Origin of the sequence: Rhodococcus sp. 1163 (assembly GCF_002091985.1) — a bacterium.
In the GTDB taxonomy this organism is placed as follows: Bacteria; Actinomycetota; Actinomycetes; order Mycobacteriales; family Mycobacteriaceae; genus Rhodococcoides.
Genome location: NZ_MKKX01000024.1, coordinates 114425 through 172095 on the forward strand (window position 1 = coordinate 114425; position 57671 = coordinate 172095).

The 57671-nt window shown below is 62.3% G+C and carries 46 protein-coding genes, 2 tRNA genes, 1 other RNA gene and 1 pseudogene (2 of these 50 running past the window's edge); 29 read left to right on the forward strand and 21 right to left on the reverse strand.

Features of this window, described 5'->3' with window-relative positions:
• The 4 genes in view from nirB to BJD99_RS11080 are tightly spaced (at most 57 nt apart) and all read left to right on the forward strand, a layout consistent with a single transcriptional unit that may run on beyond the window.
• On the forward strand, positions 1-2416 hold the 3' portion of the coding sequence (gene nirB / locus BJD99_RS11065; RefSeq protein WP_084346885.1) for a nitrite reductase large subunit NirB. The gene continues 116 nt to the left of window position 1, outside the view; 2416 of the gene's 2532 nt are visible here — the last part of the coding sequence; its start codon lies beyond the left edge, outside the window; its stop codon occupies positions 2414-2416.
• Between the two features lie 57 nt (positions 2417-2473).
• Positions 2474-2887, forward strand: a complete 414-nt coding sequence (nirD, locus tag BJD99_RS11070) for a nitrite reductase small subunit NirD (protein WP_084346886.1) — start codon at positions 2474-2476, stop codon at positions 2885-2887.
• Positions 2884-4104, forward strand: a complete 1221-nt coding sequence (locus BJD99_RS11075) for a uroporphyrinogen-III synthase (protein ID WP_084346887.1) — start codon at positions 2884-2886, stop codon at positions 4102-4104. The genes nirD and BJD99_RS11075 overlap by 4 nt, the downstream gene beginning before the upstream one ends.
• Entirely contained in the window at positions 4105-4836 is a 732-nt protein-coding gene (locus BJD99_RS11080) for a sirohydrochlorin chelatase (RefSeq protein WP_084346888.1), read from the forward strand.
• Here the strand turns inward: BJD99_RS11080 and BJD99_RS11085 are convergent.
• Both BJD99_RS11085 and BJD99_RS11090 read right to left on the reverse strand, forming a co-directional pair.
• The gene (locus BJD99_RS11085) at positions 4793-6556 is read right to left on the reverse strand and encodes an NTP transferase domain-containing protein (protein ID WP_084346889.1); all 1764 of its coding nucleotides are present in this window, start codon (positions 6554-6556) and stop codon (positions 4793-4795) included. The genes BJD99_RS11080 and BJD99_RS11085 overlap by 44 nt on opposite strands.
• A complete protein-coding gene (locus tag BJD99_RS11090; RefSeq protein ID WP_084346890.1) occupies positions 6553-6987 on the reverse strand; it encodes a PaaI family thioesterase in 435 nt (144 codons plus the stop codon). The genes BJD99_RS11085 and BJD99_RS11090 overlap by 4 nt, the downstream gene beginning before the upstream one ends.
• A 209-nt stretch (positions 6988-7196) precedes the next feature.
• Here BJD99_RS11090 and BJD99_RS11095 point away from each other — a divergent pair, with 209 nt between their 5' ends.
• The gene (locus BJD99_RS11095; protein ID WP_084346891.1) at positions 7197-8675 is read left to right on the forward strand and encodes a PLP-dependent aminotransferase family protein; all 1479 of its coding nucleotides are present in this window, start codon (positions 7197-7199) and stop codon (positions 8673-8675) included.
• Positions 8676-8682: 7 nt separating this feature from the next.
• On the opposite strand, the gene BJD99_RS11100 is transcribed toward BJD99_RS11095, so the two are convergent.
• Complete coding sequence (locus BJD99_RS11100) at positions 8683-8982, reverse strand: MGMT family protein (RefSeq protein ID WP_084346892.1); 300 nt, start codon at positions 8980-8982, stop codon at positions 8683-8685.
• The gene (locus BJD99_RS11105; RefSeq protein WP_084346953.1) at positions 8983-9759 is read right to left on the reverse strand and encodes an alpha/beta fold hydrolase; all 777 of its coding nucleotides are present in this window, start codon (positions 9757-9759) and stop codon (positions 8983-8985) included. It abuts the gene before it with no gap.
• A gap of 111 nt (positions 9760-9870) precedes the next feature.
• On the opposite strand from BJD99_RS11105, the gene BJD99_RS11110 reads away from it, so the two are divergent.
• On the forward strand, positions 9871-13251 hold the full coding sequence (locus BJD99_RS11110) for an ATP-dependent DNA helicase (RefSeq protein ID WP_084346954.1): 3381 nt from the start codon (positions 9871-9873) through the stop codon (positions 13249-13251).
• Positions 13248-16652, forward strand: a complete 3405-nt coding sequence (locus BJD99_RS11115; protein WP_084346893.1) for an ATP-dependent DNA helicase — start codon at positions 13248-13250, stop codon at positions 16650-16652. Before BJD99_RS11110 ends, BJD99_RS11115 begins: the two co-directional genes overlap by 4 nt.
• A 14-nt stretch (positions 16653-16666) precedes the next feature.
• Here the strand turns inward: BJD99_RS11115 and BJD99_RS11120 are convergent, their stop codons facing one another.
• Entirely contained in the window at positions 16667-17053 is a 387-nt protein-coding gene (locus BJD99_RS11120; RefSeq protein WP_084346894.1) for a hypothetical protein, read from the reverse strand.
• A gap of 110 nt (positions 17054-17163) precedes the next feature.
• Between BJD99_RS11120 and BJD99_RS11125 the strand changes: the two genes are divergently transcribed.
• Positions 17164-18231: a TrkA family potassium uptake protein gene (locus tag BJD99_RS11125; protein WP_084346895.1), complete on the forward strand. Its 1068-nt coding sequence runs from the start codon at positions 17164-17166 to the stop codon at positions 18229-18231.
• Between the two features lie 96 nt (positions 18232-18327).
• Positions 18328-19230, forward strand: coding sequence for an NAD(+) diphosphatase (gene nudC / locus BJD99_RS11130; protein ID WP_084346896.1), 903 nt, complete (start codon positions 18328-18330; stop codon positions 19228-19230).
• A gap of 19 nt (positions 19231-19249) precedes the next feature.
• Here the strand turns inward: nudC and BJD99_RS11135 are convergent, their stop codons facing one another.
• Positions 19250-19507 carry a mycoredoxin gene (locus BJD99_RS11135; RefSeq protein ID WP_084346956.1) on the reverse strand — a complete coding sequence of 86 codons (258 nt, stop codon included), beginning with the start codon at positions 19505-19507 and terminating at the stop codon, positions 19250-19252.
• A 102-nt stretch (positions 19508-19609) separates the two neighbouring features.
• Here BJD99_RS11135 and BJD99_RS11140 point away from each other — a divergent pair, with 102 nt between their 5' ends.
• Complete coding sequence (locus tag BJD99_RS11140; protein WP_084346955.1) at positions 19610-21733, forward strand: ATP-dependent DNA helicase UvrD2; 2124 nt, start codon at positions 19610-19612, stop codon at positions 21731-21733.
• A 680-nt stretch (positions 21734-22413) separates the two neighbouring features.
• A complete protein-coding gene (locus BJD99_RS11150) occupies positions 22414-22692 on the forward strand; it encodes a WhiB family transcriptional regulator (protein ID WP_179142296.1) in 279 nt (92 codons plus the stop codon).
• A 37-nt stretch (positions 22693-22729) separates the two neighbouring features.
• Here the strand turns inward: BJD99_RS11150 and BJD99_RS11155 are convergent, their stop codons facing one another.
• The 3 genes from BJD99_RS11155 to BJD99_RS11165 all read right to left on the reverse strand — a co-directional run bounded on the left by BJD99_RS11155 (position 22730) and on the right by BJD99_RS11165 (position 26514).
• A complete protein-coding gene (locus tag BJD99_RS11155; protein ID WP_084346898.1) occupies positions 22730-24064 on the reverse strand; it encodes an AarF/ABC1/UbiB kinase family protein in 1335 nt (444 codons plus the stop codon).
• A gap of 65 nt (positions 24065-24129) precedes the next feature.
• Entirely contained in the window at positions 24130-24990 is an 861-nt protein-coding gene (locus BJD99_RS11160; protein WP_084346899.1) for a TOMM precursor leader peptide-binding protein, read from the reverse strand.
• A 162-nt stretch (positions 24991-25152) separates the two neighbouring features.
• Positions 25153-26514, reverse strand: a complete 1362-nt coding sequence (locus tag BJD99_RS11165; RefSeq protein WP_084346900.1) for a zinc-dependent metalloprotease — start codon at positions 26512-26514, stop codon at positions 25153-25155.
• Between the two features lie 141 nt (positions 26515-26655).
• Here BJD99_RS11165 and BJD99_RS11170 point away from each other — a divergent pair, with 141 nt between their 5' ends.
• Positions 26656-27678 (forward strand): PDZ domain-containing protein, encoded by a 1023-nt coding sequence (locus BJD99_RS11170; RefSeq protein ID WP_084346901.1) that lies wholly within the window; start codon positions 26656-26658, stop codon positions 27676-27678.
• A 39-nt stretch (positions 27679-27717) separates the two neighbouring features.
• On the opposite strand, the gene BJD99_RS11175 is transcribed toward BJD99_RS11170, so the two are convergent.
• Positions 27718-28323, reverse strand: coding sequence for a PPA1309 family protein (locus BJD99_RS11175; protein ID WP_179142297.1), 606 nt, complete (start codon positions 28321-28323; stop codon positions 27718-27720).
• Between the two features lie 219 nt (positions 28324-28542).
• On the opposite strand from BJD99_RS11175, the gene BJD99_RS11180 reads away from it, so the two are divergent.
• Entirely contained in the window at positions 28543-31512 is a 2970-nt protein-coding gene (locus tag BJD99_RS11180) for a UPF0182 family protein (protein WP_179142290.1), read from the forward strand.
• A 211-nt stretch (positions 31513-31723) separates the two neighbouring features.
• Here the strand turns inward: BJD99_RS11180 and BJD99_RS11185 are convergent, their stop codons facing one another.
• Positions 31724-32359, reverse strand: a complete 636-nt coding sequence (locus BJD99_RS11185; protein ID WP_084346903.1) for a transglycosylase family protein — start codon at positions 32357-32359, stop codon at positions 31724-31726.
• Between the two features lie 566 nt (positions 32360-32925).
• Between BJD99_RS11185 and BJD99_RS11190 the strand changes: the two genes are divergently transcribed.
• Positions 32926-32999: transfer RNA gene (locus BJD99_RS11190), tRNA-Met, on the forward strand.
• Between the two features lie 99 nt (positions 33000-33098).
• Here the strand turns inward: BJD99_RS11190 and BJD99_RS11195 are convergent.
• From BJD99_RS11195 to hisN, 6 genes are all read right to left on the reverse strand, one after another.
• Entirely contained in the window at positions 33099-34763 is a 1665-nt protein-coding gene (locus tag BJD99_RS11195) for an acyl-CoA synthetase (RefSeq protein WP_084346959.1), read from the reverse strand.
• 190 nt (positions 34764-34953) lie between these two features.
• Positions 34954-36237 (reverse strand): RNA polymerase sigma factor, encoded by a 1284-nt coding sequence (locus BJD99_RS11200; RefSeq protein ID WP_084346904.1) that lies wholly within the window; start codon positions 36235-36237, stop codon positions 34954-34956.
• A gap of 11 nt (positions 36238-36248) precedes the next feature.
• Positions 36249-36584 carry a YciI family protein gene (locus BJD99_RS11205; RefSeq protein ID WP_084346905.1) on the reverse strand — a complete coding sequence of 112 codons (336 nt, stop codon included), beginning with the start codon at positions 36582-36584 and terminating at the stop codon, positions 36249-36251.
• Positions 36585-36788: 204 nt separating this feature from the next.
• Positions 36789-38012 carry an acyl-CoA dehydrogenase family protein gene (locus tag BJD99_RS11210; protein ID WP_084346906.1) on the reverse strand — a complete coding sequence of 408 codons (1224 nt, stop codon included), beginning with the start codon at positions 38010-38012 and terminating at the stop codon, positions 36789-36791.
• A gap of 41 nt (positions 38013-38053) precedes the next feature.
• On the reverse strand, positions 38054-39460 hold the full coding sequence (locus tag BJD99_RS11215) for an acyl-CoA dehydrogenase family protein (protein ID WP_084346907.1): 1407 nt from the start codon (positions 39458-39460) through the stop codon (positions 38054-38056).
• 150 nt (positions 39461-39610) lie between these two features.
• A complete protein-coding gene (gene hisN / locus BJD99_RS11220; RefSeq protein ID WP_084346908.1) occupies positions 39611-40393 on the reverse strand; it encodes a histidinol-phosphatase in 783 nt (260 codons plus the stop codon).
• Positions 40394-40643: 250 nt separating this feature from the next.
• Here hisN and prfB point away from each other — a divergent pair, with 250 nt between their 5' ends.
• From prfB to BJD99_RS11285, 13 genes and pseudogenes are all read left to right on the forward strand, one after another.
• Positions 40644-41753 (forward strand): peptide chain release factor 2, encoded by a 1110-nt coding sequence (prfB, locus tag BJD99_RS11225; RefSeq protein ID WP_084346960.1) that lies wholly within the window; start codon positions 40644-40646, stop codon positions 41751-41753.
• A gap of 9 nt (positions 41754-41762) precedes the next feature.
• Positions 41763-42692 carry a mechanosensitive ion channel family protein gene (locus tag BJD99_RS11230; RefSeq protein WP_084346961.1) on the forward strand — a complete coding sequence of 310 codons (930 nt, stop codon included), beginning with the start codon at positions 41763-41765 and terminating at the stop codon, positions 42690-42692.
• Entirely contained in the window at positions 42689-43180 is a 492-nt protein-coding gene (locus tag BJD99_RS11235) for a hypothetical protein (RefSeq protein ID WP_084346909.1), read from the forward strand. The genes BJD99_RS11230 and BJD99_RS11235 overlap by 4 nt, the downstream gene beginning before the upstream one ends.
• A gap of 61 nt (positions 43181-43241) precedes the next feature.
• Complete coding sequence (ftsE, locus tag BJD99_RS11240; RefSeq protein ID WP_084346910.1) at positions 43242-43931, forward strand: cell division ATP-binding protein FtsE; 690 nt, start codon at positions 43242-43244, stop codon at positions 43929-43931.
• A gap of 189 nt (positions 43932-44120) precedes the next feature.
• Positions 44121-45026, forward strand: coding sequence for a permease-like cell division protein FtsX (gene ftsX, locus BJD99_RS11245; RefSeq protein ID WP_084346911.1), 906 nt, complete (start codon positions 44121-44123; stop codon positions 45024-45026).
• 205 nt (positions 45027-45231) lie between these two features.
• Positions 45232-45705 (forward strand): SsrA-binding protein SmpB, encoded by a 474-nt coding sequence (gene smpB / locus BJD99_RS11250; RefSeq protein ID WP_084346912.1) that lies wholly within the window; start codon positions 45232-45234, stop codon positions 45703-45705.
• A gap of 8 nt (positions 45706-45713) precedes the next feature.
• Positions 45714-46564, forward strand: a pseudogene (locus BJD99_RS11255) (EamA family transporter).
• Positions 46565-46642: 78 nt separating this feature from the next.
• A complete protein-coding gene (locus tag BJD99_RS11260) occupies positions 46643-48019 on the forward strand; it encodes an NAD(P)H-binding protein (protein ID WP_084346913.1) in 1377 nt (458 codons plus the stop codon).
• A 94-nt stretch (positions 48020-48113) separates the two neighbouring features.
• Positions 48114-48484: a transfer-messenger RNA gene (ssrA, locus tag BJD99_RS11265) on the forward strand.
• Positions 48485-48654: 170 nt separating this feature from the next.
• Positions 48655-50295, forward strand: coding sequence for a phosphoglucomutase (alpha-D-glucose-1,6-bisphosphate-dependent) (gene pgm, locus BJD99_RS11270; protein WP_084346914.1), 1641 nt, complete (start codon positions 48655-48657; stop codon positions 50293-50295).
• Entirely contained in the window at positions 50292-51518 is a 1227-nt protein-coding gene (locus tag BJD99_RS11275; RefSeq protein WP_256895613.1) for an MFS transporter, read from the forward strand. The genes pgm and BJD99_RS11275 overlap by 4 nt, the downstream gene beginning before the upstream one ends.
• A 54-nt stretch (positions 51519-51572) precedes the next feature.
• Entirely contained in the window at positions 51573-52325 is a 753-nt protein-coding gene (locus BJD99_RS11280) for a thioredoxin domain-containing protein (protein WP_179142291.1), read from the forward strand.
• 96 nt (positions 52326-52421) lie between these two features.
• A tRNA-Ala gene (locus tag BJD99_RS11285) sits at positions 52422-52494 on the forward strand.
• Positions 52495-52638: 144 nt separating this feature from the next.
• On the opposite strand, the gene BJD99_RS11290 is transcribed toward BJD99_RS11285, so the two are convergent.
• Positions 52639-52986: an Lsr2 family protein gene (locus BJD99_RS11290; protein ID WP_084346915.1), complete on the reverse strand. Its 348-nt coding sequence runs from the start codon at positions 52984-52986 to the stop codon at positions 52639-52641.
• A 175-nt stretch (positions 52987-53161) separates the two neighbouring features.
• Positions 53162-54868, reverse strand: coding sequence for an FAD-dependent oxidoreductase (locus BJD99_RS11295; RefSeq protein WP_084346916.1), 1707 nt, complete (start codon positions 54866-54868; stop codon positions 53162-53164).
• 255 nt (positions 54869-55123) lie between these two features.
• Between BJD99_RS11295 and BJD99_RS11300 the strand changes: the two genes are divergently transcribed.
• Entirely contained in the window at positions 55124-56164 is a 1041-nt protein-coding gene (locus tag BJD99_RS11300) for an N-acetylmuramoyl-L-alanine amidase (RefSeq protein WP_084346917.1), read from the forward strand.
• 11 nt (positions 56165-56175) lie between these two features.
• Positions 56176-57231, forward strand: a complete 1056-nt coding sequence (locus BJD99_RS11305; protein WP_084346918.1) for a GTP-binding protein — start codon at positions 56176-56178, stop codon at positions 57229-57231.
• Between the two features lie 21 nt (positions 57232-57252).
• Here BJD99_RS11305 and BJD99_RS11310 read toward each other — a convergent pair whose 3' ends face one another.
• Positions 57253-57666: a molybdenum cofactor biosynthesis protein MoaE gene (locus BJD99_RS11310; protein ID WP_084346919.1), complete on the reverse strand. Its 414-nt coding sequence runs from the start codon at positions 57664-57666 to the stop codon at positions 57253-57255.
• Positions 57663-57671 carry the end of a bifunctional molybdenum cofactor biosynthesis protein MoaC/MoaB gene (gene moaCB, locus BJD99_RS11315; RefSeq protein ID WP_084346920.1) on the reverse strand. It continues 990 nt past the right edge of the window, so the window shows 9 of its 999 coding nt (coding positions 991-999); its start codon lies off the right edge, out of view; the stop codon is at positions 57663-57665. Before moaCB ends, BJD99_RS11310 begins: the two co-directional genes overlap by 4 nt.

Sequence of the window (57671 nt, forward strand, 5' to 3'; positions counted from 1 at the left end):
GCCCGCCTACGACAGAGTGGGGCTTTCGTCCTATGTGGGCGCCTGGGATCACCGGGAGCTCGCACTGGCGGGCAACGACTATCTCGACGACACAGGCGATCTCGGCAACACAGCCGTCGATCTGCGAATCGGTGTGCGAGCCGAGCACATCGACCGCGCAACGAAGACGGTCACGACATCGACCGGAGAGACCGTCGACTACGACGCCCTCGTATTCGCTACCGGTTCCTACCCTTTCGTTCCTCCGATCACCGGGCACGATCGCCCGGAGTGCTTCGTCTACCGCACGCTCGACGACCTGGACCGGATCAGGACCTGCGCGGACGCCGCGGGTCCAGGCGCGGTGGGTGTCGTGGTGGGCGGAGGTCTACTCGGACTCGAAGCAGCCAACGCGCTGCAGAAGATGGGCATGTCACCCCATGTCGTCGAATTCGCTCCGCGACTGATGCCGCTTCAGGTCGACGAGGGTGGTGGCGCGCTGTTGGCACGTCTGGTCACCGACCTCGGGCTGACCGTCCACACCGGTGTCGGCACCTCGTCGATCACCGAGAACGCCGATGGGGCAGGGCTTTCGGTGGAGTTGTCCGACGGCAGTGTCATCGATGCAGCGTTGCTGGTGTTCTCGGCCGGTGTGCGGCCACAGGATCGACTTGCTCGGGACTGCGGCCTCGAACTGGGTGAGCGCGGCGGAATTTTGGTGGACGTCGGTTGCCGCACGGTCGATCCCGATGTCTATGCCATCGGTGAATGTGCCGCGGTCGAAGGGACTTCCTACGGGCTCGTCGCCCCTGGCTATTCGACGGCAGAGGTCGTGGCCGACCGCTTGCTCGGCGGTGCAGCGGAATTCCCCGGTGCCGATTTGTCCACCAAGCTCAAGCTCATGGGTGTCGACGTCGCCAGCTTCGGCGACGCCATGGCTCTCACGCCGGGAGCGCTGGAGGTTGTCTTCAGTGACGCTCCCAAAGGGACGTACGCCAAGTTGGTCGTGTCCGACGATGCGAAGACTTTGCTCGGTGGAATCCTCGTCGGGGATGCTGCCGCGTACTCGATGCTTCGCCCGTTGGTCGGACGGCAACTTCCCGGCGATCCAGCATCGTTGATCTCTCCTGCTGCCGAGGAAGTCGGGATCGGTGCGTTGCCGGATGATGCGGAGATCTGTTCGTGCAACGGCGTGAGCAAGGGTGCGATCTGCAACGCGATCGCGGAGGGGGCCGGTGATCTTGCGTCGGTGAAGAGTTGCACGAACGCCGGCACGACGTGTGGGGGATGCCTTCCGTCGATCAAGGCGCTTCTTGCCGCATCGGGTGTGGTGATGTCGAAGGCGCTGTGCGAGCACTTCGGTCAGTCTCGTGCCGAGCTGTTCGAGATCGTTCGGGCGACGAACACCCGCACGTTCTCCTCGCTGATCGTCAAGTACGGCAAGGGGACTGGATGCGACATCTGCAAGCCGGTCGTAGCTTCGATCCTGGCCTCGACGTCCTCGGACCACATCCTCGACGGTGAGCAGGCATCTCTGCAGGACACCAACGATCATTTCCTGGCCAACATTCAGAAGAACGGCACGTATTCCGTTGTTCCACGTATGCCGGGAGGGGAGTGCACGGCGGAACAACTCATCGTCATCGGTGAGGTGGCACGAGATTTCGGTCTGTACACCAAGGTCACCGGTGGTCAGCGAATAGACATGTTCGGAGCCCGCGTGGAGCAGCTACCTGCGATCTGGAAGCGGTTGGTGGACGCCGGCATGGAATCCGGCCAGGCTTACGGTAAGTCGTTGCGCACGGTGAAGAGCTGCGTCGGATCGAGTTGGTGCCGTTACGGCGTCCAGGATTCGGTAGGGATGGCCGTTGACCTCGAGAATCGATACCGAGGTCTGCGCTCACCCCACAAGATCAAGTTCGGTGTCTCCGGTTGTGCTCGCGAATGTGCGGAGGCACGGAGTAAGGATGTCGGCGTCATCGCTACCGAAGGTGGTTGGAATCTGTACGTCGGCGGTAACGGTGGCCAATCGCCGAAGCATGCGCGGTTGCTCGCATCGAATCTCGACGACGCCACCCTCGTCAGCTACATCGACCGGTACCTCATGTTCTATGTCCGGACCGCGGACCGTTTGCAGCGGACGGCGCCGTGGCTCGACGCGCTCGATGGTGGTCTCGAGCATCTGAAGGCCGTCGTCTGCGAAGACAGCCTGGGGATCGGCGCCGAACTCGAGGCCGATATGGACCGCCATGTGGCCGGTTACAAGGACGAATGGGCAGGCGTTCTCGAGGACGAGGAGAAGTTGGGCAGATTCGTCTCGTTCGTGAATGTGCCCGAGGCGATCGATCCGACCATTGCGTTCGACGAGTCGGGTGAGCGCAAGGTTCCGGTGCTGATGGGGATGCCGTCATCCGAACGGATGTGCACATCTGAGTAACCGCTACTTAACGACCAAGAAACACGGGCAACGTGCAATAGCACCAGGAGGTACGTGATGACTGTCATCGAGTCTCGAACCAGCACCACCAGAAACAGGAACCAGCAGCTGCCCACGACATCGGGCACCGAATCCGCGCGCTCGTGGACTGCCGCGTGCACTGTCGACGCGCTCGTTCCTGGACGAGGCGTCGCCGTTCTGCTGAGAGGAGGCACCCAAGTGGCGTTGTTCGCCTTGCCCGATGCGCGCGTGTTCGCGGTCGGCAACATCGATCCGTTCGGCCGGGCAGCAGTCATGTCCAGGGGTCTCGTCGGCGACCGGAGCGGTGAACCCACCGTGGCCTCGCCGTTGCTCAAGCAGGTCTTCTCTCTTCTCGACGGCCGATGCCTCGACGTCAGCGACATCTCGCTCGGATCTTTCGAGACCAAGATCTCGGGCGGCGTGATTTTCGTGCGTGGCGCATCGACATGAGCTCGACTGCCGAGACCGGGGAACCTCTGGCAGGATTCGCCGTCGGTATCACCGCGTCGCGGCGCGCCGAGGAGTTCGCGACGCTACTCGTTCGGCGTGGGGCCTCGGTAATGCACGCACCGGCCATCCGGATCATTCCGCTGTCCGACGACGCCGAACTGGAACGCGTCACCGCCAGCATCATCGCCGATCCGCCGACGATCACCGTCGCAACGACGGGAATCGGATTTCGAGGCTGGATCGAGGCAGCCGACGGTTGGGGGCAGGCCGAAAGCCTTGGAGCAGCACTTGCGTCGTCGCGACTGCTGGCTCGTGGGCCGAAAGCCAAGGGGGCAATCCGTGCAGCCGACCTACGCGAAGATTGGTCACCGGCATCGGAATCTTCGACAGAAGTGCTCGAACATCTTCTCGCAGAGGGAGTCGAAGGCAAACGGATTGCGGTGCAACTCCACGGCGCAACAACGGAGTGGGAACCGGTTCCGGACTTTTGTAAGGCATTGCGTTCCGCCGGAGCCGAAGTGGTGCCCGTTCCAGTGTACCGCTGGATCGCACCGGACGACAGCGTTCCGATGGACCGCATGATCGAAGCAGTCATCGTCGGAGATCTCGACGCCATCAGCTTCACGAGTGCGCCCGCAGTGGCGTCCCTGCTGATGCGAGCACACGAGAACGGCGTTCTCGAACCTTTGCTGCAATCGATGCGTACCCGGGTGCTGCCGGTATGTGTAGGACCGATCACCGCCGCGCCTCTCGAACAACTGAACGTCGCGACGACGCAACCGGCCCGTGCTCGCCTCGGGGCGCTGGCGCGTCATATTGCGGAGGAACTACCGCGACGCGCCCAACTCATGAGCGCGGGCGGCCACATGCTGAGCGTGCGCGGTAAATGTGTCGTGGTCGACGGCGAGGTGCGTTCGGTATCCCCGGCGGGCATGGCACTGCTCAAGACTTTGTCGACGCGCCCTGGGCGAGTGGTATCCCGGGAAGATCTACTCGCATCGCTACCCGGCGGCGGGGGAGATACTCACGCCGTCGAAACGGCCATGACTCGGCTCCGCTCTGCCCTCGGCGCACCGAAGGCCATTCACACCGTGGTCAAACGAGGCTACCGGCTTGCGGTCGACGAACCCGAGGTCAGCGAGGAGTGCGAAGAGTCCGAGATGCCCGAACGAACTTCCATGTCCGCAATGCCCATCTGCGAAGGGAGCAAGTACTAGATGAAATCAGATCCTGCCCTCGTCCTGGTAGCCCACGGGACCAGAAATCCGCGCGGCGTGGAGATGATCGCCGAATTGGCCGATGCCGTGAGCGGACAGGTCGGCCCGTCGAGGGTTGCTTTCGTCGATGTACTCGGACCCTCTCCATCCGAGCTTCTTCGCGAGGTCCATGGTCCTGCCGTCGTGGTCCCGGCATTTTTGGCCTCGGGTTACCACGTACACACCGACGTACCCCGTGAGGTCACCGACAGCGGTCACCGGAGCGTGAAAGTCACTCGCGCACTCGGACCGGATCCGGTGCTCGCCAGGGTGCTGCTGGAACGACTGAGCGACGCAGGATGGCGCCCAGGGGACGCCGTCGTCCTCGCCGCAGCAGGTTCGTCCGATGCACGGGCACAACTCGAGCACCGACGTGCCGCTGACATGCTCGCGCGGATCGCCCGCGTCGAAGTCGCCGTGGCCCATATCGCCATCGCGTCCCCCGCAAACAGGGTCGTCCCAGACACAGTCACCGCCCTGCGTGCACAGGGACACGGCCGAGTGTTCCTGGCCTCGTATCTACTTGCGCGCGGCCTCTTTCACAATCGACTCGCCGAGGCAGGCGCCGACGGCGTCGCCGAACCGCTGGGTGTGCACCCCGCCATCGTCGACCTCGTCGTGGATCGATACCACGAAGGTGCTCGGCAGTTCAACGCACGATCGGCAGCAGTTCCACCGGTTCGGTCGAGCTGACGTCGGCCGGCACCACGGCCAAAGCGTCGTGATCGATCAGGTGGAGCAAATGTGCTGTGCGAACAGCGGTGTCTGCACGCCATCCGGTGCCGTCGCGCATCACCGGAACGATCCGAGCCGTCGGCGAACCCACGGCTTCCGGGTTGGTCAGGTAGCCGAGGCGAGGGGCGCTCGGAGTACGTCCGGTCAGTGCTTCGACCACAGTGGGTGCGATGAGCAGCAGAGTTCCGATGGCAGCCAACGGATTACCCGGTAGCCCCAGCACCACTCGCCCGCTCGGCAGTACCGCGGTAATCTGAGAGCCGCCCGGGCGCAACAGGATTCGACCGACCACAGTGTCGGCATCTGCGTGGACCAGTGCCGTGCGGAGTTGATCCGCGGCACCAGCTCCGGTCGCTCCGACGACGATCGTGATGTCCGCTACCATCGACGTGGTCAACAAATCCTCGAACGCGGTCGGTGAATCGGGGAGGTACACGGTGTCGACGACCGTGATGCCGCACCCGTGAAGAAATAGGGGCAGAATTGGTCCGAGCGCGTCGCGGGTCTGCCCCGCGTCGAGTGGCCCGGATGCTTGTATCTCGTTGCCGCTCAGCACAATCTGCGCGCAAACCGGGCCGCGGACCGTCAGTTCGGCGACCTCCGCGCTCAAGGCGACCGACATGACTGCAGGCGACACGGAGGTGCCGGCAGGCGCCAGCTCGGCACCGGTGTGCCAATCCTCACCGCGGCGTCGCGTGTCGTCCTGCTGCGTGACGTTCGGTGACAGTCGCAACTGTCCGGCAGAATCGAGCTCGACGAATTCGTCGCGGACCACCGAGGTTGCGCCTGCGGGAACGTGTGCGCCGGTGGCGATTCGAACAGCGTGGCCCTGCGCAATGGCCGCAAGTCCACTGGTTCCCGCATAGGCGATGTCCCCTCGAACAGTCCACGGGCCGTTGCCGGACACCGCATAACCATCCATTGCCGATATGTCCACGTAGGGGAGGGGGCGGGTAGCGATCATCGGCTCGGTCAGGACCGCTCCACGCGCCTGCAACGGTGGTACTCGTCGGGGCGCGCCAGGGGCGATTCTTTCCCGAATCCGCTTGCGGGCCTGGCCGACGGTGAGAGCCGGCGGTACGGAATCGGCGACGGCGCGTTGTGCTCGTGCCCGGTAGAGATCCTCGACGGTGTCGCAATCGGCGGATACTCCGGAAAGGTCGAGGACTGCATGGTCGTCAGGGGCGATCGATCTCATGGATCGGTTCACAAGTGTGTCTACTCGGGCCAGTGTCGCGACCAACTTCGAGCGATCCCATGCACCGAAAAGGTATTGGGTTCGGCCTGTTTCGTCACTGGCGAACATCGCACTCGCCGAGTTGATCAGTGACGCAGCGAGAAGGGCGTCGACGCTGTTCGCGTCGACGAACGGTAGGTCGGCGGCAAGAATGACCACCACATCTGACGATGATTTCTGCAGTGCGCTCAGACCGGCTGCGACCGCAGCGACCGGCCCCGATCCGGCCGGCGACTCCTGTGTCTGGTGGACACGAGAATCAAGGTCCTGCCGCGTCGGTCCCACCGTCACGATCAGATCGGCCCGCTGCACGGCCTCCACTGCGATCCCGATCATGCTTCGGCGTCCGACGGTCAACGCAGGTTTGTCGACCCCACCCATCCGCGAGCCGCGTCCGCCGGCCAGGACGATCGCGTCGAACTTCGGATCCTCGCTGTTCACGCCGGTAGTGGGACGTTCTGCAACCGAACCTGGCCACGTGCAATTGCTTTCCCGCTGTCGGATGCAGTGATGGTGACGAGCCACAGTTGCTGAATTCTGCCTTGCTGCAACGGTTCCGCCAGTACATCGACGCGGCCGCCCTTGCTGGCGCGAAGGAAGTCGGTTGCGTTGTGGACCCCGACGGCGAACTCGCCTCGTTCTTTGACCGCTTCGCTGGCTCCGATACTCGCAGCCGACTCCACTGCGGTCGTGTAGACCCCGCCGTGCACCACACCCCATGGGGTGAAGTGTTCCGGGGTGAGCTCGATATGACCCACGACGCGTGTACCCGAGACCTCGTCGACGACCAATCCGGCGCTCGCGACGAATCCACTCGCAGTGGCAAGTGCGTACTTCGCGGTCGGACGCGGATCGAATTGTCCCAGGTTCATTCTGTCAGGTTAGTGCGCGAAGTCGATTCGGGTAGCCGATGACTACGGGGTGGGCCGTCGAGACCGCACCGGCCACCACTTCGCACAATGACGGGGAGCCAGGCCAACGAGGCAACAGGGATCATCAGAAGCAGTCCTATTATCAACATGACTCATTATTGGACTGTGATAGGCGAGATTTACTAGGGCCTGTGTGTGAAACTGGACTGATGTCATCCCGAGTCGGCTCGTCCTCCGATTCCGCCGATACCCAATCCGAGGTTGATGCGCGCACGCTGGCGGGACTGATGGGATCGGTCAAGATCGAGGGGATGCCGCTCTACCGTTCGTTGGCCGATCAGCTGCGGAGAATCATCGCCGACGGCACGGTCCCGGCGGGCAAGAGACTGCCGCCCGAGCGGGTGATGTCGGCCCAACTCGGCGTCAGCCGTGTGACGGTCACCTCCGCGTACCGGGAATTACGCGAGCAAGGTTGGGCGGCAGCGATACGCGGGGCAGGCACCTTCGTCGCGGTCCCCAGTGACGGGAGTTCCTGGGTATCGATGATGGGTTCGGAGGGTTCGAGCGTCCTCGATTTCGTCAATGCGGCGCCGGAGGCCTCGCCGTTCCTTGCGGACGCTCTCGTCGATGCGGTGTCGTCACTGGCGAAGGCCATGGCAGGGCACGGTTACGCCCCACCGGGCACCTCCGATCTACGCAGAGCGATCGCGGACAGATACTCCCGTCGTGGCCTGCCCACCACGCCGGATCAGGTGTTGGTCGTCTCGGGCGCGGGCGACGCAATGCATCTCGTACTGGATACGTTCGTCAGTCCCGGTAACCGCGTCTTGATAGAGCACCCGACATATCCGGGGGCACCGGAACTATTGGAGAGCTTCGGCGCTCTTCCCGTCCCGGTGGCGGTCGACGCGGGGAACCCCGACGCGTTGGTCGACGACGTGGACCGTGCCGCGCGGCAGAACGCCCCGACACTTGCCTACTTCATGCCGGACTTCTCCAACCCGTCGGGCAACCGGATGACAGCCGATGGCAGGCGCAGACTGGCGGCGACGTTGGCTCGGCACGGCGTGTTGACCATCGTGGACGAAGTCGCCGCCGATCTGACACTGGATCATTCGGATCCACTAGAGCCCTTCGGAGTTCCCGTTCCAGGTACGGCAACCATTTCGATAGGCTCGTTGAGCAAGACGGTGTGGGGTGGGCTCCGGGTCGGATGGGTCAGATCGGATCAGCAGCTGATCTCCCGCATGGCTCGGGTGTACAACCGCCGCCAGTTGTCGGTCTCCATGGTCGAGCAAGCCACCGCTGTCCGATTGTTCGCGGTGTTCGACGATATTGTCGCCGAGCGTGTTGCGGGGTTACGCGAGCGCAGAGATCTGCTCGTCTCCCGGGTGGCTACCCAGTTGCCCGACTGGACATTTCGCGTTCCCGATGGGGGATTGTCGCTGTGGTGCGGACTGCCGCAGGGGTTGTCCTCGCAGGATCTGGTTCGTCGTGCGGCCACCCGCGATCTGCTTCTCGTCTCGGGAACCAGATTTGGAACCGGCTATGCCTTCGACGACAGGCTGCGCATTCCCTTCACCCGATCCGCTTCGGAAATCGTTGCGGCGGTGGACGTACTGGCCAAGGTGGTAACAGGAGATGTCGGCCTGCGGGCCGACGCGCCTGCCGTCGAGCACATCGTCTGAAGTTGTTCTACCCCAGATCGAAGCGGGCAGTTCGCAGGTCGACACGGCCGTCGCGAATCTCGACTCCCTCACCCTGTAGTTCGGCGAGTTGCCGTGTCGCCAGATGCGCGGCCGGTCTTCCGTCGGCGGGCACGACGCGGTGCCAAGGCAGGTCCGCCGAGTCGGTGCGCATGATCCACCCGACGGTTCGAGGACTCGACAATCCTGCGGCCGCTGCGATATCGCCGTAGGTCACAACCCTTCCCGGCGGAACCGAGGCAACGATCTCGCGTACCCGCTCGACGTGTTCCTCCGTGATCGCAGCCATCTACAGCAATTCGAGGACCAACTTGGCAACCTCTTTGGGTTTCGCCTGGGCCACCATGTGATTGCAATCCAACTGGACAAGAGTGAGATTCTCGCCCAATTGCGCGCGGAATGCGGCCTTCAGTTCCTTGCTGACGTACGGCGGCTGCACCCGCTTTGCCTGCACGACGACGGTCGGTGTATCCGTCGGCGGTACCACTAGCGGCCTGGCCAGTTCGCCCCAGGACGCGACTATTGCTGCGGTGGATATCCGCCACTTGACTCGGCCGTTGTCCATCGTCTCGAGGTGCTGTTCGACCTCGAGATCGAGTAGCGCCTGCGGTACATCGGCCCATGCACCGTTGATCTTCTCGGCTTTTGCTTCCTCGGCGTCCGTGTAGTCGGAATGCACCGCAGTCAGCTCTGCCACGTCGAGCAGGTCGACGGGGTCGAGTTCGATCGCGGGATCGAGCAGAACGAGCCCGCGGACGAGCTCGGGGTGCTTCACGGCAAGGTGGACCGCCAACGCACACCCGTACGAATGGCCGATGACGAGAACAGGACCGTGGGCATGGCTGTCGAGAAGCATCTTGAGCCCATCGACCTGCGCACCGATATCCCACGGCGGCGTCCAAGGCGAACGGCCGTGGCCGATCAGGTCTGGCGCGAGCATCCGGACCTGCGGAAGATAATTGTCGGCAAGGTCACCCCAGCGAGCACCGTGGCCGGTCATCCCATGGATTGCGAGGACCTCGGGTCCGGTGTCCGGGCCGTACTGGTGAAAGTTCAATTCTGGCACTGCTGACACTATGCCGCATCGCGGCCCGACCCACATCACGTGGACGAGAAACCGAGCATCGAACACGCGGCGGGTGAGGGTCTGTCGGTGGCGCATGATCGAATCGAATCCATGACTACGGCGAATCCGAGCGGAGTACCGACCATCAGCGGCGGCGGTACCACCACACTCGTTCGGGCGCCCAAGGTGAAGTCCCCTCGCCGGATCTGGACCGGGCCCGCTGTCCGTCTTCTTGTCAGCGATGAGAATGCGGCCCAAGCCGCTTCGACCGGATCGCCCGGATGGAACCCGTGGCAAGTCCTCGGTGGCCCGGGTACGGGAAAAACCGCGCTGGTCGCCGACTACGCGGTGTCACGGATCGAGCGAGGCGACCCAGAGTCGGTACTGGTCTTGACACAATCGAAGCGCGCTGCCACCGCGGTCCGGGAAGAAATAACTGCTGGACTGTTCGCCGGGGAGCGGGCACCACGTGCAACTCGTGAGCCACTGGTTCGGACCGTTCACTCGTATGCCTTCGCCGTTCTCCGCCTGCAGGCAGCCATCTACGGCAATCCGCCACCACGCTTGCTCACCGGCGCCGAGCAGGACGCAGTGGTTCGAGAGATGTTGCGGGGAGACATCGAAGACGGGGCCGCTGATTGGCCCGAGCGCGTGCGTCCTGCTCTCGGCATGTCGGGATTCGTCACCGCGGTTCGTGACCTGATGCTCCGCTCGGCCGAGCGTGGCCTCGGCCCGGAAGATCTCGTCAAGCTCGGGCGTCGGCACACCCGCCCCGAGTGGGTCGCAGTCGGAAAGTTCGCAGCCAGGTACGAGCAGTCGATGTTGCTGCGCGGTGCTGTCGGGGTAGAAGCAGCGGGAGCGACGGCACCTGGCCTCGATGCTGCCGAGCTCATCGGCAGCGCACTCATGGCGTTCGCCACCGACCCCGAGTTACTGGCGTCGGAGCGCGCTCGGATCAGACATCTCGTGGTGGACGATGCCCAACATCTGGACCCCCAGGCGGCGCAGCTGGTTCGTCTCATCGGCATCAACACCGAGAGCACTGTCATCGCCGGAGATCCGGACCAGTCCGTGTTCACATTCCGCGGTGCCGATCCGTCGTTCGTCGCCGATCTCGCCGAGCCTGGTTCGGAGCGACGGATCGTCCTCGATCGAAACTTCCGCAGCAGCAGCGAGATTGGCGAGATCACCGGACCGATCGCGGGCAGGCTCTCCGGGACAGGGAGACACCGAGGTGCCGAAGCGGTGGGAGAGCCACGATACGGTGCAACTCGCACCCTCGTGCAGACCCTGCCGTCAGTGGCCAAGGAAGCGGCACTCATCGCCGACACCATGCGAAGAGCGCATCTCGACAACGGAATGCCCTGGTCGGACATGGCCGTCGTAGTGCGATCCGTGCCCAGGACGATTGCGCCACTGCGACGGGCGTTGCAGTCCGCGGGTGTACCGATCGTCACCCCTGCCTCCGAAATTCCCGTCCATCGGCAACACGGGGCGGTCGGTCTGCTGCTCGTGCTGCGTGCGATCGTCGACGAATCCTTCGACGGCGAAGACGCTTTGGCATTGTTGTCCGGCCCGATCGGCGGTGCGGATCCGGTGAGCCTGCGCCGGTTGCGCCGCGGAATACGCCGTATCGAGCTTTCCTCGGGAGGCGAACGCGACTCCGCCGAACTGCTGCGCTCCGTGATCGTCGAGGCTGCACAACCCCCTGAGTCTGCACAACCGACTGACTCCGACGACCGCGACGCGTCGGCCCGTCCCAGTGCCCGCTTTGTCGCAGCGTTGTCCGATGTCGAATCCGCGCCGCTGCGCAAGGTACTCGGTGTCGTCCGTAAAGCGTCCGCGCGTCGAGGTCGCGGAGTCGAGGACGTGCTGTGGGCAGCGTGGCAGGCATCGGGGTTGGAGAGGCGCTGGGCCGCCAGTTCGACGCGGGGTGGATCCACTGGTGCGCAGGCCGATCGGGATCTCGATGCCGTCGTCGCGTTGTTCGAATCAGCCGCCTCGTATGTCGACCGGTTACCCCAGGCGGGACTCTCAGGGTTCGTCGATTACATCTCCGGACAGCAGATTTCGACGTCCAACTCCATCCGTTCGACCGTGCAACCCGATGCGGTCACGGTGCTGAGTGCGCACTCGGCAGCTGGTCGGGAGTGGGAACTGGTCGCTGTCGCGGGCGTTCAGGAAGGTTTGTGGCCGGGTCTGCGCTCGCGGGGAAGTCTTCTCGGTACCGAGGCCCTGGTCGACCTCGCTGCCGGAATCGCCGATGCCGGCGAGCTCATCGATGACAAGCTGTCGAAGACCGCACCCCTGCTGGCAGCGGAACGCAAGCTGTTTCTCCTCGCCTGCTCCCGCGCGCGGTCGGTGCTACTGGTGACCGCCGTGGATTCGAGTACCGGAGACACCGATCTGGTGAGGTCCCGGTTCATCGACGAGCTCCAGGGGCGGGGAGAGCCGGACCTCGATGCGCCCCACACCCCGCCGGCATACGTGTCCGGTCGCATCCTGGCACTGCCGATGCTCGTCGCCGAATTACGCAGCGCGGTATGCGATCCGATTGTCGCAGAACAGGATCCAGCCAAACACGAGCGGGCTGCGCAGCAACTTGCTCGGCTGGCACGGGCGGGTGTCAAAGGGGCGGACCCAAAAGAGTGGTTCGGTATCGGTGGAGTCAGTACCGACTCTCCGCTGTGGACCATCGAAGACGGGCCGGTACCGCTCTCACCCTCCACGGTCGAGCAGCTCACCACGTGCCCTCTGCGTTGGATGCTCGATCGGCACGGCGGAAACGACGGCGCCAATTCGCACGCCGTCACCGGCACCCTGGTGCATACCCTCGTGCAGGCTGTGGCAGGCAAGATGCCACCGGAACAGGTTCGGCGGGCACTCGAAACTGCCTGGGATGGCGTGGACTTGGGCTCACAATGGTATTCGCGCCACGAGCTGCAAAGAACCGAAGCCATGTTGAATACCTTCGAGGCATGGCTTCGCGGTACTCGCGGCGAACTCACCGAAATAGGCGTCGAAGTCCAGGTCGAGGGAATCCTGGAGTCACGGTCCGAAGGAGAGCCGTCGGTTGCTCTCCGCGGACGGATCGACAGACTCGAGCGTGATGCCGACGGACGGCCCGTGATCATCGACGTCAAGACTGCCAAAACCGTGATGTCGAAAGAAGACGCCCGCAGACATAGTCAGCTCGCGACGTATCAGGTCGCCGCCGCGGCGGGTGCCATCGAAGGTGAGCCTGCGGGAGAACCCGGGGGAGCGCGATTGGTGTTCGTGGCCAAATCCCACAACAAGGATGGGGCGACGCAGCGAATCCAGCCGGCACCGACACCGGAGATCCTCGAGGAATGGCGAAATGCCGTGCACGAGGCCGCGTCCGCGACACAGGGGCCGACGTTCGTCGCGTTCGTCAACGACGGGTGTCGACACTGCCCCGTGAAATCGAGTTGCCCAGCGCACGAGACCGGCAGACAGGTGACCGACCGATGATGGCTCGTCCCAAGAATCGGGCTCCGATCGACGTCGGTTCGGCTCGGATCGATCCGATCGAATTGGCGAGCGCTCTCGGTCAGAAGCATCCACCGACACCTGAACAAGCCGCTGTCATCGCATCTGCGTTCGGACCGACACTCGTGGTCGCGGGAGCCGGCGCCGGTAAGACCGAAACGATGGCGGCCCGAGTGGTGTGGATGGTGGCCAACGGCTTCGTGGACCCGGACAGCGTCCTCGGGCTCACCTTCACCAGAAAGGCTGCCCAGCAACTGACGTCGAGAATCCGAGCCCGCCTGGCGCGGCTGGCCGGATCGGATGTCGTGCGTGCACTCGACCCCAGTCTGCAGCTGCGCGACCGTATCGTGAGCGGAGAACCGGAGGTCAGCACCTATCACTCGTACGCCGGACGATTGTTGACCGAACACGGACTCCTGTTGCCGATCGAGCCTTCTGCCACGTTGCTCTCGGAGACCGAACTGTGGCAACTCGCCCACCGCGTCGTCAGCACCTGGGACGGCGAACTCGATACCGACCGCAACCCGACGTCGATCACCGAGACCGTGCTGGCGCTGTCGGGGCAACTCGCCGAGCACCTTGTCGATCCCGATGATTTGCGACAGGCGCACACCGATCTGGACAAGCTCGTGCATACTCTCGCGCCAGGTGCTGGTCAGCGCGGCGGACCCACTAAAGAACTTCTCGACATTCTCGATGCGCAACATAAGCGAGTTGCGTTGTTGCCCCTAGTGAACCGTCTCGCCGAGACACTTCGACGTGAGGGGGCACTCGACTTCGGGAGTCAGATGTCCATGGCTGCACGAGTGGCCGCTGAGCATCCCGAGGTAGGCCGATCCGAGCGGGAACGATTCCGCTTGGTGCTGCTCGACGAATACCAGGACACCGGGCACGCTCAAAGAGTCTTGCTGTCTTCACTGTTCGGAGGAGGTTCCGATTCCACCCTTGCCCTGACAGCAGTGGGAGATCCGATGCAGTCGATCTACGGCTGGCGTGGTGCTTCGGCGGCCAACCTTCCGCGTTTCGCGACGGATTTTCCGTTGGTGGGAGGTGCACCTGCCCCGCGGCTCGAGCTCTCGACCAGTTGGCGCAACCCACCGGAGGCGCTCGAGCTGGCCAACCTCGTCACGGCGCCGCTCCGGCAAACAGGAGTCAGTGTGGCGACACTTCGCGCCCGACCGGGGGCCACACCTGGTGATGTTCGATTGACGGTCACCGACACAGTGCTCAGTGAACGTGAGTGGGTGGGCGATCGGATAGCAGCGGAGTATCGGGCCGCTGCAGAGAACGGACGCACGCCCCCCACAGCGGCGGTACTGGTGCGGCGCAACGCGGACGCCGAACCGATTGCCGAGGTTCTGCGTGAACGAGGCCTCCCGGTGGAGGTCGTGGGGCTCGGCGGCTTGCTCCACATCCCCGAAGTCGCCGACGTGATCGCGATGCTCAGGGTCGTGGCCGATCCGTTGGCAGGGAGCGCAGCAATGCGAATTCTCACCGGGTCCCGCTGGCAAATCGGTGCCGCGGACCTTCGTGCGCTTTCTCGCCGGGCCAGAGAACTGGGCATCAGGTCCGGCTATGGGGCAGTAGGACGCGTCGAGGATGCCGCCGAACTGGATGCTGCGCTCGGGAGCTCGTTGCCCGGCGAGCACTCCGAAGATGCGGGTCTGGCGGACGCAATCGCCGATCCAGGCCCGGCAGAGCACTATTCGGAGGTCGGCCGACGACGTATCACTGCACTCGCAGCAGAGCTGCACACGTTGCGTGACCGTATCGGTCAGCCGTTGACCGAGCTCGTCGCAGACATCGAACGGCTGATGGGAATCGGGACCGAGGCTCAGGCGCGCACACCGTTCGCAACCGGTGGAGACGTCGGCCGGGAACATCTCGACGAGTTCGCCGGTGTCGTTGCTGATTACGCAGACAACCCCAAGGCGACGATTACAGGGTTTCTTTCGTTCCTCTCGGCCGCGGAAACAGTCGAGAACGGTTTGGCTCCCGGCGAGGTCGAGGTGTCTCCACATCGCGTGCAGGTGCTCACGGTGCACTCGGCGAAGGGGTTGGAATGGGAAGTCGTTGCTGTCCCTCATGTCTCGAAAGGGGTGTTCCCGTCGTCGACTGCGTCGTCGACCTGGCTCGGCGCAATGGCCGAGCTGCCGCCTGCCCTCCGGGGAGACAGAGCGCTCGATGCGGAGGGTTCCGACGGTGTGCCCGTGTTGGATCTGAGTGAGCTTTACACCAGGAAGGATCTCCAGGAAGCTGTCGGTCGGCACAAGGACGCGCTGGCACGTCGCCGTCTCGCCGAGGATCGACGATTGTTCTACGTTGCGCTTACCCGAACGGAGCGCGCGCTGTTCGTTTCCGGCCACCAGTGGGACGAGAGCAGTTCCAAGCCTCGTGGTCCGTCCCCGTTCCTGGACGAGCTGAAGAAGTTCGTCGACGAGTCCGCCGTCACAGGATCCGAGCCGGTTGCGGTGATCGACGGATGGGCTCCAGCACCCGAAAGCGGTACCACCAATCCGCTGAGCGCAGAACCGCATTCAGCGATCTGGCCACGCGACCCACTCGGTGCACGTCGCCCTGCCGTGGAGAACGGTGCGCGATCGGTGATCGCGGCGCTTTCGGCATCAACGTCGCAGCATGAGGCGGAGCCAGATAGCCTCGCAGATCCTGAGGATTGGGCCGCCGATGTGGATGCCCTCCTGGCCGAACGCGAGGAGCGCTTTCACCCGGCAGTGACCGTTGCGTTGCCCGAGAATCTTTCGGTGAGCCAATTGGTCGACCTCGCCGCAGATCCCGATGCGTTGGCCGAACGGCTCCGACGACCGCTACCGTTCCCGCCGAACCCACTCGCGCGGCGCGGGACAGCCTTTCACGCGTGGATCGAACGGCGTTTCGGGGCAACTCGATTGCTCGACCTGGACGAACTTCCAGGCTCTGCGGACAACGGCGCGGCGGCCGACATCGATCTGGAGACTCTGCAGCACGCGTTTCTCGCGTCCGATTGGGCGCTCCGGAGCCCGATCGAAGTCGAGGTTCCCTTCGAAACATCTGTCGCGGGCACAGTTCTGCGCGGTCGCATCGATGCGGTGTTCGCCGATTCGGACGGAGGCTGGACGGTCATCGATTGGAAGACCGGAAAGGAACCGACAGCCACCGAAGAGGAGTCGGTGGTCATGCAGCTGGCGGCCTATCGAATTGCCTGGGCCGAATTGATGTCCGCTGCGCGCCCCGAATCGGACCCTGTCCCGCTCGACAAGGTTCGTGCGGCGTTCCACTACGTGCGCAGCGGCCGTACTGTCGCCCCGAGTGACCTGCCGGATGTCAAGACGCTCGCCGCGCTCATAGACGGAACCGCGCACGTGGAATTGGGCAGTGAGGCATAGGCTTTCGACGCGATCTAGGATGCGTTACGGCGCGCCTCCAGTGCTTGGGTCACCAACGGTATTTGAAGGGGGAGCCGGGCTATCAACGCAGCCTTGACCACGGGGGAGGTCTTCGGATTCTGGACATACCGTCGTGCAAGGTCGATGTTCGCGGGGAATAAGGCTACGAAGAGCGCGGCGGCCAGTGCACCGCCGAGGCGTCTGGTCCGCGGCACCGCGAGCGTCGCGGCGACGGCGAGTTCGGCCACCCCCGATACCTGGGTGTAGGTCCGTGCTTTGCCCGGTAATGCAGCAGGAACCTGAATGTCGAAGTACTGGGGCGTAACGAAGTGGAGAACACCTGCGCCGCCCAATATCGCTGCGAGGCGGACTGCTGCAGCCTGGCTTTTGTGCTCGCTCATGCATATACCGTCCCACACTGGTACGAGGGACACTCTCCGCAGCGGTACTACGAAGCACTCGAACAGGGTTACGCTGCCAGCCGTGGATGACATCGACGTAGGTAGCCGACGTGGCAGGTAGGCTACGAGCGCGTCTGAGCGCCGGGGACACGCTGACCGACAGACCCGACTTTGCACTCGTGGGTGTACTTCGCGTGCCCGAACTACAGAGCAGTCCGTGGCGCGCAATCTACCGACGCATTCTGGTCGCACTGGCAGTGTTGCTTTTCGCGGCGTTGGTCGTATGGGTCGATCGTGACGGATACATAGACGCGCAGGGCGACGAACTCTCGTTCCTCGACTCCCTCTACTACGCAACCGTCTCGCTCTCCACGACCGGCTACGGTGACATCACACCGATCACGCCGTCGGCGCGACTGGTAAATATTCTCGTCCTCACGCCGCTACGAATCTTCTTCCTCATCTTGTTGGTCGGTACGACGCTCGCGGTACTCACCGAGCGCTCCCGGCAGGCATTCAAAATTCAGCGTTGGAGGCACAAAGTGCGCAATCACACCGTGGTCATCGGCTTCGGAACCAAGGGCCGCACTGCTGTGGACGCCATGCTGGGTGACGGTGTCCCTGCGTCGGAGATCGTGGTGGTCGATACCGATCCAGCCGTGCTGGAATCGGCGTCGAGCATGGGGCTGGTGACCGTGCACGGTTCGGCCACCAAGTCCGATGTTCTGCGGTTGACCGGTGCTCAGCACGCGGCTGCGATCATCGTCGCCACCAACCGGGACGATACCGCGGTCCTGGTGACGCTGACTGCGCGCGAGATCGCGCCCAAAGCGAAGATCGTCGCGGCGATCAGGGAAGCAGAGAACACCCACCTGCTGCGGCAATCAGGTGCCGACTCGGTGGTCGTGTCTTCCGAGACTGCGGGCAGACTGCTGGGAATCGCAACGACGACGCCGAACGTCGTGGAAATGATCGAGGATCTTCTGACTCCCGAGGCGGGCTTCGCCATCGCCGAACGTGAAGTCGAACGCGACGAGGTCGGGGGTTCTCCTCGCCACCTGACCGACATCGTTCTGGGGGTTGTCCGCAGCGGCAAGCTCTTCCGTGTCGGATCGCCCGAGGTCGATGCAGTCGAGGCGACCGACCGGTTGCTCTACATTCGTCGCGTCGGCGACTGACGGCGAGATGTCGAGCACGCGAACCTGCGTAGTCGCTCGGCGTAGTCGCTCCAGTCCTACGGCAGGGTCCGATGCGTCCACGATAGTGTCGTCGTTGTGCCACGATTCGAACTTGCTCAACCCCCGCTTCTGTCACGGTCGCCGCTCGATCGCGCCGAGGAGTCGAGAAAAGATACCGAAACTCTGCGGGCGGGCTGGCCGACCGCGAAAGTAGTGCAGATCGATCACCGAGGTCGGTTCCGGATCGATGCATCGCGCCTCGTCTACACACCTACCTCCGAGGTTGCGGCCGAGCCTGCGTTGGATGCGGTCTTTCTCGGAATTCGAGACGGCCACCATCTTTGGGCTCAGCGCGTAGGCGCCCTGACCGGTGAGTTGGGGGATCTACGAACAATTGGAGAGCGTCTCGACGAGACCGAGTTGTCGATTCTCACCACCGCGCTCGCGATCCTCAACTGGCACGCCAGAGCGAGTTTCAGCGCCATCGACGGGGCGGCGACCACACCGTCGGCCGCAGGATGGTCGAGGACGAGCACGTCCGACGGTCACGAGGAGTTTCCTCGCACGGACCCCGCGGTCATCTGTCTGGTTCACGACGGCGCCGACCGGGTCCTCCTCGCTCGTGCACCGACGTGGCCCGAGCGAAGGTTCTCCATTCTGGCGGGATTCGTCGAGGCGGGGGAGTCCCTGGAAACATGTGTCGTCCGTGAGATCTCCGAAGAGGTCGGCATCACCGTGTCCGACATCACCTACCTGGGAAGTCAGCCGTGGCCTTTTCCCCGGTCGGTGATGATCGGCTTCTCGGCAGTTGGCGACCCGGAAGTGCCCCTGCAATTTCTGGACGGCGAAATTGTGGAGGCTCATTGGTTCGACCGTGAGGAAGTGCGAGCGGCGCTGAAGTTGGGGGACTGGGCAGCCGATTCCGATTCACGGTTGCTACTCCCCGGATCCATTTCCATCGCACGCGGAATGCTCGAGGCCTGGGCCGCCGCCGATTAGCGGTCTCGACCCGGGCGCCTTACATCGACAAAGCGCTTTTCACAGCCGCGAGTGAGGGATTGGTTGCAGTGGTGCCGTCGGCGAACAGCACGGTGGGGACGATGTGGTTGCCTCCGTTGACACTGCCCACGAACTCTGCCGACGCCGGATCTTTCTCGATGTCGATCTCTTTGTACTCGATACCGGCTTCGTCCAGTTGGGTCTTCAGTCTGCGGCAGTAGCCACACCACGTAGTGGAGTAGACGGTGAGAGCGGCCTGGGTTTCGGGGGTAGTCACGAGGATATTCAACACCGTCCGGTGTGTGATTGTTCCATCGCAACACTCGGGCAGCCGGCGTCCGTAACCGCGCTCCAAGAACCGTCGGTGCCTCCTGACATGATGGTCGGCATGCCAGTGGACTCGATGATCGCCGGGTTGGATCCCGAACAGTCTGCTGCCGTGTCGGCGCCACGTGGTCCCGTGTGTGTTCTGGCAGGTGCAGGAACAGGTAAAACTCGGACCATCACCAGGCGGATTGCGCACCTGGTCTCGGCCGGGCACGTCTCGGCGGGCCAGGTGCTTGCGGTGACCTTCACCGCACGCGCGGCAGGGGAGATGCGTGGCCGCCTCCGCGAGTTGGGTGTCGGTGGTGAAGGCCCGCCGGTGCAAGCGCGAACCTTTCACGCTGCTGCGCTCAGGCAGCTCAAATACTTCTGGCCGCAGGTTGTCGGTGACACCGGCTGGCAACTGCTCGATCGCAAGTTCGCACTGGTGAGTCAGTCCGCCCATCGTGCGGGTGTGTCGACGTCCACCGATTCGATCAGGGACCTGGCGGGCGAAATCGAATGGGCCAAAGGTTCGCTCGTTGCGCCCGAGGACTATCCCGCGGTAGCGGCACGCCTGCATCGAGAAGTTCCCATGGATGCGTCGAAGGTCGCATCGGTCTACGCAGGCTACGAGGACCTCAAGACTCATGGCGGCGACGGCATGTTGCTCGATTTCGACGACCTGCTGTTGCACACTGCGGCTGCTCTCGAGGAGCACTCCGCGGTCGCTGACGAATTTCGCGAGCGATACCGATGCTTCGTGGTGGACGAGTACCAGGACGTGACGCCGCTTCAGCAGCGAGTCCTCGATGCTTGGCTCGGAGAACGCGATGATCTCACCGTCGTCGGAGATGCGAATCAGACTATTTATTCCTTCACCGGTGCAACCCCGCGATACCTCCTCGACTTCTCCCGACGCTTCCCCGACGCCACAGTTGTCCGACTCGAGCGCGACTACCGTTCGACACCCGAGGTCGTGTCGTTGGCCAACCGAGTCATCGGCGCAGCGCGAGGACGCATCGCCGGTACCCGGTTGCAGTTGATCGGGCAGCGGCCGTCAGGGCCGGAACCAGAGTTCTTCGAATACGACGACGAGCCGGCCGAGGCCGACGGAGTCGCCCGCGCTGTGAAGAGATTGATTTCTTCGGGTGTGGCACCTTCGGAAATTGCGGTGCTGTATCGGATCAACGCTCAGTCGGAGGTTCACGAGCAGGCGTTGACGGAAATGAAGATCCCGTATCAGGTTCGAGGCGGCGAAGGATTCTTCAACAGACCGGAAGTTCGCCAGGGTATTTCTGCTTTGCGCACGGCGTCGGGTCGAGACGATCTCCCGATGGAGTCCAAGTCGGGTAAGGGTGTGCCCGCACTCGTGCGCGCTGTTCTCGCACCGCTCGGTCTGACCGCAACCGAACCAGCAGGTGCTCAGGCTCGTGAGAAATGGGCGTCGCTAGGCGGTCTGGTTCAGGTGACCGAGGAACTGCTGGCGCAGGATCCCGAGTTGGACCTCGATCGTCTCTTGGGTGAACTCGCAGCGCGTGCCGAGGCGCGGCATCCACCGGTTGTACAAGGCGTCACCCTTGCCTCCCTGCACGCAGCGAAAGGTCTGGAATGGGATGCAGTGTTCCTCGTCGGACTTGCCGACGGAACGCTTCCCATCTCGCACGCGCTGGGCAATGATCCGAGTTCGAGCAATGATGCTGCCATCGAAGAAGAGCGGCGGCTCCTCTACGTCGGTGTCACGCGCGCGAGGGAGCATCTTCACCTGTCGTGGGCGTTGGCCCGCAACGAGGGCGGGCGGAAGTCGCGTCGGCGATCTCGCTTTCTCAACGGATTGATTCCGGAGGACTCACCTGCGTCTCGGATTGCAGCACCTGCCACGAAGAAGTCCGGCCCCAAGTGCCGCCTGTGTGGGAAGCCGTTGATCGGTTCCGCCGCAACGATGTTGGGTAGATGTGAAAGCCATCCGTCGGATGTCGATGTCGAGCTTCTCGACGCGTTGAAGTCGTGGCGGCTGGACAAGTCCCGCGAGTTGAAGGTGCCCGCATACGTTGTGTTCAGCGACACGACTTTGACGGCGATCGCAGAACAGCTTCCACAGGACGATCGCGGTCTCGTCGCCATCCCCGGCATCGGTGCCAAGAAGCTCGAGCGGTTCGGTGAGGATGTGCTGACGGTGGTTCGCTCCTCGGCCAAGTAAATGGTGTCGCTACCGCAAAACTGCAGGTAGAAAATAGCTTGTGCCGTTCGAAGCGTGGGGTTTAGTCTGTTTCCACCGCCCGTGGTAGACCGCGAGCGGTAAATATTCACTTGGTGAACGAATTATCCATTGGTCGAAGAGGAGGTGGGAGAAACAATGAAGAATCACATTTTCGTTGCTGATGAGACGCGCGCTGTTCGGTCCGTGCCTCTGGCTCGTGTTTCTGCCTACCTCGCCACAGCCGGAGCAACCATTGGTGCCGGTGCCACCCCAGCAGGGATTGACACGATGACTGCGCACTGGCCAGTCCAGGTAGCAGGCGCAGCAGTACGTCCCGCAGCGGCAGCAGCCTTTCATCGCCGAGCACACAGTACGTCCGTGATCGAAGGTCGATATCGAGGAAAGTCTCGATAGGAACGCTTCGAGAATCGCCTCCGAAGGCCACGGACCCGCTCACGCGGACCGTGGCCATTTTTGTTCGAGAAGACCCCCTCCTGACTCGAACGTTCGGCCCAGGGTTCGCACAGAAGTCGCAGAACCGCACATACGCCGTACGACAAGTAGAGGAGACTGACGTGTCTACCGTCATAACCCGGACGACATGCCGATACGAGGTCGAGAGTTCGACCGAGTCACATTCGAGCGCAGCACGTATCGCTGCGTCACCGCAGCATGTAACGATATCGACTGATAATGGAATTCTCTTCGGAGTCGAAGTACCCTGCCGGGCAGACGATCCCGACTTGTGGTTCGCGGACAGTCCACATGAACTGGAGCGAGCCAAGGAGTTGTGCCTCGAGTGCCCCATCCGCCGCATGTGTTTGAGTGCCGCACTCGATCGCGCCGAACCATGGGGTGTGTGGGGCGGCGAGATACTAGATCAGGGTGTCGTCATTGCCCGTAAACGTCCGCGTGGTCGGCCCCGGAAAGACAGGAGCAACCAACGGGAGGTTGCGTGAGATCGGTATAGGATGCCCGGCGTGTGCGTCGGTTCGATCAGCCTTCGCTCGACTGAGCGTCGTCGTCGGTGAAGCCGGGCATCCATTCGGTCAAGATCGACATGTAGGGCGCGTATGCGTCCAATTGTGCACAGATACCGACCAGGCCACCGAGAACTCGGAAGATCATGATGTATTCGGCAGGCATATTCAGTGCGCGAACTGTTTTGAGCTGCGCGCTGTCGAATTCAGCTGCGGAACCCGCTGCCTTCTGAAGCCATGCGCGCGTGAAGTGGAATGTATCCGTGCGAATCGGATCTGTGAACGGCCGTAGATAGTCCGATATTTCCGTCGCGGTCACAGTGCGCCCCGGAATGACGAATCCATTGTCGGTACACAGTTCGACCAACTCGTCGAATCGTTCCTCGCGCGCCAACCGAACCATCCTGCCCAGCACCGGCGGCAAGCCGTTCGGCATCGGTGCGGTCGCACCGAAGTCGATGACGCCGAGTCGGCCGTCGGGCAGCAGCATGAAGTTTCCAGGGTGCGGATCGGCGTGTAGTAGACCTGCCCGTGCCGGAGCCGCAAAAGCGAACAACGCCAGCAGAGCTCCCGCGTCGTTGCGTTGCTGTGCTGTTCCGCCCGCGATGATGGTGGCCAGCGGTGTACCGCTCATCCACTCGCTGACCAGGACCTTCGGCGCGCTGGCGACGACACGGGGTACCGCGAATTGTGGGTCACCGTCGAATTCTTGCGCGAAAGCCCGCTGGTTGGTTGCCTCGATACGGTAATCGAGTTCGTCCTCGGTCCGAGCTATCAATTCTTCGAGAACGGGCTTGACGTCTGCGCCGGTGAAGATGGCGCTGAAGGTGTTGGCAAAACGCGACAACGTCTTCAGGTCCGCACGCAAAGCGTCGTCTGCGCCTGGGTACTGAACCTTGACCGCGACGTCTCGACCGTCCGCCCAGACCGCGCGGTGAACCTGTCCGATGCTCGCCGACGCCACCGGAGTGTCGTCGAAAGAAATAAATCGGGATCGCCACGTGGTGCCGAGCTGCCGGTCGAGCATCCGATGCACTTTGTCCGCTGGTAGGGGCGGTGCATCCGCCTGGAGCTTGGTGAGCGCCTCGCGATAAGGCTCAGCGAACTCCTCTGGGACGGCGGCCTCCATCACGCTGAGTGCCTGCCCGAACTTCATTGCGCCACCCTTGAGTTCGCCGAGCACCGAGAAGAGTTGCTCGGCTGCTTTGGCGGCTAGTGCGCTGTCGATTTCTTGGCGATTGCCGCCGGCAAGCTTCTTCCCGAAGCCCACCGCGGCCCGCCCGGCGATACCGATCGGAATTCGTGCGAGCTTGGCAGTTCGGGCTGAGCCGCGGCGAGGAATGTCTGACACATACCCATCATGGCTGAACGAAGAACTTCTTGCCCACCTAGCAGGTGAGAGCACACATGTGACTGCTATACGAGGGCGCAGTCGCATCCTGGGTGCCGAACCCAGTGGCGCGAGTCCATGGTGTGCGCCACGAGATCGAGCTCCAGCGACATGTCGCCAAGCGCCGCGTCATGTCCGGCGACGAATGCTTCGATCTGGGCGAGCGCGACGGCAGCGGTTGCAAGGACGGTGGGCTTGGTGGCTTCACCGACACGGCCGAGGAGTTGCGCCGACACGTGCGGCCACTGTGGATCCAAGCTGCAGCGAATCAACTCCGCGCACCGAAGGCAACTGGTATTACCGGGGTCGACGAACGGACCCACAATCCCCTTGCCGTCGCGGATTCGGACCTGAAGATGGGGGGTGCGTGAACGCACGAGCGAAGTGATCACGCGCGGATCGGGCGCCATATCGTCGGCGAGAACGACAATGTCACAAGGCCACCCGGCGTCGTCCACTTGCAGTAGTTGTGCAGGCGCGACACTCGAACGCTCTACGACGAGGATCGAGGAAGGGGTCAGCCCCGCGGCCAAGGCGTCCGACAGCGGTCCTCGTCCGAGTATGTGGACGGTCATCACACTGCTTGCAGTTCCGTCCGTCGACGGAAGGACTCCCTCGCTCAGCAGTCCGGCCTCGTCGAGTTCGGCGAGGAGAGTGGACATCGAGTTGCCCGTCAACCCCACTGTGCACCCGAACCACACCACGTGAGCACGAGAATGGGCGCCGTCGAGCTGGCCGAGGATATCGAGCAGCACCTTCGGTTCGACCCCTGGTGGGGGAGTGAGGATGTACGACCGGTCGGGATCCCAACCGACACGAACGGTCCCGTCCCGTTGTACGAACGCCGATACACGAAGCTTCGGTCGACGGATCGCTGATGTGCTCATGAATCGAACGATGACACTCCGGCACGGTCCCACCGCGTCGCGAACCGTCGGTTATCCACAGGCCGCCAACGCGGCTGAACAGCGAATAGAGCAAAAAACTGGGTGGATCGAAGAATTTCGATCCACCCAGTTTCCGGCAGCGTTCTTCCCCAGCGTGTATTACTAGGAGGACTTGTCGCCGTCCTTCTTTTCCCGTTCGGATCGTTCCTGAGCCTCGGTAGCTTCGAGTTGCGCGATCGGGTCGTCGAAACTGCTCGATCCGCCGCCCACGACGCCGTCGATGAATCCGGCGGGATCGTCGAGATCTGCCGATACGGGCAGCAGATCGGGGTGAGACCACACACCATCGCGTCCATCGATGCCTGCCGCGGTGGTGAGTCGACGCCACAGCTCGCTCGCCTCGCGAACCTTGCGGGGGCGCAACTCGAGACCGACCAACGTTGCGAAGGTTTGTTCCGCCGGTCCACCCGATGCGCGACGGCGTCGAATGGTCTCGCCGAGCGCACCTGCGCCCGGAAGCCTCTCGCCGAGAGCTTCACCTACGACGGTCTCGACCCAGCCCTCGACGAGCGCCAGCATGGTCTCGAGGCGTTCGAGCGCGTGCTTCTGCTCAGGCGTCGTCTGCGGCTCGAACGCGCCTTGCTGCAGAATTTCTTCGATCTTCGACGGATCGGTGAGGGATGCGGGGTCGAGGCCTGCCGCCGCCTCCTCGATTGCCGAGAAGTCCATCCGAATGCCCCGGGCATACTCTTCCACCGTGGCGAGCACGCGCTGCCGCAACCACGGAACATGGCTGTACAACCGGTGATGTGCAGCTTCGCGGGCAGCCAAGAACACGAGAACTTCGCGTTCGGGTTGTTCCAGACCTTCGGAGAACGCTGCGATGGCCTCTGGCAGTAACGCTCCGACCCCGCTCGGTCCGAGCGGAAGGCCGATATCGGTAGAGGTCAGTACTTCTTTGGAGAGCTGGCCGAGAGCCTGACCCAGCTGAGACCCGAACGCCATCCCACCCATCTGAGTCAGCATGCCCATCATCGGCCCGGCCGCCTGCTGAGCTTCACTCGGAAGACCGGAAGTCCACATTCCGGAGATCTGCTCTGCGACTGGATCGCACAACCGCTTCCAGGTTTCGATGGTGTTGTCGAGCCAGTCGCCAGGAGTCCACGCAAGGGTCTTGCTCGCCCCGGCAGGCAGCGTCGTAGCGCCGTCGAGCCAGAGTTCGGCGAGGTGTGCGGCGTCCGCGACAGCCCCGGACTTTCCCGCGGCCACCGGAGTGATCGTGCCGATCTGCTGACGAGCGAGCTGCAAAGCCAGGTCGTAGTTCACCGGCCCCGCATTCGCGCCTCCCTGTCCTTGGGCGCCCATTCCGCTCAGCATCTGCCCGAACTGGGTAAGCATCTGGCCCAGGGCCGCGGGGTCGAAACCCTCACTGCCGAATCCGAAGCCGCCGGGCGTGCTGTTTCCGCCCTGATCCTTCTTCTTGTCCGGATCTTCGTCGGAGCTCTCGAAACCAAAATTGCTCATGGGTCAACGGTACAAGGCTGCAGCGCTCGAGGGTATCAAGGGCGATCACGCTGTCGGCGAACACGCGCACCCGCCCGCCGAGAATACGGAAAGGAGGGGTCTCGCACCTGCCGTCATTCGATCGGTTCTACTGTTTGTCGGGTGAATCGTAGGATCGCTACTCTGGTCGCCGCCCTTGTGCCCGTTGTCGTACTCGGTGTCGCGGGGACGGTCGTCACCGTTCCGTTCGCTGCGCTCGGTCCGGGGCCCACCTACAACACCCTCGGTGAGGCAGACGGGGTGCCCGTAGTCGAGATCGACGGCGTGGGCGTAGACCCCACCACCGGCCATCTGAACATGACCACCGTCGCGGTGCGTGATCAATTGAACATCTTCGAGGCGTTCGGCTACTGGGTGAGCGGACGGCAGGGACTGGTGCCGCGCGAAGAGGTGTATCCACCGGACAAAACGAAGGAAGAAGTCCAGCAGAGTAACGAGGCGGATTTCGAGCAGTCGGAGGCCAGCGCAGAACTTGCCGCGTTGCACCACCTGGGCTTGCCTGTGGTGCTCACGGTCGGATCGGTCGCCGCCGACGGGCCGGCAGCGGGGAAGCTGACCGAAGGTGAAGGCCTGATCTCGATCGACGGCGTTCCCGCCGACACCGTTGCGGGGGTTCGTGACGCCGTCAGTGCTCGAGCACCCGGTGCCGTCGTCGAGATCGTGGTGTCGAACGAAAACGGCGAACGAACCGAAACCGTGACGCTCGGGGCCCGACCGGACGACCCGGAAAAGGGGTATCTCGGTGTCACACCGGCCGAGAAACCCGATGTCCCGTTCACCGTGAAGTTCAACCTGGCGGATGTCGGCGGACCCTCTGCCGGCCTGATGTTCAGTCTCGCGGTGGTCGACAAGCTCAGCCCCGGCGAATTGAGCAACGGTGACTTCGTGGCAGGCACCGGCACGATCGACGCAGCCGGGACGGTGGGACCGATCGGCGGCATCCCGTACAAGCTGATCGCCGCGAGGGAAGCTGGTGCGACGACATTCCTCGTTCCGTCGAGCAACTGCGACGAGGCGAAACAGAACGTTCCCGATGGCCTCCGGCTGGTCAGGGTCGACTCGCTCGACGGCGCTATCGAGTCACTGCAGGCGATCGGCGACGGGGGAGACGCACCTGCCTGCTGAGTGAGGCCTAGTCCACCCGTTCAGTCCTCGTCGACCCCGTCAGTCCTCGTCGACGTTGTCGAATGTCGAGTACAACGCGTGCACGACATTGGGTGCGAGGTTGTCGTAGAGGAGCAGTTCGATCGGAGCGAAGGGATCGGCGTCGTCGTCCGGCTGCATCTGTAGCAGCGTCAACGTGGGGCCGTCCTTGATCACCGCGGCGATGAGTCGGCCGTCCTTGCGATCGGGGTGGGTCCGAGCGGCGATCCGCGCTGCCTCGTCTGCTGCGTCACTGTTCGCGAGCAACGGCACGAGTGCTTCGTCGAGCGCTGATTCGGCTGCCGGTGGTAGCACGACGATCTCTTGGACGAGTGCGCATCCGACGACTCCCTCCGGCCAGCTGGTTGTGGCGAGAAACTCGTCCAGTGCCGGCGAACCGCCCTTGATGTCGTCGGGAAGCGAGTGCTGCTGAATAGGAGTGAGCTTCGAACCGTCGGCCAGTTCCTCCAGTAGTCCAGGCTCCGCGGCAGCCAATACCGAGGTCGGGACCAATGCGAACAGTTGCGGTGGCTGTCCCCACCCTTCGGCGTCGACGAAATCTGCCACTTCGTGCGCGCATCGCGCCAGGGCGGCACCGAGCTCTTCGGGGTCGTTTTCGTGGTCTATGCCGTCGCCGTACAGGTCGTCACTGAAATCGCTCACGTGTTCATCCTCCCACCGAGCAGAAAATGCACCTCGCAGGGCTACGAAAGAGTCGACGGGTGTGGGCGAGTCGGTGACGTCTTCCGTACAGTGGTTCTCAAATCGGACATGGCGGCGCACGATGTGTGCCGCCGAAGCCATCTGCGGTACAGATTTGTACCGCCCGAAGTTGGAGTGTGGCACGTGGGCATGAGGGCCCCCTCCGGACTACCGTCGCTGTCGCGGCGGAGCCGAATTCTACTTGTCCTGGCCTTGGTCCTCGCAGCGTTGCTGCTGATCGGCCCACGCCTTATCGATACATACACGAACTGGCTGTGGTTCGACGAAGTCGGCTTCCGCCAGGTCTTCACCACGACAGTGCTGACTCGCTTGGTGATCTTCCTGGCTGTCGGCTTGCTCGTCGGTGGCCTCGTATTTCTGTCGATGTGGTTTGCCTACCGGAATCGTCCCGTCTTCGTTCCCGTTGCCGGGCCGAACGATCCGATTGCTCGGTACCGCACGACAGTCATGAGCAGGCTCCGTCTGTTCGGCGTCGGAATTCCCCTGATCTTCGGTCTCATCTCCGGTCTCATCGCGCAGACCAACTGGGTCACGGTCCAGTTGTTCATGCACGGCGGCGATTTCGGAGTTGCCGATCCGCAGTTCGGTCTCGACGTCGGCTTCTACTCGTTCGACCTTCCGTTCTACAGATTCATTCTGAACTGGTTGTTCGTCTCCACCCTCATCGCGTTCTTTGCGAACTTGGTGACGCAGTACATCTTCGGTGGCATTCGTCTAGCCGGCCGCGAGGGCGCGCTCACTCGGTCCGCACGTATTCAGTTGGCGGTCCTTGCCGGTTCGTTCGTGCTGTTCAAGGCAATTGCGTACTGGTTGGACCGATACTCACTGCTGTTCAGTAGTCGGAAGGAACCGACGTTCACCGGACCGGGATTCACCGACATCAATGCGGTACTTCCGGCCAAACTGATTCTGTTGGCCATTGCATTGATCTGTGCCGCAGCTTTCTTCGCGGCGATCTTCCTCCGCGATTTGCGTGTTCCAGCGCTCGCAACGGCATTGCTGGTGCTGTCGTCGGTCCTCGTCGGCGCTGTGTTCCCGCTGCTGATGGAGCAGTTCTCGGTTCGTCCCAACGCTGCAGTCAAGGAGCGGGCGTACATCGAGAGGAACATCGCGGCTACCCGAGATGCCTATGGCATCGGGGACGACAACGTCGAGTATCAGGATTATTCGGGCGAAGGTTCGCAGTCTCCGCGGGAAAGCCCGGCGGACATCACCACTATTGCGAACACGCGTCTGCTCGATCCGAATGTTTTGTCGCGCACCTTCACTCAGCAGCAACAGCTGAAGAACTTCTTCGGGTTTCCGACATCGCTGGATGTCGATCGGTATGAGATCGACGGCCAGCTGCAGGATTACATCGTCGCTGCACGTGAGCTGTCGCCCGAGAGTCTTACAGGTAACCAGACGGACTGGATCAACCGGCACACGGTCTACACGCACGGAAACGGTTTCGTGGCGGCGCCGGCCAACCGCGTAAACAAAGCGGTGCAGGATCCGACTGCAGAGGGGTCCAACAGCAACAGCGGCTACCCGATCTACACCGTCAGTGACATTGCTTCGCAGGGCACCGATCAGGTCATTCCAGTGGATCAGCCCCGCATCTACTACGGCGAGGTCATTGCACAAGCCGATCCCGATTACGCCATCGTCGGTACCGGCGGTTCGAGCGGAGATCGCGAATACGACACCGATACTTCTCGCTACACCTATTCCGGTGCGGGCGGCGTCCCAATCGGTAACTGGTTCAACAGGTTGGCCTTCGCAGCCAAGTACGCCGAGCGCAACATCCTGTTCTCGGGCGCTATCGGCGACGATTCCAAGATTCTGTTCAATCGTGATCCCCGCGAGCGTGTTCAGAAGGCCGCTCCTTGGCTGACCACGGACAGCGACTCCTACCCAGCTGTTGTGGACGGAAAGATCGTCTGGATAGTCGACGGTTACACCACGCTGGAGAACTACCCTTACGCGCAGCGTGCGTCGTTGGACGGTCTCACTGCGGACAGTGTGGAGCCGACGACAGGTCGGCCGCTCCCCAAGAAAGAAGTTTCCTACATTCGGAACTCCGTCAAGGCGACGGTGGATGCCTACGACGGCTCGGTCACCTTGTACCAGGTGGACGACAAGGATCCGGTGCTCAACGCGTGGATGGGTGTTTTCCCCGACTCGGTCCAGCCGGAATCTTCCATCCCTGACGACCTTCGGTCCCACTTCCGGTATCCGGAGGACCTGTTCAAGGTTCAGCGCGAGATGCTCGCCAAGTACCACGTCGACGATCCGAACGAGTTCTTCACCAACAACGCGTTCTGGTCTGTTCCGAGTGACCCGACCGTCGACGGCGGTACCGATCTCAATCAGCCTCCGTACTATGTACTGATCGGCGATCCCGAGACCGGCAAGCCCTCGTTCAGATTGACCAGTGCCATGGTCGGATTCGACCGGCAGTTGCTGTCGGCGTACATATCGGTGCGTTCCGATCCCGAGAACTACGGCAAGTTCACGATTCTCCAATTGCCGACCGACACTCAGACACAGGGTCCACAGCAGGCACAGAACTCGATGACGTCGGATGCACGAGTTGCATCGGACAAAACGTTGTTGCAGCAGTCCAACAAGATCCAATACGGAAACCTGTTGACACTGCCGATAGCCGACGGCGGAATTCTGTACGTGGAACCGTTGTACACGGAGCGAAATACTGCTTCCACATCGACGTTCCCACAGCTGACCAGGGTTTTGGTGAGCTACCGCGAACCGGGTTCGGGAGGTGGTGTTCGCGTCGGATACGCAGCGACGTTGTCGGAGGCGCTCGACCAGGTCTTCGGGTCGGGTACTGGAACTGCGGCAACCGCACCCGGTGGTGATCCCGAGAATCCTCAGCCCACCGTCGAGCCAGGTGCGGCGGCTGGGGCGACTCCGCCACCCGCCACTGCGCCACCGGCTCAGGGCCAGCCGAGTCAAGCTGCTGTGCAGCGATTGAACAGTGCGCTCAACGATGTGCGCACCGCTCAACAGAGCGGTGATCTTGGACGATTGGGAACTGCATTCGACGCACTTCAGCAAGCTATCGACGCGTATAACAACGGCGGCAGCTGACGAAAGCTGCGAGTACCCGAACTATCGGGTACTCGCAGCTACAGGGTGAGGGCACGACCGGTGACAGCAACATCGGTGACAGAGATCTGAAGACGAAAACCAACGCGAACGGCGCCGTCACTCATATGAGTGACAGCGCCGTTCGCGTTGGTGCGAAGCTATGTCGCGTCGATCAGCGCTGACGAATCAGCCATGCCGAACGGGCGATCGACTACCGGCCGATCGCGCTGAAGATCGGCGAGTTGGCTGCAACGAGCTGCTGGAACTGTGCACTGACTCCGTACTGTTCGGCGAGCTTCGACGCAGTATCGAAGCCCTGCTGTGCAACGGTGGTGGCCTGATCGACGTACTGGTCTGCGGTCGCCTGGTACTGCGGCGCAACGGGAAGTTCCGGTGTGACGACGGGCTCGACCGGGGCGATGTACTCGGCCGGTGCTGCTGGTGCCTCCTGGACGGGCGCTACTGGTGCAGGCTCGACCTCGGCGACGGGTGCCGGAGCCGAGACGCCGGTGGTCAAGTTCTGACCACAGACCGGCCATGCTCCGGGTCCCTGGCTTTGCAGGGTGTTCTCCGCTACGCGGATCTGCTCGGCCTTGGATGCGCTCTGGGGTGATCCGCTTCCACCGTTGGCCGTCCAGGTGCTCTGCGAGAACTGCAGCCCACCGTAGTAGCCGTTACCGGTGTTGGTGTTCCAGTTGCCGCCGCTCTCGCACTGCGCGACACCGTCCCAGTTGTGCTCTGCAGCGTTCGCGGTGCCCATCGAGAGGCCGAGGGGGATTGCAACGACGGCGCCGGTGACGGTCGCCCATCCGAGTGCACGCTTGCCGAAATTAGTTCCATTGGACATGTGGGGTAAATCCTCTCCGCGCATGCTGACGCAACCGGCCGTACTGGACTTTGCGAGTGGTGAGTGTCCAAGGCACCGTGTACGAGGCTCTGTGTTCGAGTAACTCGCACATGTTGCGGCTCTGCCCCCGTTCGTATTCGGGGATCCATCCCCCGCGGGGCAGAGCGACGCTAGCGGCGGGGGTGGTACTGGCCCTGTGTTTTAGGACCGAGAGCGAAGGTAGTCGAGGATTTTCGTGACGTCACACTAAGAATTTCCTGCACGACCGTCCACCTGTTGGGACGGATCACGGCGTTTCCGCTGCTGGCGGGCGGTCGGGACCATTTCGTATCCACATCGTTACGTGCTCGTTATGTGCTATACATCACGTAGTTCGAGTGACTCAGGGCACCGTATTGGTCTACTGAATCGGCGTGTCCGGCAAGTTTCGGACTCGACGTGTCGGATGACTGGCATGAAGGGACCGCACGTCCGGTTTTCTCGGCGAGCCGAGAGCGTAGGTCTCGGTTCATCGGTAGCAGCGATTTGCTTTAGTTCCAGATGTTCCGGTAACTTAGCTACTGCATCGCGGGGTGGAGCAGCTCGGTAGCTCGCTGGGCTCATAACCCAGAGGTCGCAGGTTCAAATCCTGTCCCCGCTACTAAGAACAAAAGCCGGTACCAGTCATGGGTACCGGCTTTTGTCGTTTCTGGCTATTCTCGGTCCGTTCGGCATTTCGGTTGGGCATAAAGTCGATCTGTTACCAGGTCTTCTCGGTCCGTAGATCGTTCACGTCGGTAACCGGGCCGGCATGCTCTGCCAGCGCGCGCCGCAGGATCTTGCCGGTAGCGTTTCTGGGTAACTCGTCGAGAAACACGATTTCGCGTGGAACCTTGTACCGAGCCAGGTTCGACTTCACGTAGCTCACAATCTCGTCTGCATTGCGCGTCGAGTCGTTCTTTGGGACGATGAAGGCCTTGAGGCGATGTCCGAAATCTGGATCAGCGACTCCGATCACGGCGGCTTCGACGACATCTGGACGTTCGGCGAGCAAGTTCTCCACTTCCAGTGGGTAGACGTTCTCACCACCCGAGACGATCATGTCGTCGTCGCGTCCGTCGACGAACAGCAGACCGTTCTCATCGAAGTGGCCCACGTCGCCGGTCGACAGCATTCCGTCGATCCGCTCCTTGTCACGTCCATCGGTATAGCCGGAAAAGCTCAGTCCGCTCGAGACGAAGATTCGGCCGACTGCTCCGACGTCGGTTACGCGTAGTCCGTCGTTGTCGAACAATTCGACATGGCACGTAACCGGGGGCCGACCCGCGGTGCCGGGTGCCACAGCCAGATCCTCGGGTGTTGCGACGGTGGCAACTGCGACCTCGGTGGACCCATAGAGATTGTGCAGAACGTGTCCGAATGCCTCGGTCGTACGACGGCTCAAGTCGGGTGATATTGCCGATCCTGCTGCGAAAACTATTCGTAGAGAAGAGGTGTCGTACTTTGCGAGTACAGCTGGCGGGAGGTCGACGATCCGTTGCAGCATCGTCGGAACCAATACCAGGGAGTCCGCGGAATGACGGGCGACCAGTGCGAGGGTGTTTTCTGGATCGAATTTTCGATGCATCACCACGGTGTTGCACAGCGCCAGAGCCAACGCGAATTGTGAGACGCCGGTTCCGTGAAAGGCAGGAGCTGCCATCACCATCGTCTGTCCGCGGCGCAGTGGAACCCGATCCAGGAACTGCGCCGACGCGAGCGGCGACGTGTGATTTCGGGGAGCGCCTTTCGGTGTTCCGGTCGTGCCACTTGTCAGTAGAACGAAACCTCCCTGCGTCGTCGGTGCAGGCACAGATGAGGTGGCTTGCCCTTTCGCGACGTCGGCCAGGGTGGCGATTGTGGGATTCGACGAGCCGGACCAGCTTAGAAAAGTTTTCACCTCGGGTGCGAGAACGGCCGCGACAGGGGCGAACTCCTCGTCGTACACAAAGGTGCCGACCTGCTCGCGGACTGCGACGTCGGCCAATTGCGGGGGAGCGAAACCGGTGTTCATCATGACGAGCCGGATGCCTCCCTTCGCGGCGGCCAGCATCGTGAGCACCAACCCCCGGTGATTGCGAGCCATGACGCCCATGACGGATCCCGCTCCGACGCCTGCATTCATCCAGCCTCGGACGAGCGCGTTGGACTGCTGCTCGAGGTCGATGTACGACATCGACCCCAACTCGTCGACGAGAGCGGTTGTGGTGACGCCCGCCGTGGCGTGTGCGTGGACCGGACCGGCGAACGGTCCGTACTTACCTACTGCACGGATCGATGCGATTCCTCGATCCAATCGCGGAAACGGAATGAGTCCCGCTCGATTCATGACGCGTACTGCACCGGCTCCTTCGATAATGTGTGACAGCGTGCGGTGTCGAACCATGCTTTGCTTCACCGACATGATCATCCCCTCGAGATCGTGCGTCGTGCCGAAACTGCTTCGCTTGCAGGCGGGTCGAAGACCGTGGACCAGCACCCTGCGGCCTCGATCATAGTGTGATTCAGTTCACTCCGAGGGTAAAGTGACGATCCGGCAGTCGCACTGGTGTTCGATCTGCAGACGCGGACAAGCGTCAGAATTCAGAGGTGTCTTTCGGAGTCGGCGGTGCGTTGCGATAGCACGCGGCCAGTCTGCGCTGTACATACCTTTTCTCGGGTTCGGAGCCGGCAAGGCCGAGTGCGCATTCGAACCATCGAGCAGCTTCCGACCAGCGTTCGAGCCGTGCGAGGAGATCCGCTCGGGCGGCAGGATATGGATAGTAGTTCTGTAGCAGGGGCTCGGTGGACAACGCTTCCATCACTTCGAGGCCGGCGCTGGGACCATCGGACATTGCGATAGCCGCCGCCTTGTTGAGAGAGACGATCGGCGACGGCGTGATCGTCTCCAGCACGCCATACAATTCGGCGATCTGAGGCCAATCCGTGCTCTCGGCGTCGGTGGCTTCGTGGTGCAGGGCCGCAATGGCTGCTTGAACGCCGTACGGTCCGGGGGAGCCGCCGGTGAGAGCGACTATCACCAAGGCGCACCCTTCGTCGATCATTTCGCGGTCCCATAACCGACGGTCCTGCTCTTCGAGCATCACGATCTCGCCGTCTTTTCCGGCGCGTGCCGAACGCCGGGCGTGAGTGCAAAGCATGAGCGAGAGCAGCCCGGTAACTTCACGCTCGGCCGGAAGCAGGCCATGCAGAATTCGGCCGAGCCGTATCGCTTCTTCGGCCAGATCTGTGCGGAGCAGGTTTTCACCGGACGACGCTGAATAACCCTCGGTGAAGATCGAACACACAACCTGCAGAACTCCCGGCAACCGTTGCGCCATTTCATGTCGATCCGGGACGCGGAAGGGAATTCGTGCGACCCGGATCTTGTTCTTGGCCCTGGAGATTCGCTGTCCGGCCGTCGACGAAGGAATCAAGAAGGCCCGAGCGACTTCCGTCGTCGTCATTCCAACCAGGCAGCGCAATGTGATCGCAATCCGATCATCCGGTGCCAGCGCGGGATGCGCACATGTGAAGAAGAGTTGAAGACGTTCGTCGGGCAGACCGCCGTCGGCGGATTCGGGGTTCGGTGACAGAAATGTGCGATCTTGCTCAACTTGAAGTAAGGCGAGTTTGGCGGCATAGGCCTGATCGCGTCGAAGTCTGTCCACCGCCCGGCGCCGGGCTGTGGTCAGTAGCCAAGCGCCGGGTTTCGAGGGGACGCCATCGACCGGCCACCGACTCAAAGCAGCCTCCATCGCATCGGAGGTAGCGTCTTCGGCCAAAGCCAGATCGCCGAATCGTCCCACGAGCGTTGCCAGAAGTTGCCCGTATTCTTCGCGGAACACTGCTTCGAGTGACAGTGCCGGTCTGCGGCTCATCAAACTAGCTTTCAGAAGTCGGCGATCGGTCGTACGACCACCGAACCGCCTCCGCGAGAACCTGGGCACCGTTCGGCCCACTCGAGGGCGGCGTCAAGATCCGGCACATCGATGATCTCGAAACCGCCCAAGACCTCTCGCGTTTCCGCGAACGGTCCGTCCGTGATGCTGCGCTGCCCGGACGAGTCGACCTGCACTGTTGTCGCCGTCGTGAGGTCTGCGAGAGCGTGGCCGGTGACCCACACGCCTGCATCCTGCATTTCCTTGCCGAACTGTATCCAGTCCTCCACCGAACAGCCGTTGTCGAAATCGGCGCTCGGCGCGTTGATCAGCAGCATGTACTTCATGGTTCGTCTCCTTGAATAAGCGGTGCCTCGTTCGGCACGTTCGTTGTCTTACATGGTGACGACGAACGGCGCTCCGCGTTTTCGACACGGCGACAGAAAAATATTCCCGCCACACATCTAGACGATACTTCTGCAGAGACGCAAAGAACCCGTGGTCGATTCGAGTCGACCACGGGTTCTTCGGAGAGATGCTGTCTGGAACGACTACTTCAACGTTGCCGACGTCTTTCCCAGTACGCGACGGGCGACGATCAGTTGCTGAATCTGCTGCGTTCCTTCGAAGATGTCGAGGATCTTCGAGTCTCGGCTCCACTTTTCCAGGAGAAGTCGTTCCGAGTACCCGGATGTCCCGGCCAGCTCGACGGCTTTGAGCGTGATATCGGTGGCCGAACGGCCGGCTTTAGCTTTGGCCATCGAAGCTTGGAGTGAGTTCGGCTGCTTGTTGTCGGCCATCCATGCTGCCCGAAGTGCCAGGAGATAGGATGCCTCCCAGTCTGCTTCGAGTCGCAAGAACTCGGCTGCGGCGGCATGCTGGTTGTATGCCGGAGCTGTGTACGAAATATCGACACCGGCGTCGGCCAGAATCGACCGCAGTTCTTCCAGAGCCGCCCTGGCTACACCGATCGCCATCCCGGCTACCAGTGGGCGCGTGTTGTCGAACGTCTGCATGACGCCCGCGAACCCCTTGTCCACATCCACTTCCGGGTTTCCGAGGAGATTGTCCTTCGGAATCCGACAGTTTTCGAAGAGAAGCGCTGCTGTGTCGGAAGCTTTGATTCCGAGCTTGTGTTCGAGGCGCGCAACACTCAGTCCTGGCGCATCGCGCGGTACGACGAACGATTTGATCGCTGCGCGTCCCTTCGACTTGTCCACGGTCGCCCATACAACGATGTGGGTCGAACGCTCGCCAGCGGTCACGTAGATCTTCTCGCCGTTGAGAACCCACTCGTCGCCGTCGAGCACTGCAGTTGTGGTCACGGCTGCCGAGTCGGATCCGAAGCTCGGCTCGGTGATGGCCATGGAGGCCCACACCTTGCCGAACCGTTCGAGTTGTTCGTCGGTGGATACTGCTGCGATCGCCGAGTTGCCGAGTCCCTGATAGGGGATGGACAACGTCAATCCGACGTCGCCCCAGCAGGTCTCGATGACATTGATCAGTGCGGACATGTTTCCGCCGTTGGCATTGGCGGTCTTGCTGGGCTTCGGCGAGGACTCGCTGTCCTTTTGCCGTCCACCGGCTGCGCCACCGATATCGTTGCCTGCGTCGGACATTCCTTCGACCATGGACGCCATGGTGTCGAGTTCGACCGGGTATTCGTGCTCGGCGAGGTCGTACTTGCGCGAGATCGGACGGAAGATCTCGGCCGCCACCTGGTGCGCTTGATTCGCCTGTGCCCGAAGTTTTTTGGGTAGTTCGAGATTGATCATCGTGTGTGTCCTTGGGTCATTTCCTTCAAGGTGGGTGCGAATCAGATGAGGACGATGCCTTCGGCAGTGCCGATGGCGCGAAGATCGCGGTACCAGCGTTCTACCGGGTGCTCCTTGGTGAAGCCGTGCCCGCCGAGGAGCTGAACTCCGTCCGAACCGATTTGCATACCCTTTTCCGACGAGAGGCGACGAGCAAGGGCGGCTTCGCGGGCGAACGACAGTCCCTGCTCTGCACGCGACGCACCACGAAGGGTGACCAACCGCATGCCGTCCAACTCGATGGCAATGTTGGCGACCATGAAGGCGACGGCCTGGCGATTGCTGATGGGCTCACCGAAAGCCTCACGCTCGTTGACATACGGGATGACGTAGTCGAGAACGGCTTGGCTGGTACCGACTGCGAGGGAGGACCAACCGAGGCGAGCAAGGCTGATGGCGTCCGCGTAGTCGAGCGCATGCTGGTCCGAGTCACCGTCGCCGAGTAGTGCGGATTCAGGGAGGGCAACGTCGGTCAAGATCAACCGTCCGAGGCCTGCGGCCCGCAGGCCCATGCTCGGATCAGCTTCGACGACAAGGCCTTTGGAATCGGACTCGACGATGAAGAAAGCCGGACGGCCCTCCAATTCGGCGGCGACGATGAACAATTCGGAACTTGCTGCCGCGGGAACGAGGCTTTTGACGCCGTTGAGCTTGAAGCCGCTGGGCGAGCGAACTGCCTTGGTGGCCAATGCAAATGGGTCGAACAGGGCGCGAGGCTCGTTGACGACGACGGCTGCATTGGGCACCTTGTCCCCGACGAATGCGGGAAGATAGGTTTTCTGCTGGACGTCGGTGCCCCACTGAGTGAGTGCAACCGCAACACCGCTGGGCGCGAGAATGGGTAGTGCCAGGCCCATGTCTCCGTGTGCCAGTGCTTCAGCAACCAGAGAGTTGGTCACGGCACCGCGCTCGGAGGCTGCGCCGTCGAGTTCCTCCGGCACGTTGATCAACGTGATGCCTAGTTCTGTGGACCTGCGAACGAGGTCCTCCGGAGCCGATGCGGAGGCATCCGAATCGAATGCTGCCGGCCGCAGAATTTCCTCGGCGAATTCCTTGACCGTCTCGACGATCATGCGTTGCTCGTCGTCTGGAACCAGATCGAAGTATCCGAGGTTCTTGGTAGCTGAGTCCTCGAGGCGCTTCGGCTTCTCGTTGCCGGTCGCTTTCGCGAACGTGCGAGTCGCGGCACCCAGGGTCTTGAACCCGGTCTTGGTGCTCTCGTAAGTGACGCGGTCGATGGTTTGGCGGAAGTTGTACTTCTCTGCCAACCCGGATCCGGTGATTGCCGTGAGCACACGCATGGCGGTGCCGATGGCATCTCGTTTGAACGGATTGAGGCCAACCGCGGAAGTGTCGCGAGGCGCTTTGCGCTTCGTTTCGATCACACTGTCTTGCTTGCTCATGATCACCAGCTGTTTCTCGGTGTCGGGCTCGGACCTGCACTATCTTACTCCCGGGTAAGATAGCTGTCTACTTTTGAGTAAGTTGTTGGGTGTCGTCGCATGTCAACGCCCGTGCGGCGGACTCCGATCACCGCAGCACCTGTCACCCTCCGTGTCTCAGCTCAGACGGCGAACCACCTCGTCCTGCAGAAGTCCGTTGGTCGCGATGGCACTGCCGCCGTGGGGGCCGGGTCGGCCGTCGACCGAGGAAAACCTGCCTCCGGCTTCGCGGACGAGAATGTCCAGCGGTGCCAAGTCCCACAACGAGACCTCAGGCTCGGCGGCAATATCCAGAGCGCCCTCGGCCACCAGGCAATAGGAGAAGAAGTCGCCGTAGCCACGCACGCGCCACACATCGTCGGTCAACGAGATGAACTCCTCGCGTACCCCACGCTCCAACCAGCCCGACAGGCTGGCGAAGCTCAAACTGGCCGAGGACAATTCCCGCACCGCCGAAACACCGAGTCGCCGGGGCGAACCGTTGTCGAAGGTCGTGAATGCCCCTGCGGACTCCGAGGCCCACCACCTCCGGTTCAGTGCCGGCGCGCTGATGACACCGACGACGGGGACGCCGTCGACCAGCAGTGAGACGAGTGTTGCCCAGATCGGCACGCCGCGAACGAAGTTCTTGGTGCCGTCGATGGGGTCGATCACCCACTGTCGTCCATTCAGCGCCACATCACCGCCGAATTCCTCACCTAGCACCGCATCATCGGGGCGTTGCTCGGTAAGAACCGCCCTGAGTTGATGTTCGACGGCCAGATCCGCGTCGCTGACCGGGGTCAGGTCCGGTTTGTCGTCGACCTCGAGGTCCAGGGCGAGAAATCGATTCCGCGTAATGGAGTCGGCGTCGTCGGCCAAAGCAAGCGCGAGTCGGAGGTCGGCAGCGTAGTCGGTCACGCGGACAAGACTAGAGGTGTCGACGCAGTCGCCGTCACCTCGTCAGTCGATGCCTCCGTAGAGTCCGGAGTCGTGGCGGACATGGCGATGCAGTCAGAGCGGCGTCGCGGAAACGAAGTCCTCGACTCTGTTGCGAGCCTGCTGGGGGCATGATCGGGGTCGAGTTCCGCGATGCCGAGTCCAGGTGCCGCACGGCCCGGACCGGGCGGCGGTCTCCACGCCGTCGACGGTGCCGGTAACCTTGGCTCTCGTGCATCCTGACGTTTCCGCAGACCTAGCCGAACTCGACATCACCCTCACCACGATCGAGTCTGTCCTCGACATCGAGGAGCTGCGCAGACGGATCAACGAGTTGGAGCATCAAGCTGTGTCGCCGGACCTGTGGAACGACCAGGACCACGCTCAGCAGGTGACCAGTGCGCTCTCGCACGCACAGGCGGAACTGCGTCGTGCGGAGGCACTGCGACAACGGCTCGACGACCTCCCGGTTCTGTACGAACTGGCAGAGGGCGAAGAAGGTGAGGCCGAGGTGACTGCAACAGCGGATGCCGACGCCGAGCGCGCCGCGTTGCGAGAAGACATTGCTGCCGCCGAAGTTCGGACGCTACTGTCCGGTGAATACGACGAGCGTGACGCGCTCGTCAACATTCGTTCCGGCGCCGGCGGAATCGACGCGGCCGATTGGGCCGAGATGCTCATGCGCATGTACATACGATGGGCCGAAAAGCATGGATACGGTGTCGAGGTCTACGACACGTCGTACGCCGAAGAAGCGGGAATCAAGAGTGCGACGTTCGCAATCAAGGCCCCCTACACGTACGGCACGCTCTCGGTCGAGCAGGGAACGCACCGGCTGGTTCGGATCAGCCCGTTCGACAACCAGGGACGACGTCAAACTTCCTTCGCCGAGGTAGAGGTCCTGCCGGTAGTCGAGACCACCGACCACATCGAGATTCCCGAGAACGACATCCGTGTCGACGTCTACCGATCCAGCGGTCCGGGTGGTCAGTCCGTCAACACCACCGACTCCGCCGTCCGACTGACACACATTCCGACCGGCATCGTCGTGACGTGTCAGAACGAAAAGTCGCAGCTGCAGAACAAGGTGTCCGCGATGCGCGTGTTGCAGGCCAAACTCCTCGAGGTCAAGCGCAAAGAAGAGCGGGCCGAGATGGATGCGCTCAAGGGCGACGGTGGAAGCTCGTGGGGCAACCAGATGAGGTCCTACGTCCTGCATCCATATCAGATGGTCAAGGATCTGCGTACCGAATACGAGGTGAACAACCCCTCCACCGTGCTCGACGGCGACATCGACGGCTTCCTGGAGGCCGGAATTCGCTGGCGTATGCGGGGGGGGTAAATCGACATGATGTCCGCCACGACCGTGAGCGCTCTATCGTTCGGAGTGCCGCCAGATCTTGCACTATGGCTCAGTGGCCGAGGTCTGGAGATCGTGCTCTATGTGCTCGGCGGCATGCTGGTGGCCAGATTGATCAGCTGGACCGGATCGAGAATCACTACGCGGATCGACTCGAACTACCAGCACAGCGACGCGCTGGTCCGATCCGAGGCAGCCAAGCACCGGCACGCGCTCGCTCAAGTGATCACCTGGGTTGCCGTCACCATCGTCTACATACTCGTCACCATCGAAGTTCTCCGACGGTTCGGATTCGCCGTCACCTCGCTCGTCGCACCCGCAACCGTCCTGGGTGCAGCCCTCGGCTTCGGCGCGCAGCGCGTGGTGCAGGACATTCTCGCCGGGTTCTTCATCATCACCGAACGGCAGTACGGGTTCGGTGACGTCGTACAGATCGCCGTCCTCGGCTCGGCGGAAGACGCCGAAGGGACCGTCGAGGACGTCACGCTGCGTGTCACTCGGGTTCGTAGCGTGGACGGTGAAGTGATCACCGTCCCGAACGGGCAGATCGTCAAAGCGATCAACCTGTCGAAAGACTGGGCACGTGCGGTGGTCGACGTCCCGATTCCGTCCACTGCCGACCTCACGCACGTCAACGAAATTCTGCGACGCGTCGGGCACGCTGCCTTCGCCGACGCCAGACTGAGGAAACTTTTGCTCGACGAGCCCACAGTGATGGGGGTGGAGAGCATCGAGGTCGATCTGGTGCATGTGCGCCTGGTGGCGAGAACGTTGCCGGGCAAACAATTTCAGGTCGGACGCGAACTGCGTGTCCGGGTGGCCGCCGCGTTGCAGCCAGAAGGAATCAGTGTGGCCCCGGACATCTCGACCGCCGGAGTCGCAACCGACTCTGCCCAACGTGATCGGGGGGCAGACAGGTGACCGAAGAGAACACCGACGCCGATCGGCCGACTCGCCACTGGAAGATTCCGTCGCGTCTCTTCGGGCGCGCGCGGACGTCGACGGTGGCGCTCGGAATCTGTTTCGTGCTGACCGCTTTGCTCTACGGTCAGGTACGGCCTGAGCCGGAAGGTGCGGTGAACGGCCCGACTCCGATCGACACCGGTCAATACCAGAACCGTCTTCCGAGCTATGTTCCCGAATCCTCGACTCCGTCGACCAGCGTCCCGCCATCGTCGAGCGCCGACTCCACGACATCGCAGGACCCGTCGGACTCGAGCAGCACACCGGGGGAGACAGGGCAGCCAGGGCAGCAACGGGAACCCGGGGAGCCAGGGTCGTCGACCGGAGAATCGGGTAGTGCGACCTCGCAGGCTCCGACCTATTTGCCTGGTATAACCGTTCCTCCACAACTGCGATCGCTGTATCCGCAGGCGCCCGCCCCCTCAGCCCCTTCGAGCACCCCCTGACTTTCGAATCGCGGTCCTCGCTTCGGTCGGCTACCCGCCGGTAAGGACTACACTGCGAGCCGTGATCAGCACCACGAATGTGTCCAAGTCGTACAAGACGTCGACCAGGCCTGCACTGGACAACGTGACCGTTTCCGTGGACAAGGGCGAGTTCGTCTTTCTCATCGGACCATCGGGTTCGGGCAAGTCGACGTTCATGCGTCTGCTCTTGAAGGAAGAGAGCCCGACTTCAGGGGACATCCACGTAGCGGACTTTCACGTCAATCGGCTCGCGTCACGGCGGGTTCCACGGTTGCGGCAGAGCATGGGTTGCGTCTTCCAGGACTTCCGGCTGCTGCAGCAGAAAACCGTCGTCGAGAACGTCGCCTTCGCCCTGGAAGTCATCGGCAAGCCGCGCTCGATGATCAAGCGGACAGTGCCCGAGGTACTCGAATTGGTCGGACTCGGTGGTAAGTCCGATCGTTTGCCCTCCGAACTGTCCGGCGGCGAACAACAACGCGTCGCGATCGCACGCGCATTCGTCAACCGACCTCTGGTTCTGCTGGCCGACGAGCCGACCGGAAACCTCGATCCCGACACCAGCCAAGACATCATGATGTTGCTCGAGCGGATCAACCGGACCGGCACGACAGTCCTCATGGCCACCCATGACAATCACATCGTCGACTCGATGCGACGACGCGTCGTCGAACTGGACAACGGCCGAGTTGTGCGAGACGAGGCGCGCGGGGTCTACGGCGTGGGCAGATAGCCTCCCCGGGTCGTTCCGCAGGCTCCACTCCCGGACCTCGGGTCGTTCCGCAGGCTCCACTCCCGGACCTCGGGTCGTTCCGCAGGCTCCACTCCCGGACCTCGGGTCGTTCCGCAGGCTCCACTCCCGCCGGCACCCCGGCTGACATGACCTTCTCGACCGCACACACCGAAGGGCCCGGATTCCGCGATGCGCGCAAGTTTCATTTTCAGTGAGGTTCTGACCGGACTTCGCCGCAACATCACCATGACCATCGCCATGATTCTCACGACCGCAATCTCGCTCGGCCTCTTCGGAGGCGGACTTCTGGTCGTGCAGATGGCAGGAAAAACGCAACAGATCTTTCTCGATCGCGTCGAGGTGCAGATATTCCTCACCGACGACATATCCGCGACCGACCCAGAATGCGCGCAAGAAACATGCGCGGCGCTTCGTAGCGACCTGGAGTCGACCCCCTCAGTCGTATCCGTCGAATACCTGAACCGGGATGACGCGGTCAAGGACGCGACCGAGCGAGTCTTCAAGGACCAACCCGAGTTGGCACAGTTGGTCAGCCCGGACAGCTTCCCGGCGTCGTTCAAAGTGAAGTTGAGCGACCCCGAACGGTTCGGCGTCATCAACGACAACTTTGCCGACCGTCCAGGAGTACAGAGCGTGCTCAACCAACGCGACCTGGTCGAGCGGCTCTTCAGTGTGTTGAACGGGGTACGTAACGCCGCCTTCGCTATCGCCATCGTTCAGGCGATCGCCGCAGTTCTCTTGATTGCCAACATGGTTCAGATTGCCGCGTTCACCAGGCGTACCGAGGTCGGGATCATGCGACTGGTCGGCGCAACACGGTGGTACACGCAGTTACCGTTCCTGCTCGAGGCCGTCGTCGCCGCGATCATCGGATCGGCACTCGCAATCGCAGGACTCTTCGGCGCCAAGAACATCTTCATAGACGACGTACTCGCCGACGTCTACGAAGCCAACATTCTCGCGCGCATCTCCAACAGCGACGTGCTGCTGGTGTCGCCGTTCCTGGCCCTCGTCGGTATCGGAATGGCAGCCGTGACCGCCTACATCACGCTGCGCCTCTACGTCAGAGAATAGATTTGCTCTATTCACTTACCCTGGTCACTCCGCAGGCTCCGCTCCGGCCAATCCTGGTCACTGCGCAGGCTCCGCTCCGGCCAATCCTGGTCACTGCGCAGGCTCCGCTCCGGCCGGAAGAAAACCGATTGCGCACCGGTTCTATGCTGGAGCGGCTGTGTACACGAGCGCACACGCCTTCCCGCGCTCGAGAAAGGGCCCTGCAGTGAGAGAGAAGGGCCGTAAGGCCATCGCGACCAACCGAAAAGCGCGACACAACTACGCGATCCTCGATGTCTACGAGGCCGGTGTCGCCCTAGTCGGAACCGAAGTGAAGAGCCTTCGCGAAGGCAAAGCATCCCTGGCCGACGCTTTTGCGACTGTAGATGACGGTGAGGTGTGGCTGCGCGGACTGCACATCCCCGAGTACACGCAGGGCAGCTGGACCAACCATGCACCGAGGCGCACTCGGAAGCTTCTGCTGCACAAGCGAGAAATCGAACGCCTGGCGGGCAAGGTCAAGGAAGGCAGCCTGACGATCGTCCCGTTGTCGATGTATTTCTCCGATGGCAAGGTCAAGGTCGAACTTGCTTTGGCCAGAGGTAAACAGGATTACGACAAGCGTCAGGACCTGGCGCGCCGCACCGCCGAGCGCGAGGTGACGCGCGAACTCGGACGCCGTATCAAGGGCATGCGCTGACAGCAATCCTGCTCGCGCTCGTCGCGGCCGTCGGCTACGGGGTCAGCGACTTCGTCGGTGGAGTCGCATCGAGGCGGGTAGCCGCACTTCGAGTCGTCATCGTCTCGTACCCGTTCTCTTTGGTCGTCGTCTTGCTGATAGCCCCATTCGTCGGTGGGACCGTGTCATTGGTTCCGATGTTGTGGGGGCTGGCGTCCGGGGTCGCCGGGGGACTTGCGGTCTGGTGGTTCTATCTCGCCTTGGCGTCGGGACCGATGGCCGTCGTGTCGCCGCTGACGGCCGTTCTCGTCGCCGGTATTCCAGTGCTCGCTGGGCTCATGATCGGGGAAAGACCCGGCATACTCGCGTTCTGCGGAATTGCTCTCGCGCTCGTTGCGGTCGTTTTGGTGAGTAAGGAATCGCCGGACGAGGCGACCGGTGAGGTCGCGGGCGGTCGCGACATGAAATTCACGCGTACGGTCGCCTGGCTCACGGTCGGCTCGGGTATCACTTTCGCGTTGGCGTTCATCTGTCTCCATCAGATCGGCGAAGGGTCTGGGTTGTGGCCACTGGCCGCGTCGCGAGCCTCGGCGACCGCCGTGGTGTGGAGCGTCGCCTTGGCAACCGGTCACTTTTCCGCCCCCATGGAAGTGTCCTGAAACTCGCGGCGTTCGTCGGCGTGCTCGACGTCGTCGCGAACGCCGCACTGCTCTACGCCTACCAAGGTGGAATGCTCTCGCTTGTCAGCGTCATCGCGTCGCTGTATCCGGCGGCGACGGTGCTGTTGGCGATGGTGATGCTCGGCGAGCGTGTTGGTCGTCTGCAGCAGATCGGAATGGTGATAGCTCTCGGCGCGGTGGGGATGATCGCCGTCGCGTGATGATCCGATCCCGGCGGGTGCACATGATTGCCTTGCCGATCCCGGTTGAATCACCTACTACGGGGGTATCAGGGGTTGATGACCGCCAACATCAACTCGACCCCGCTTCGCGTGCTTGTCACCGGAGCGACGGGCTATCTCGGAGGACGCCTCGCTCCGCGGCTTCTCGACGCCGGTTACACAGTGCGAGTGTTGGCGCGTAACCCTGACAAGCTGGACGGTGTTCCATGGGCAGATGACGTTGAGATCGCGCAGGGTGACCTCAACGATCGAGATTCTCTGAAGGCTGCGTTCGCGGACGTGGACGTCGTCTACTACCTCGTTCACTCGATGGGCTCGGTGGGCCACGACAATTTTGCGGACGCCGAGCGTGCCGGCGCGGAGAACGTCTCCGACGTCGCTGCGGAAAGCGGAGTGGGAAGAATCGTCTACCTGGGCGGATTGCACCCCACCGACGGCGAGCTGTCGGAGCATCTCCAATCGCGCGCCGAAGTGGGTCGTATTCTCATCGAATCCTCGGTCCCCACCCTGGTGCTGCAGGCCGGTGTCGTGATCGGTTCCGGTTCGGCGTCCTTCGAGATGATCCGTCACCTGACGAACCGTCTACCGGTCATGACGACGCCGAGATGGGTGCACAACAGGATTCAACCGATCGCGGTGCGAGACATGCTCCACTACCTCATCGGTGCTGCCGAGGCCGATCTGAAGGAGAGCCGAACGTTCGACGTCGGAGGCCCCGACGTCATGGAATACGGCGAAATGATGAACATCTACGCGGGAGTCGCCGGGCTGCGCCAGCGTCGAATGGTGGTACTGCCGGTTTTGACGCCGCGTCTCGCCGGCCATTGGATCGGATTGGTCACCCCGATCCCGCGCGGACTGGCCATGCCGCTCATAGAATCTTTGCAATTCGACGCCGTCGCACACGAAATGGACGTCGATTCGATCATCCCTCGACCTGCGGGCGGGCTGACTTCGTATCGCGAGTCCGTGCGTCTCGCGCTGCGGAACATCGAGGAGGGGGAGACCGAAACGACGTGGTCCGACTCCGACTCGGCGCAACCGTCCGATCCGCTGCCGACCGATCCGACGTGGGCCGGGGAGGTCGTCTATTGCGACAGTCGCAGCGTATTTCTCGGTAGTGGGCCGAGCGAGATCCGTAGTCGACTGCGAGGCGCTGTCGACTCGGGTGAATTGAAGGGTTGGCGTCGGGAGGATCGTGAAGAGGAAAACTCGGGTGAGGTGCGGTTGCGGTCTACCGCATCACTGCCTGGCGACGCGCGGATGCAGTACCAGGTCATCTCGGCGGGTGGTGGTACGCGACTCGAACAGCGAACCTACTTCTTCCCACGCGGACTCGCCGGGAGGGTGTTCTGGTACGGGTCTCTGCCGGCCCGCAAGGTCCTGTTGGGCCGTACGCTGCAGGCGGTTGTGCGGCAGGTCGACCGCGCCTGACACACCGCGGTTTGTATCGGGATGGGTATCGGGATGATTCTGCTCGGCGCACGCGTTACACTTACGAGCCGGAGCACAGTGCTTCGGAACATACGGGGCTGAACGGTTTCGACTTTGTATGTTGAGTCAGGGGAAGCGTGTCGGTGCAGGCGAGAGACCACCGTAAGCGTCATCGCAAAAATATAAGCGCCGATTCCAATCAGCGCGACTACGCACTCGCTGCCTAAGTAGCGACTGCGTGTCTGTCAGTCCGGGCTTGCCCTCGGTCCGGGTACTGGCATCAGCTAGAGGGCTTACCGATTCACTCGGCCACGGAGTGATGAGGAAAATCAAACAGTGGCTGGGATCGTCATCCCGGCTTGTTTGCGAGATCGGGAGATCCAAGTAGAGGCATAGCAGACTGCACACGGAGAAGCCCTGGCAATGCAGCAGAGGACCCGGGTTCGATTCCCGGCAGCTCCACGCACACGCCGGGCCGCTCGAGAGCATCAGCTCTGGAGCGGCCCGGCGTTTTTCTGTTTACCGTGCGCCGTTGCTCGATACGCGCCGACGGATCGCAGGTGCGCCGACGCGAATCATCGACGGGCAACTAGTGTTGTCTCCGGGTTTACTCGGCGACATGAAGGAGGCGCATCGTGGCGCACGAACGAGCTGGTTCCATTGCTCTGCCCGAGGATCTCGTCGATCTCGCGCAGCTGGTCACGGCCTACTACTCGCGTACTCCGGACATGTCGGATCCGGGCCAACACGTCGTTTTCGGGACGTCCGGTCACCGTGGATCCAGTCTGGATACGGCGTTCAACGAGGCCCATATTCTCGCAACGACGCAGGCGATCGTCGAATACCGCACGGCGCAGGGCATCACCGGTCCGATGTTCATCGGCCGTGACACGCACGCACTGTCCGAGCCTGCGTGGACTACAGCGTTGGAAGTTCTTGCCGCAAACGATGTTTCGGTACTCGTCGACTCCAGAGATCGGTACACGCCGACGCCCGCGGTCAGTCACGCGATTCTGCGCTACAACTCGACCGGATCCTCGGCCAAGGCCGACGGCATCGTCGTCACACCTTCGCACAATCCGCCGCGTGACGGCGGATTCAAGTACAACCCTCCGCACGGTGGTCCCGCGGACAGTGACGCTACGTCCGTGATCGCGGACCGTGCGAACGAGCTTCTGCGCGGTGGACTGGCAGGTGTGAAGCGTGCGTCGCTGGCGACCGCTCTGAGCACCTCGGTGGACAAATACGACTTCCTTGGAACTTATGTCGAGGATTTGCCGAACGTGGTGGACCTCGACGCGATCAGGTCGGCCGGGGTGCGCATCGGCGCCGATCCGCTCGGTGGTGCGAGTGTCGACTACTGGCAGGCGATCGCCGAGCGTCACAACCTCGATCTCACTGTCGTCAATCCGCTCGTCGATGCGACTTTCCGCTTCATGACGCTCGATACCGACGGAAAGATCCGAATGGATTGTTCGTCTCCCAACGCGATGGCGTCGTTGATCGCGGCACGGAACTCGTACGACATCTCCACGGGAAACGACGCCGACTCGGACCGCCACGGCGTGGTGACACCTGACGGTGGTCTGATGAATCCCAATCACTATCTGGCAGTTGCAATCGACTACCTCTTCACGCACCGGACCGGCTGGTCGCCGAGCTGCAAAGTCGGAAAGACTCTGGTGTCGTCTTCGATGATCGATCGTGTCGTCGCAGGCCTCGGCCGAGACTTGCTCGAGGTCCCTGTCGGATTCAAATGGTTCGTCCCAGGACTCCTCGACGGCAGTCTCGGATTCGGCGGCGAGGAATCGGCAGGAGCGTCGTTCCTGCGAACCGACGGGCGGGTATGGACGACGGACAAGGACGGCATCATCCTTGCGTTGCTCGCTTCCGAGATCACCGCTGTCACGGGCAAAACGCCGTCCCAGCGCTATACCGACTTCACCGCGCAGTACGGCAGTCCCGTATACGCACGGGTCGATGCGCCCGCTTCACGTGAGGACAAAGCCGTCCTGGCGAAGCTCTCTGCTGATCAGGTCACGGCAACCGAACTTGCGGGGGAGAAGATCACGGCCACACTGACGACCGCACCCGGCAACGGCGGCGCGATCGGGGGATTGAAGGTGACCACCGAAAGCGCGTGGTTCGCCGCACGTCCATCGGGCACCGAAGATGTCTACAAGATCTACGCCGAATCGTTCAAGGGCGAAGATCATCTCGCGCAGGTTCAGACCGCGGCGAGAGAACTGGTGTCGCAGGCACTCGACCGATCGTGACGGCTCCGAAACCTACCGACGGTGTGAAGGACGGCGCACTGCCGTCGGAGATCTGGGTGCTGATCTCGGCGAGCTTCGTGATTGCTCTCGGATTCGGCATCGTCGCACCGGTGATTCCGCAGTTCGCGACCGAATTCGGTGTCGGTGTAGTCGCTGCGTCAGCGGTCATCAGCGTATTCGCAGGGATGCGACTGGTGTTCGCGCCTGCCAGCGGTCTTCTGGTGCAGAAGCTCGGTGAGCGACCGGTGTACTTGACCGGTCTGCTGATCGTCGCCGCATCGACCGGTGCTTGTGCTTTCGCCCAAACCTATTGGCAGCTCCTGATCTTTCGAGGGCTCGGCGGCATCGGTTCGACAATGTTCTCGGTGTCGGCACTGGGACTTCTCATCCGAATGAGCCCGGCGAACAGCCGTGGACGTGTATCGGGGTTCTACGCGACGAGCTTCCTGATGGGATCCATCGGTGGTCCGCTCGTCGGCGGTGCGGTCGTTGGATTGGGTTTACGAGCGCCCTTCATCATCTATGCAACTGCCCTGGTCATCGCTGCTGCTGTCGTCTTCTTCAGCCTCGGCAATGTCGATTCGACCGAATCCGAGCACGATTCGTCAGTACCGATCATGTCGCTACGCGCTGCTTTGAAAGTGCCTGCCTACCGGGCCGCTCTTTCCTCGAATTTCGCCACGGGGTGGGCAGTGTTCGGTGTGCGCGTCGCGTTGGTTCCGCTGTTCGTCGTTGCAGTTCTCGACCGCTCGGCTGCGGTGGCTGCAGTGGCGCTGGCGGTGTTCGCCGTCGGAAATGCCCTCGTACTGATCACCTCCGGACGGCTGTCCGACGTCCGCGGGCGAAAACCGTTCGTCGTGGCCGGCCTCATCGTTGCCGGGGTGGGAACCGCCGCGATCGGTCTGACGGATGACGTGGTGCTGTTCATGATCGCCTCCTTCGTTGCGGGTTTCGGATCCGGTTTGATGACACCGGCGCAGCAGGCGTCGGTGGCTGACATCATCGGCTCCCGTGCACGCGGCGGCCCGGTTCTCTCGACATTCCAAATGTCGTCCGACGTCGGGGCAATCCTCGGTCCCATCGTCGCCGGAATGGTGGTCGAGTATTACTCCTACGGAACGGCCTTCGTGATGTCCGGGGCGATTCTGCTTGCGGCCGCGGTGTGGTGGATGTTCGTAACGGATACGGCGAGCGCGGCAAAAGCAGCTGCCCGTAAGCAATGAAGTACTCGCGGTGCCTGACGCCTCGGCTGGGTAGCACTCCGTACTATTTCCACCGTGAGCCAAAAACGAACATCGAGTGCGAAGTACACCCCACAACCGACGTCCAGTACCTCTACGTACGTTCTGGCCGCGGTGGCGGTACTCGTGGTCGCTGTGGTCGTGGTCGTGGCGGTCATGTGGCAGCGCGGCAGTGACACCCCGCGTAACGACGGTTACGGCACGGTCAAAAATGCAAATGTGGAATTGACGGTTCTGCCCGATGGTGTCGTCCAGCTGGCAACCGCAAATGCCGCGCCGGTGGTGGATCTGTTCGAAGATCCGATGTGCCCATTCTGCGGTGATCTGGAAGTCAAGCACGGCCAGGAGTTGGCACAGAAGATCGACGACGGTGCGGTAGCGGTTCGATATCACCTGGTTGTGCTTCCTCAACTGGACGCTTCTTCGGCGAGCGGGAGTTATTCGAGCCGGGCGGTTGCTGCATCGCATTGTGTCGCCGCATCGGAAGACGCCATTGTCTATTCGGCATTTCACGCAGGCCTGTTCGGCGCAGAATTTCAACCCGAAGAAAACGGTGATTCCGACCGGACCGACACCGAACTCGCCGACCTCGCCCAGAAGAGTGGCGCAGGAGAGGCGTCGACGCAGTGCATTCTGTCCGGGGCGATGACCGATGTCGCCGCAGCAGACGCGGCGAGCGCCCGCGAGGCCCTGTCCGCGGCAGGTGCAGCCGGAACCCCCGGTGTTCTCGTCGATGGTCAGGTCGTCGATGCTCTCCGCGACTCGTCCTGGATCGAATCGATCGGCTGACCGAACATTTCCGGTTCCAGCAGCGGATTTGTAGCAGTATGCGGCCATGGTGTAACTTCGTTCGAGCAACCGCAAAACAGCGCGGCTGTGAAGTACGGGGCTATGGCGCAGCTGGTAGCGCACCACACTGGCAGTGTGGGGGTCAGGGGTTCGAGTCCCCTTAGCTCCACCGAGTTCGTCCTGAAAGAAGTACACGCAAGCCCTGACCGGTGATCCTGGTCAGGGCTTGCGCTGTTTGTGGCGATGAACGAAGAAAATGGGGGCCACCTCGTGGTGGCCCCCATTTACTTGCCCAGACGTGCCGCAGCCCCGGTCAGTGGGCAGCGTCGAATGCGTTCTCGACGTCCGAGGGAATTCGGCCTCGAGCCGAAATGGTGTATCCGTTGGATTTTGCCCACTCGCGGATAGCCTTCGTCTGATTGGCATCGCGCTTCTGGCCGGACGAGGTGGAACCGACGGCCTTCTTGACCCGCTTACCGCCGACACGGGCCGAGTGCTCGATGTAGTAATCGAGCTTGCGGTGGAACTCTTTGGCGTTTTTGTCGCTGAGGTCGATTTCGTAGCTGACGCCGTTGACGGAATAGCTTATGTGCTCTCCGCCGGAGTCGATCGGCTTGTCGTCGATATCGTCGACCAGTTGAACATAAACTTTCTTGGCCATTCTGGAGGTCTCCAATGATCAATCGGGATGAATCCGCGTAGAACTCAGGAAACTATACGACCGAACACGCGAATAATCCATGTCAGCGACTGTGTATCGGAAATTCATGTATTCGACTGTCCAGTAGGAATCTACGATATCGACGAAACAAGTTCTCGGCGCCGGATAGTTGGAATCAGGAAAGATCTGTACTCGGAGGCTGAGCTGCGAGCCTCATCTCGTCCAAGCCCACGAACTTCACGCGAGGACGCCCGGTGTCTTTTCCAGCCGAAACCTCTGCTTTGTCGATGCGTGCCCAAGCAGGAAAGTCGAGCGCGTCGGGCGCTTTCTTCTCCAGCAACAGGTCGAGTTCCGCTCGATCCGCGCGGGCATGCGGAAGACGGTCAGCAGCTATGTCTTCGAGAAGGCTTCGAACGGTCTCGGCTGCACACTTCTTGTTGGTTCCGATCACGCCGGTGGGCCCGCGCTTTATCCAGCCCGTTGCATAGGTTCCGGATACCGGCTCGCCTGAATTGTCGATCACGCGGCCTTCTTTGTTGGGAATCACGCCGACACCGGAATCGAACGGCACGCCTGGTATCTCGCTTCCGTGATAACCGACCGAACGCAGAATCAGACCGGTGTCGAGCATCTCTTCGGTCGAGGTTCGCTCGGCTTTCACCGTGCCGGACTCATCGGTTCGAAGCTCATTGTGTATCAGACGAACAGAGGTGACCGACTCTTCTCCGAGTATCTCGTCAGGGGAAACACAGAAACGGAGCACAATGCGCTTCCGGTTCTGGTCGGATCCTGCGCCTTGGCCGTCTCCGGCTGCAATTTCGCGAGCCAGTTCTACCTTCAACGCGATGGAGGGTTCGGCGGTGCCTGCTTCCAGCGCTGCCAGTGTGGTGGCATCTGGTTCGGCTTCGTCGGCTGACAACACGATGTCGATGTCGGCAGCATTCATCAACCCGATCAATTCGGGATTCGTGTATGCAGCCTGGGCGGACCCGCGTCGACCCAGAACTACCACCTCGCGGATCTTGCTGCCTCGCAAGGCCTCCAGCGCGTGGTCGGCGATATCGGTATTCTCGAGTTCGGCCGGCGAAACCAGCAGAACACGAGCGATGTCGAGGGCGACGTTTCCGTTGCCGACGAGGACTGCTCTTTCGCTGCTCAGGTCGTAGCTGCGGTCGGCGTAGTCGGGGTGGCCGTTGTACCACCCTACGAATTCGGCTGCTGCGTGAGAGCCGGGAAGATCTTCCCCTGGAATCCCGAGACGTCGATCGTTGGAGGCACCCGTCGCGTAGATGACCGCGTCGTGGTGTTCGAGAAGTTCTTCGTGAGAGATATCGGAGCCGATCTCGACGCCGAGATGGATCCGTACCGACTTCTTGCCGCCGACCGCGCGGAAGAGATCGGTCACTGCCTTGGTGCCTGGATGATCGGGTGCTACGCCGGCCCGAACCAGCCCGTACGGGGTCAACAGGCGGTCGTACATCTCGACCTCGATACCGCGGATGGACGCGAGTTCGGTGGCGGCGTAGAACGCCGCAGGGCCTGATCCGACGACGGCAATTCTTCGGCCCGTGAAGTCGACGCCTTTGAACGGCGAAGCAACCGCGTTGTACCCACTGCTCTGCATCGGGTGAAATTGGAAGTAGTTGGCATTTATCCCGAGGTATCGCTCTTGCTCGGGCTCCAATTCGTGGTCGGCGCGGATGGCGTCGACGGGGCATTCGTCCACACACGCACCGCAGTCGATGCAGGTATCCGGATCGATGTGCAGCATCTCCGAGGTCATGAAGCCAGGTTCGTCCGGCGTGGGGTGAATACAGTCGACTGGACACACATCGACGCATGATGCGTCGTTGCAGCAGGGTTGAAGAATCACGAACGTCATGAACCTGTTCTACCGCGAGACGCACCACTCCGTGGCCGGTTCACTACTCCTACTGCAACGGTTAGGTGTCGACTTGCTCACATTCCGCTTGCGGATTCGGATCAGCCGGTATCGCGCGACCATGACGAGCTCACCTTCTGCTTCACTTGTGACGAAAGTGTCTGCTGTTGCTGGTGTGTGCCACAGAGGCTGCTGATTCGCAATGTGGAAGGGGAGTGGCACGCTCGACTCCGTCAGAGTGTGCCCAACTGCTTGATGAATAGAATCTCCATGCTCGGCGTGCTGTCCGCAGGTGTGATGGCCGGCGCGCTGATGATCCCTGCAACAGCGTCGGCTGCCCCATCGGGCGTAGAGCTCGACGGCAAGACGGTCTTCGTGGATCCCGGTCACCAAGGCGCCGGCCACGCCGAAGATCTGACTGCGCAGGTCGACGACGGTCGCGGTGGCACCAAGGACTGCCAGACAACAGGGATGACCACCGTCGACGGAGTTTCCGAACACACCATCAACTGGAACGTCGCTCAGCTGGTGAAATCGAGTCTGGAAAGCCTCGGTGCCTCGGTCGTCATGAGCCGCGCCGACGACTCTTCGTGGGGCGGTTGTGTCGATGATCGAGCACGGGCGGCCAGTGCGTCCGGAGCGGACGTCGCTGTCAGCATCCATGCGGACTCGACGGCGGTGGGCACCGATGCCGACAAGCACGGGTTCCACCTGATCGTTCCCACGCTCCCCATTCCCGACGTAGCTGCCAATGCCGCCCAGTCGGACGGTGGCCTGGCCGCATCGAACCTGATGCGCGACGCGTACGAGCGAGCCGGGTTCAGTGCGGCCAACTACGCGGGGGTTGTGGACGGACTGCAGGAGCGGTCCGACATCGCCGGGCCTGCGCTGACCAGTGTGCCTTTGGTTTTCGTCGAGATGGGAAACGGCTCCAATCCTGATGACGCTGCTGTGCTCGAGAGCCCGGAGGGGCAGCTGAAGCACGCCATCGCTATCTCCACCGGGCTGATCGACTATCTTCTCGGCCCTGACACCACTGTTGCGGCCTTACCAGTGGAGGGACCGGGCGCACCGTCAGACTCGGCCACGGCGACCCCTGCGGCAGGTAAGCCGAAGCTCGAAGCCGCCCCGAGTTCGACCGGGGGGAGTCCGCTCGCGCGCCTGCTCGCCGGGATCGCGCCGTACGTCGATTCCGTCGGGATCGACGGATTGTCGGATCTGGTGACCGACGACAACGTTCGATCGGTGTCGAACTTCGCGCAGGGCCTGCTGAAGCGGATGCTCGCAACCGAGTAACCTCACGATTCGTGGCGCGCGCACTCGGAGACCGAAGGATTCCCGTAATTCTCGTCTCGGGATTTCTCGGCGCAGGCAAGACGACGTTGCTCAATCACCTGCTTCGCCACAATCGAGGAATTCGCATCGGAGTCATCGTCAACGACTTCGGCTCCATCAATATCGATTCGATGATGGTTGCCGGTCAAGTCGATTCGATGGTGGCCCTCGGTAACGGGTGCATCTGCTGCGCCGTGGACATCGAGGAGATGGATTCGATGTTCGACCTTCTGTCCGAGCCCGCGAGGGCGCTCGACGTGATCGTCGTCGAGGCCAGTGGCATTGCGGAGCCGAGAAGTCTCATTCGAATGGTGCTGGCCAGCAACAATTCTGCGATCGTCTACGGCGGCCTAGTCGGAGTCGTCGATGCAGTCGAATTCGGCGGCACCGTCGAACGGCATCCCGAGATCGAACAACACCTCCGCCTCGCAGACCTCGTGGTACTCAACAAGACCGACCGACTCGACGATGCCGAGACGGCTGCGGTTCTCGATAGTGTCCGCGAGAGAGTCGGAGACGTCCCGATCGTGGTGACCAGACATGGCCGCGTCGACGCAGCGTTGCTTTTCGATGTTCCGACTCGGGCTGACGATAGAAGCTCGGCACGGCAATTGTCGTTCGACGAGGTGCTGTACGAGGACGAGGATCCAGGCGATCACTCGCGGCATCTGCATGCCGCCTATACGACTACGAGCTTCGAGACCGAAGAGCCGATGGACCCGCGCCGCTTCATCGAGGTGATGGAGAATCCGTCGGGAGAGGTCTACCGTGCCAAGGGTTTCGTGTATTTCGGTGTGGATGGCTACGCGGGAAAATATGTACTCGGTACGGTCGGTCGGCACATCCGACTCGAATCGACCGCGTGGGGCCGCGGCGAGCGAAGAGCGACCTCGCTGGTGTTGATCGGAACGGATATCGACGAAGAGTTGGTCGAGGTCCGCCTGCTCGACTGCATCCGCCGGGCCGGGGACCCGACCGATCGACCGGCGATGCTGCCGGTTCATCGATACACGCCGAATCCAGCGTGAACTGGCGCTCCGATGCAGCAGTCAGAGACCGACCCATTCCGAGGTACCGGTGGCGAAATGCTGACGCTTCCAGATGGGAACTTCGGACTTGATGCGTTCTACGAGCGTGGCGCACGTCGCGAAGGCCTCCGCGCGATGTGGGGACGCGACCGCGGCGACGAGCGCGATATCGCCGACGACCAGGTCCCCGACGCGATGTACTGCCGCGACGGGCAACCCTGACTCCGCCGCCACTTCCGCGCAACAGGCGCGGAGGAATTTCTCTGCATCGGGATGCGCCTGATATTCGAGTGCGGAGACGGCTTGTCCGCCATCGTGATTGCGCACCACACCGCTGAAGAGTACGACTGCGCCGTGCTCCGGCCCGGAGACTGCGGCCTCGACGATGTCGATATCGATCCTATTCTTCGAGATCTCTGCCAAAGGCTCGTTCACGGCAA

What these genes read in the sequence shown, in the direction of transcription:
- BJD99_RS11165 (WP_084346900.1), bottom strand. Translation starts at nt 26,514, where the DNA reads ATGAGCAATTTTGGTTTCGAGAGCTCCGACGAAGATCCGGACAAGAAG.
- BJD99_RS11295 (WP_084346916.1), bottom strand. Translation starts at nt 54,868, where the DNA reads ATGACGTTCGTGATTCTTCAACCCTGCTGCAACGACGCATCATGCGTC.
- BJD99_RS11120 (WP_084346894.1), bottom strand. Translation starts at nt 17,053, where the DNA reads ATGAGCGAGCACAAAAGCCAGGCTGCAGCAGTCCGCCTCGCAGCGATA.
- BJD99_RS11205 (WP_084346905.1), bottom strand. Translation starts at nt 36,584, where the DNA reads ATGAAGTACATGCTGCTGATCAACGCGCCGAGCGCCGATTTCGACAAC.
- BJD99_RS11075 (WP_084346887.1), top strand. Translation starts at nt 2,884, where the DNA reads ATGAGCTCGACTGCCGAGACCGGGGAACCTCTGGCAGGATTCGCCGTC.
- BJD99_RS11095 (WP_084346891.1), top strand. Translation starts at nt 7,197, where the DNA reads ATGTCATCCCGAGTCGGCTCGTCCTCCGATTCCGCCGATACCCAATCC.
- BJD99_RS11200 (WP_084346904.1), bottom strand. Translation starts at nt 36,237, where the DNA reads ATGAGCCGCAGACCGGCACTGTCACTCGAAGCAGTGTTCCGCGAAGAA.
- ftsX (WP_084346911.1), top strand. Translation starts at nt 44,121, where the DNA reads ATGCGCGCAAGTTTCATTTTCAGTGAGGTTCTGACCGGACTTCGCCGC.
- BJD99_RS11300 (WP_084346917.1), top strand. Translation starts at nt 55,124, where the DNA reads ATGAATAGAATCTCCATGCTCGGCGTGCTGTCCGCAGGTGTGATGGCC.
- BJD99_RS11185 (WP_084346903.1), bottom strand. Translation starts at nt 32,359, where the DNA reads ATGTCCAATGGAACTAATTTCGGCAAGCGTGCACTCGGATGGGCGACC.
- BJD99_RS11090 (WP_084346890.1), bottom strand. Translation starts at nt 6,987, where the DNA reads ATGAACCTGGGACAATTCGATCCGCGTCCGACCGCGAAGTACGCACTT.
- BJD99_RS11140 (WP_084346955.1), top strand. Translation starts at nt 19,610, where the DNA reads ATGGTCGGCATGCCAGTGGACTCGATGATCGCCGGGTTGGATCCCGAA.
- BJD99_RS11210 (WP_084346906.1), bottom strand. Translation starts at nt 38,012, where the DNA reads ATGATCAATCTCGAACTACCCAAAAAACTTCGGGCACAGGCGAATCAA.
- BJD99_RS11230 (WP_084346961.1), top strand. Translation starts at nt 41,763, where the DNA reads ATGTCCGCCACGACCGTGAGCGCTCTATCGTTCGGAGTGCCGCCAGAT.
- BJD99_RS11100 (WP_084346892.1), bottom strand. Translation starts at nt 8,982, where the DNA reads ATGGCTGCGATCACGGAGGAACACGTCGAGCGGGTACGCGAGATCGTT.
- BJD99_RS11115 (WP_084346893.1), top strand. Translation starts at nt 13,248, where the DNA reads ATGATGGCTCGTCCCAAGAATCGGGCTCCGATCGACGTCGGTTCGGCT.
- BJD99_RS11290 (WP_084346915.1), bottom strand. Translation starts at nt 52,986, where the DNA reads ATGGCCAAGAAAGTTTATGTTCAACTGGTCGACGATATCGACGACAAG.
- BJD99_RS11260 (WP_084346913.1), top strand. Translation starts at nt 46,643, where the DNA reads ATGACCGCCAACATCAACTCGACCCCGCTTCGCGTGCTTGTCACCGGA.
- BJD99_RS11080 (WP_084346888.1), top strand. Translation starts at nt 4,105, where the DNA reads ATGAAATCAGATCCTGCCCTCGTCCTGGTAGCCCACGGGACCAGAAAT.
- nirD (WP_084346886.1), top strand. Translation starts at nt 2,474, where the DNA reads ATGACTGTCATCGAGTCTCGAACCAGCACCACCAGAAACAGGAACCAG.
- BJD99_RS11195 (WP_084346959.1), bottom strand. Translation starts at nt 34,763, where the DNA reads ATGGTTCGACACCGCACGCTGTCACACATTATCGAAGGAGCCGGTGCA.
- BJD99_RS11160 (WP_084346899.1), bottom strand. Translation starts at nt 24,990, where the DNA reads ATGAGCACATCAGCGATCCGTCGACCGAAGCTTCGTGTATCGGCGTTC.
- BJD99_RS11110 (WP_084346954.1), top strand. Translation starts at nt 9,871, where the DNA reads ATGACTACGGCGAATCCGAGCGGAGTACCGACCATCAGCGGCGGCGGT.